This is a genomic window from Candidatus Omnitrophota bacterium (assembly GCA_028715965.1).
Taxonomy (GTDB): domain Bacteria; phylum Omnitrophota; class Gorgyraeia; order Tantalellales; family Tantalellaceae; genus JAQUQS01.
Genome location: JAQUQS010000007.1, coordinates 1 through 57,671, shown reverse-complemented (window position 1 = coordinate 57,671; position 57,671 = coordinate 1). Strand labels below are relative to the sequence as shown.

The following is a 57,671-nucleotide window of genomic DNA, read 5'->3' as shown; positions in this document are numbered from 1 at the left end:
CTTAAAACACGGGGGAATGTTGTAGCTTTCATAGATGAAGGGCATAGATCGCAGTCCGGTGGCATGGCTGCGCAGATGAAGAGCTTGCTCGGTGAGGATACGACTTTCTTCTTTGCGTTTACAGGAACTCCGATATGTAAGCCCGAAAGAGGCATAGATACCTACAGGGATTTTAGTTATCTCCCGGAGGAAAAATATATCGACAAATATTTTATTACGGAATCCTGGCAGGATGAGTTTACTGTAAGGATAGCATATAAACCTGCACTTGCAGATAAGGAAGGAATACATCTTAACGCTGAGATGTTAGACAATTTTCTTAAGGAAAAATACCAAGAGATTCCTGATGACATCAGGGAAAGCGTGGAAGAGGGCATAAAAGAGAAACTCAGCATAGTAAAAGCCTATCTTGAAAACCCCGAAAGAATAAAGATAGTGGCAGAGAATATCGCTAAACATTTCAAGAAAAATGTGAATGGTAAATATAAAGCTCTTGTTGTGGCAGTTAGCCGGGAGGCATGTGTTATGTATAAAAGAGAGCTTGATAAGCATTTGCCTCCCGAGTATTCGGAAGCAGTAATGAGCTATTCAGAAAAAAAAGATTCCGATGCTATTAAGAAGTATAAATCGGAATTAGTTAAAAGGCATAATGGTAAGGAAATAGATGATATTAAGAAAGAGCTCATAAATAAGTACAAAGAAGAGGACTTGCCGAAGATCTTTATCGTGAAAGACATGCTCCTAACAGGCTTTAATGCTCCTATTTTACAGACAATGTACTTGGATCAACCACTTAAAGAACATAGATTGCTACAGGCCATAGCAAGAACAAATAGACCTTATAAGGGAGTAAAAGAAGCGGGTCTTATTGTCGACTATATAGGAATACTGAAAGACTTCAATAGGGCTTTTGAGATATATACGCAGGAAGAAGTGAAAGGGGTTCTTTATAGCGCTGATGAGCTAAAAAAGGAATTTTTTGAAAAACTGAGTCAGCTTCTGGGCATCTTTGAGGCCTTACCAAAAGATAAGGTAGACAGAAAAACTTTGCTTAAGGCGATAGAGGTTCTAACGGCCGATGAAGTCCTTTGTAAACATTTCCTGAGTGAATTTAAAACATTAAGGAAGCTGTTTGAGCTGCTGGGATCTGAAACCATAAAAGCAGAGAAAGCCCTTGAGTATGGATGGCTGAGTCAGATATATGCTAGCTATCTCAAGATTGTTTTAGCGCGTGGAGAGGATGAGAAGCTCTATATCGAACAATACTACAAACAAACAGTTGAATTTATCCACAAGACGACAGAGTTGAAAGAGCTTGATGATGCCTTGCCTGCTATTGAGTTTAATGAAAAGTACATCGAAGTGCTAGATGCAAAGGCAAAAGGCAAAGAAGAAAAAGCCGCAAATCTTGTCTTCACGCTCAATAGATATGTTCTTGTTGACCGGCAGAAAAATACTATTTACGAGACCGTAGCCGAAAGAGTAGAGAAACTTCTGGATACATGGAAACAAAAGGCCAAGAATTTCGAAGAAATATATAATGAGGGCTTGGCCATATGGGACGATATGATGTCCATCAAGAAGAGGCAAAGAGATATCGGATTTGATGACATTTCTTATAATTTGCTCCTTATCTTGGAAAAACAATTTGGCAAGCAAAAGGCCCTAATTGACGATGTCAAAGAGTTGTACGATAACCTTGATGACATTATTGGGCTTAAAGCAAGGAAGTTTCCAAACTGGGCTACGCAAGTAACTGTACGGAAAAATGTAGAAAAAACCATCCGGAAGTTTATAAGGAAATACGTTCGAGAATATGGACTGAGCATTGATGCGATGGAACAGCTTTATCAGAAACTTATTGATCACGTGGTGAAGCATGGATAAACCGATAAAAGCATATAACAAGGTTGTGTTTTACCAGACCGAGTACAGGAAAGTTAAACATCCACGGCTTGAGTTCAAGACAGGTATCTTAAAATTAATTGTACCCAAGGATTGGAAGGAGACTGAAGCCGAACTCTTATTGAAACATGAGAAATGGATCATGTCCAAACATGATCAGATAGAAGCCTCTCTGGATAGAAGCGAGGGAGAACAGTTAAAAGTCAAAAGAGACATCGACAGCTTTAAAGGTTTTGTAAGGAAAACACTTGATGAATATCTGAAGCCCTTGAAGATAGAGATTAAAAGACTAGATTTCAAAACCATGAAAACAAAATGGGCAAGTTGTTCGCAGAATAGGATTATAACAGTCAATGCCCTAATGCGGTATTTGCCGGATAACCTTGTGAAATATGTTCTTTTTCATGAGATCGCTCACTTAGAGGAGCGAAAACACAATAAACATTTCTGGAATATTATTGAAAAGAAATTTAAAAACCCAAAATTAAAAGAACAAGATCTGATGATGTATTGGTTTTTGATACAGAAACAGGTTTTGTGAGGAGATATTATGTCAGATCTTAAAGATAAAATTCAGCCAGGAGATGTCATTTTAACTTGTGGTAAAGGGGTTGTTCTATCGTCGTTATTGATCAAAGTTGCAAATTTCTTCAAAAGAGGATATGCCTCAAGGGGATGGACACACGCTGCTTTGTATCTCGGGAAAGACGAGGTAGTAGAAGCTTTTCCTGGGGGTATTGTAAGACGAAACTTCACCGAGGCTTATTTGGGTGGCAATTTTGAACTTTTAGTCTTGAGAAGAAAAAACATTACGCAAGAGAGCCTCGGGAAGATGATAGATTTTTGTGTTAATGAAAAAGGAGAAAAGTACGATTTCAGAGGGTTAGTATATTTTTTGCTGTTTAATCTCTTGCCGCATCAGTTTCATTTTCTTCTAGATAATAAGTTTATGGGTGGACGGTTTAACGTTGAAGAAGCCTACTTTTGCTCAGAATTAATAGCGACAGGATTTGAGGAGGCTGGAGTTTATTGTTTCGAAAGAGAACCGTATAAAGTAATGCCCATAGATTATTTTAATACATTACTTTTTGAAAAAATCGCCATTTTAGAATTTCCTAAAAAAGAGAATAAGATTATATGGCATTGTAAGAAGATCGTATTTTTCACGACATATTTAATAGCGGCTATCCTCTTCCCATTGATTTTAATATTGATAGGTATTGGAATTATATTATTGTTGTCATGGGTGGTTCATTTGATAGTTGCATTGTTATTGCTGCTTTCTAAAAAGGCAGAAAAAGATAAGGAAAAATAATATATTTGGGAGGATATTATGTCTAAAGGATTAATTAAATGCCCGGAGTGTGGAGCTGAGTTTGAGCTTTCACAGGCCGTATCACATGATATAGAGGTTGAGGTTGCAAAGAAGTATCAGAAGCAAATAAAAGACCTTGAAGAAAAGGCCAGCAAAGAGACTGAAGTAAAGGAACAAGAGCTTAACAAAAAGCTTCAGGATGAAAGGGAAAAATTTAACAAGAAGGAAAAAGAGCTTTCCGATCAGATAGAAGCAGCGAAGAAAGAGGCTGAGGATAAGGCAAAGAAGAAGGCAGAAGAGTCCATAAAACTTGAATTAGAAGATCTTAAAGCGCAGCTTCAGGAAAAAGATGACAAGCTAGCGGAAGGTCAAAAACAGGAGTTAGAACTTCGAAAGAAACAACGAGAACTCGAAGAAAGAGAAAAGGCTGCTGAACTTGAAATGGCAAGGAAGCTTGACGAGGAACGTTCTAAAATTAAGGAAGTAACACTTAAGACCTATGAAGAAGAGCACCGCCTGAAAGATGCGGAGAAAGATAAACAACTTGCTGATATGCGTAAGCAGATAGACGATCTGAAGAGAAAAGCAGAACAGGGGTCTCAACAGAACCAGGGGGAGGTCCTAGAACTTGAACTTGAGGATATGCTGAAAGAAGAGTTTGTCTTTGATGAAATAGACCCTGTATCAAAAGGCGTTAAAGGCGGCGATGTTATACAAACGGTAAAAACACAGTCTGGCAGAGTTTGTGGAAAAATACTCTGGGAGACTAAGAGGACAAAAACATGGAGCGATAAGTGGCTTCAAAAGCTAAAAGATGACCAAAGGGATGCTAAAGCTGATGTGGCGGTTATAGTTTCCGAAGTTCTCCCCCCAGGGCTTACTCATTTTAGACAAATAGAAGGAGTGTGGGTAGCTTCCTTAGGCGCGGCAAATAGTCTTGCTCTAGCCTTGCGTGTTATTTTGACAAAAGTGGCGGTAGAAAAAAGCCTACAAGAAGGCAAGGCTGAGAAGAAAGAACTAGTTTATAACTACCTTACAGGCCCGGAATTCAGAAACAGGGTAGAGGCAATTGTAGAATCTTTTGTTGGCATGAAAGAGGATCTTGATAGAGAGAAGCGTGCCATGAATAAGATTTGGGATAAACGGGAAAAACAGATAGAACGAGTTGTTCTCAATATCGGTGGCATGCAGGGAGATATTGAAGGCTTAGCAGGTATGAGTCTGCCTAAGATAGAGATATTAGAGTTGCCGGAAGCGTATGTAAATGATGACAATCAAGATGACGAGGAGAACGTATGAGATTGACAAAGATTAAAATAAAAAATTTCCGAGGAATATTTAAAGACCAGGAGGTTATGCTTTCAGATCTTACAACGATTGTTGGGAAAAATGATAGTGGAAAATCTATAGTATTGAATGCAATAGCCTCATTTTTAGATAATAAAAGTTATCCTGTTTGTGAAAAGGACTTTAATATAAATAGGAAAGCAGAAGAGCCCATCCAGATGGTCTGCACATTTTCAGATGAAGATATGAGGGCAAAGATGGCAGAGTATTTGAAGGATACACGGAAGAAGGATATTGGGATAGAAGAAGAAGTGTTTTCTATTTTGCAGGAAGGAGAACACCTAGTTGTAAGAAAAACCTGGGAAAAACCAGACAAAAAACCAACGCGGAGTGAAGTTTGTGTTGTAGATTATGAAGAGGAAGCATATCAACAATTAAGCGATAAGGCAGATAAAGACATAGATAGAATAATAAAACAGCTGAAGATAAGTGTGCCAGCAGATGTGCCGGGTAGGAATTCAAAGCTTGAAAAGATTAAGTATATAAAAGAATACCTAGATAGCAATGGTCATAATAAATGTGTTATATGGAAAGAAGATCCAAAAATTGATGGAGTATTGCCTCAGATGGAGTTTTTTCCATCAGATCATGCGATAAGCACAGACACAAAATTTAATACAAGCATGAAAGCAGAAACTATAGAATATTTTCGTGAAGAGCAGCATCATGAAGAATCAAAATTGCTAAGAATTGAAAAAGATGTTGCTGAGAGGATGCAAACAGAGGCTAGAGAGATAGAAAAGTATATGAAGATGCATGTGTCAGATTTGGAAAAAGTTGAAATCGAACCACAATTTAACTGGGTTGATGCTATCAAGGATGTAACTGTTAAGTTGAAATTTAGCAAAGACAAAGAGGCTTTGCCGATGGAAAATAAAGGGGCAGGGTATCGAAGATTGTTTATGGTTGGACGTTTTCGGTATTTGGCAGAGAAAAAGAAAAGTGAAGATGTTATTTATGCAATAGAAGAGCCAGAAACATTTTTGCATCCCTCAGCACAGGTTGATTTATTAGATTCTTTATCAGAGATTTCAAGCAATAATCAAATTCTGGTTACAACGCATTCTCCAGTTTTCGCTGGAACCACTAAAAAAACAAATATTATTTTATGCAGACATAACATTCAGTCTATTTATGAACAGGGTGTTGATTTAGTAGAGGAGATAATTGAAGAACTGGGGATCAAACCATCCTATAATCTTAGAGATAGCTTTGAAAAAATCATTTTCGTGGAAGGAAAAGATGATATCGATTTTTTAAAAATAGCTGCTCAAAAGTTGAAAGGTATTGATTTTGACGATGACGAAAAGAGAAACAAATATTTGTTTCTCTTTGGTGGAGGGAATACTTTAGCCAATTTTATAGATATTCATTACTTTTCAAAGTCAAGAAGGGCATTAGTTTTGTTGTTAGATGGTAATGTTTTTGATGAATCTGAGTGTTCGGAAGACAAACAAAAGTCACTAGTGAAGTTGATCAAAAATAACGAAGCTTTGAAAACTGAATTTGAAAAGAATAAAAACGCTAAATGCTGCATTCTTAAAAAACAGTGTATTGAAAATTACTATCATCCTAAAGCTATCAGAAGAGCTTATGGTTTGTCTGATCAAGACATTGAACAGGATATATTTCCAAACAACAAAGACGTAATAAATCATCTAAAGAAAATCAACAAAGAGACTAAAAAGAATATAAAGATAAAAGGGAATAAGGATGTTTATAATGAGATGTCTCCCGATGAATGGAAAGAAGTCTCAGATGGTGAGATAGAAGCAATTATTGAGCATATTGTTAAAGAAAAATGACCATAACAGCCTCTAAATTGTATAACTATATCCAATGTCCGCACAGGGTGTGGCGGGATATTTATGGACCTCAGAATGAGAAGCAAGATGAGGAAAATGCCTTCTTGCAGCTTATCTGGGATAGAGGGGTTCTGCATGAGAAAGAAATAATTGAATCTATTGGTAAATATACAGATATTTCAGGCGGAACCTTTGAGGAAAGGATTGAAAAAACAAAAAAAGCAATGGATGAAGGCGCCGAGCTCATATATCAGGGTGTAATCGAATATGAGGATATGATGGGTATACCTGATCTACTAAAAAAGGACGGGGACAAATATATACCAATTGATATCAAATCAGGTAGGGGCTATGGCGATTTTTCAGAAAATGGAGAAGAAAAACTAAAGAAACATTATGCAGTTCAATTATGTCTATATGTTGATATTCTGCAAAAGCTTGGATATGCTTCTAAAAATAAAGGAATCATAATAGATGGTCATGGAGAAGAGGTAGAGTATGATTTAGACCTGCCTATGGGGAAAAAGGACTTGAGGACTTATTGGCAATATTATGAAGAAATAAAGGCAGAGACAAGAAAGTTAATTGCTGACGAGGTTCAAAATATACCAGCGTTAGGATCTGTATGCAAGATGTGTATATGGTATACGAGTTGTAAAAAGTGGTGCTATGGAAAAGATGACCTTACAAAGTTATTTTATTTGGGGCGAAGTAAACGCGATGCATTAAATGATGTATTTGGAATTATGACGACTAAGCAAATGTCAGAGATAGATCTAGAAACCATTCTTACCACCAAGAAACTAGAAAAAGATAAGCTCAAAGGCATGCAGCTTGGTGATAAGACATTAACCCAGATTCACAAAAGAGCACAGGTCTTAAATAATGAACAGAAACCTGTTTTCTATGAGCCGATATCTTTTCCTGAAGTTGATGCTGAGCTATATCTTGATATAGAAGATGATCCAATGAGGGGTATAGTTTATCTGCATGGTATTTACGAGAAGATTGGAGACAAAGAAAGGTTTGTTGCATTTGTTGCAAAAAGTACAGATGAAGTAGGAGAGAAACAAGCCTTTAAAGAACTATGGGATTATCTGAAGTCCTTTGAAGATAAATCTCATGCTGTTTATTACTATTCTAGTCACGAGAAAACTACATATAAAGCTTTAGCTGGTCTTTATCCGGACATAGTAACTCCGGAAGAAGTGGAAACATATTTCAATCAGCCTCATATTATAGATTTATATTATGAGGCCATTTACAGTAAAACAGACTGGCCATTACCGAGTTATTCATTAAAAGAAATCGCTACATATCTTGGTTTCAAGTGGCGGGACGAAACCCCATCCGGGGCGTTATCAATCAAGTGGTATAACGAATATTGTGAAACGAAAGATGAAAGTATCCTGAATAGGATACTTGAATATAATGAGGATGACTGCAAGGCGTCGATGGTTATAAAACAAGAACTGGAACGAATGAGTAAATAGTGAAAAAGGATTATTATGAATAAATCAATGACAAAAGAAGAATTTTGGCAAAATTTTAGTTTAGGCATTGAGCTAGATATTGCGGGCAATTTTATATATAACGGCTTAAAAGCTTTTGATGAAATTAAGGATTTCGAAGCTGAAGGAGCAATTTTTGATTTTTTATATAATATTTCTTGTGGAGTAGAAAGACTGCAAAAAATAGCAATAATTTTACTTGAATACAATGATGATCTTGAACAAGAATTATTCGAAAAAGGATTAATAACACATAGCCATTTAGAGCTGTTGCAAAGGTTGGAAAAAATAAAATCTTTGAAATTAGAAAATATTCATAATGCGTTTCTGCAAATGACAACTAATTTTTATAAAACAATCAGATACGATAGATATTGTTTGAATAAGATACAGAATATTTCCAAAGAGAAAACTGCATTGCTTGATTTTCTTCGTAAATATTTAAATATTGAAGAGGAAATTCGAACGAATGACAAAAGATATAAAAAATTTATTGGTAAGATTATTGGCAGGATAGTGGAAGCCTTATATCAGATAATTTATAGCGAATCTAGAGCAAAAAATCTTTATACTTATGAAGTAAGATATAATTCAAAGGCGTTTAAGATATTTATGAGAAAAGAATATGATTTTTCTAAAGAAAAGTTATTGTGGAAGGAATTATTAATATATTTTATCAATAACGAAACGGATAAAGGGGTCATAGGATTAATAAAGGGTATAAAACCTTTAAAATTTGATCCGGGTATGAATCAGGAATATATAACTGCTTTTCAAAATGATCAGATTAAAATGGAACATTTTGATGAGTTAGAAGCTAGCTATGAAGATAAGGTTGATAATGTCAAGGAAAGATTTACCCAGTTGGATGTAATAGGAGATCCATATGTCACATTCGGAGATGAAGAAATATAAGATTAAGGAAAAGAATTTTGTTACAAATTCTTCTCAGCTTCTTTGGCGAGTTTGCTAAAAGTTATATTCAAGGCCCCCGCCATCTTATAGGCCACACCGATGCCTACGTCGACCTTACCTAGTTCTATAGAGCTAACATAGGTTCTATGTATATTTGCCTTATCAGCAAAATCCTCTTGAGATAAGTTCATTTTGTGCCTGTGTTTACGCACGGCTATTCCAAATGCTTTCCTGAACTTATATGACTTGATATCCCTTCCCATGAGAGCTATAATCGCATAATGTAGACGATAACACTACAGATGATAGTCTACAAAATTATGCTTAAATGGGAGGAAAAATGAAGAGAAGACCATTATTTTTGTTAATTATAGCGTTATTTTGGGGCATTCTTTGCGCGAATACACTTCTGGCAGAGGAAGAACCCATTAATCCGGTTATTATACGGTTCCTTCAGAACCACCAAGATCTGGGCACACCTTTCAGTGCAACTGCTATGCCTGACTGGGCTATGGGAAAGAGGCAGGAGATAGCTACAAGCAAGGCCACATACCTATTCCTACTAAAGGGGCACGATATTGAGGCAGTTTATCGGCATGAAAAAGATGGGTCCAGAACTAAGATCTTTAGCCGCATGAATCAGGGTAGCCCACAAGCAAAGAAAGCTAAGGTAAGTGGAGATAGCGGGCTACCTGCCCATGAGGTTTTAGGCGTATACCCATTAATGGTCAATGGCAGATTGCTTCAGGATAAGATGGGGGAAGTATTGATCCCAGGATATATTAAGGACGATAAGGCTAAGGCAGAAGATATTATAAGGAAAATAAGTAAAAAACATGGATTCTTACAGGCAAGCTTCTATGCTACTAAGGAAGCATATAAGGCGGACAATTCTGCAGCATACTCAAGCCAACATCCGGGAGCGCTGGAGGAAGGATATATAGGATCTTATAATAAAGGACAGGTAACTGTAAAATAGCAGATTGATTAAATACGGTTAATTAGGTATACTATATATTGTTAGTTTACTCTGCAATCCTCTGGGGAGAAAACCGGAGGGGCAAATTGTTGGAGAGGAAATTTGAAAGCGAGAAGTTTTCAGTTTTCTCTCTTTTTGTTTCGGGAGGAGACCAAAAGCGGAAGCTTTCAGGTTTCCTCTTTTTTTATTTCAACTGAAACAAAAGGAGGGAAACATGAAGATACAAAAAGTGCCGATCAAAAAGCTCAAGCCTGCCGGATACAACCCACGCAAAGACCTCAAGCCGGGAGACCCGGAATACGAAAAGCTCAAGCGCAGTATAACTGAGTTTGGTTGTGTGGAGCTCATTGTCTGGAATAAACGAACAGGAAACATTATAGGAGGGCATCAACGGTTAAAGGTTCTTATCGCGATGGGGGTAGAATCTGTAGAAGTAGTTGTTGTCGATCTTCCTTTAGAAAAAGAAAAGACCCTTAACCTAGCCCTTAATAAGATCACTGGAAAATGGGATGAAGAAATGTTGGCGAGTCTTCTCAAGGAGATAGAGGAGACACCGGATATTGATATTAGCCTGACAGGATTCGATTTGCCGGAGATCAGCCAGCTCTATGACAAGTTCAACATCTCAGGAGAAGAAGATCCTGACATTGATAGCTTTATGGATGAAGAGAAAAAGCCCATCACTAAGCCAGGTGATATTTTGGAATTGGGGAAGCATAGGCTTATTTGCGCTGATGCTTTGGTTCCCGGGACTTATCAGAAGCTGCTTAATGGTGCCGCCGCAGAAATGCTACATACTGATCCTCCATACAACGTTGGTTATGATGATACCCTGCGTCCCACAAAAACAAAACGGGAAAGAAGATGGAAGCCGATAGAAGCTGACGCTATGAATCAGGAAGTCTATGATGAATGGTTCAAGGGTGTATTTTCTGAAGCTATTAAGCCTCTGGCGGAAGGAGCCGCCTTTTATGTGTGGAATGGATATAAGCAGTTCGGTCTAATGCATAAGGTCTTGCAAGGGGTCGGATGCCATATAGCCTGTGTTATCACCTGGGTCAAGGAAAGTTTTGCCCTCGGATATAGCGACTACAATCAGCAGAGCGAGTTCTGCCTTTATGGTTGGCTTGAAGGCAACGGTCCGCATAAATGGTTCGGCTCCGCTAACGAGTCAACTGTATGGCAGATAAAGCGCGATTTGACAAAATCATACATCCATCCCACGCAGAAGCCTGTCGCTCTTGCCCAGAGAGCCATCAAGAATAGTTCCGTCAGAGGTGATATCGTTTTGGATATATTTCTTGGATCCGGATCAACTTTAATCGCGGCAGAGTCTCTTGGAAGACGCTGTTATGGAGTTGAAATAGACCCGCGATATTGTGATGCCATAGTTAGGCGATATATCGCCTATGCAGGGGCAGATAGTGTGGCTAAAGATCTGTATGATCGCTATTCAGGGGGTGGTGAAGATGCCTAAAGAAAAACCGCAGAAAAAACAGGAACAGCCTGTTATGAGGATTATACAAAACATCCATGATGGCAAAATAAACCCCGCTACCTTGTCTAAGGAAGAACGGCAAGAGTGTGTTGAGGCGCTGCAGCTCGAGGGATATTCAAACAGTCAAATGGCAAAACTGCTTGGAAGAAGTGAAAAAACTATCAAGCGAGATTTGGACGAGATCAGGCAAAAAAACGCCATTGTGCCCAATATGGAGTTGGCATGTCAGTTGGTTGGAGAACTCCTTAAAAATACCAGGTCACATGTTCAATATCTTATAAAACTGTCTCGTCAACAGGGAGCCTCTGTAAGTGAAAGAGCCCAAGCTATATATTATGCGTCTCGCCTTGAACTTGATACCATCGCCAAGCTTCAAACCCTTGGGTACATGCCCATGGCACCACAGAAAGTGGTGGGGGATATATATCACCATGGGGATGCTACTAATGGCCTCAAAGAGGAGATAGCATCTATACAAAAGCAAATGGAAGAGCTTAGCAGTTACATGAGCGATGATGAGAAGGAAGAGCTGGCAGATATCAAAGAAGGGTTAACTATATTAATGAAGGAGGATGAAGATGAAAAAGATAAATAAAAATAAGATAACAATTTTAATGCAGGCGGAACTTATAAAGAAAAGGCGGGAGAAATTTACAAACTTTGCCGATTTTAGGAGCTATTATTTTTCACATTACAACAAGTTGAAAGATGGTCCATTCCAGACAGAGTTTACAGCGGATCTTCAAAAGCTCAAAGACAATAGAGGGTCTAAGCTGGCCATCGCTGCTCCCCGGGAAAGCGCCAAGAGTACCATATTAACGCTTCAGTATGTTATTTACTGTGTGTGTTATGATCTCGAGAAATTTATTCTCATTGTATCAAACACCTCGGAGCAGGCCGCGACATTTCTCGAGAATATCAAAAGTGAAATTGAGAACAATGAGAGGCTGCTAGAGGATTTTCCTGAGGTGTGCGAAAATTGGAAAGTGCCGACTCCGGCTAAATGGCAGAGAAAGGAGATCATAACGAAAAATGGCATTAAAATCCTGGCTTTAGGGGCAAGTCAGCAGGTTAGGGGATTAAGGAATCGGGAAATAAGACCTAGTCTTATTATTGCCGATGATGTTGAAAATAACGACACCTGTCTTAACCCCGAAGTGATGGATAAGCTGCAGAGTGCCTTGACCAACGCGGTCTTTAAGGCGGGCAGCGCTGAGACCAATATAGTTCTAATAGGAACCATACATCACTATCATTCGTTACTTTCCCAGTTTACGAGCCAGGATGCTTATCCGGGATGGAGGAAACAGGTATATAGAGCTGTTGTTAAGTGGTCAGACGGTCCTAAAAGATGGGAGAGATGGACACATATTTACAACAACAGGGAGTCGTATAAAGGGGAATATGGCCCCGAAGCCGCCAAACAATATTTTGAACGTTATAAATCAAAAATGCTTAAGGGCACGGAGGTACTGTGGCCGGAGAGAAGATCATATTATGAGCTCATGGTTATGCGTGAGCAGGAGGGACATGTCAGCTTTGATGCCGAGATGCAAAATGAGCCCGTCAATCCTAAGGACTGTATTTTTAATCTGGATGATATACATTTCTGGGATGATAAATTTGAAAACGAGGAGGAGCTCTTGGCCTCATTCCAGGGAGATGCGTTGTTTTTCGGTGCATGTGACCCAAGCCTGGGGACCAGTAAACGCAAGGGGGACTTTTCGGCGATCATTACCGTGGCCAAGGATATGAAGACCAAGAAGATGTATGTACTGGATGCGCACATTGACAGGCTACATCCGGATAAAACCATAGGTGTTATTGTTAAGTATCATGACTTGCGAGGGTATAAAAAATTTAGAGTGGAGAGCAATCAGTTTCAAGCTCTTATGTTGGACGATCTCCGAGAGCGGATCGAGGCTAATGAACAACGGCTAGGCATAGAAGGGGTCAACCACACTAGCCATAAATATGAGCGTATAGAAGCCCTCCAGCCGCTTATAAAGAGCGGAACCCTGCAGTTTTCGAGGCGGCATATAACCCTACTAGAGCAGTTGAAGCAATACCCGAAGGGAAGACACGATGATGGTCCTGATGCTCTCGAGATGGCAGTGACTCTGGCGCAGAGTTATAAGGGCGGTTGTTGTCTTTATACCTGGGATGTATATCCTGAGGAGCCATCAAGGGCACAATGGCCACTTCCCAAGGTGGACTCCCTGCGGAGTATGTAACAATTATATGTAAAGTGGTACAATATATAGTGTTCAGAATAAGGAGGATATTGATGGTTAATTCTTTTATCAGTTATGCGGTGGAAGATAAAGAGATGGCAGAAAAATTGCATTATGCTATGACTCGAGCAGGAATAGAGACATTTATGGCAGGGATATCTATAGAGCCTGGAGAAAGATGGACAGAGGTGATATTTGAAAAGTTAAGGGAAGCAAAGTGGGTGTTTTTCTTGGCGTCAAAAATATCTTGCGACTCCAAGGCAGTGCAACAAGAGTTAGGCGGCGCGCTTGTTCAGCAAAAAACGATAGTACCTTTGTTGATAGACATAAGCCCCGAAGAATTACCCGGATGGATAGATAGGCACCAAGCAATTGATATTAAACAGGCGCCGGAAAAATTACATAAAGCCATTGAGAATGTGGCCGAAAGAATAAAAATTGATAAGTTTTGGGCCGGGGTTGTCGTTGGAGCCTTGGTTTTTTTGTTGATACTGTATCTGAAAGAATCATAAAAGCCGGAGAGTATAAGGATGAGTAATATAAATGTAATTAAACGACAAATAAGAGAAGCTTTAATGCGATTATATGGAGAAGACGCTTTTTTATTTGAACGAAATTATGGGCAAGGGGTTGGCGAGCGATGCCTAACCTTCCGGTTAGCACATTATTTGCAGTTGCAATTTGATTCTTACCATGTAGATTGTGACTTTAATTCTTCTTGGGAAATAATATATGATGAGAAAGGAGTGCCGATAGAAATAATGGAGCGTCATGGAAAGATTATTCCGAATCCAGATGGATCTACAACAGGTAGATTTGTTGATATTATTATTCACCGACGTATTTTAGGTGGAAGCAATGATTTTCTTTGTTTTGAGATTAAAAAATGGAACAATTGTAGTTCTGGAAATATAGCTAAGGATTATAATAATTTAGAAGTAATGACATCACAATATGGGTATAAATATGGATTTCACGTTATTATTGGAAGAGATAGAGAAAACGCTAGATGGAGTATTTTTCACGGGGGGCAAAAAATTGCAGATAATGAACTTGTGTTTGTGTAATACGTGTGAAAGGAAAAACAGATGAACAATGGTCCATTGGAGAGGCAATACGGTAGATATAGAATAACTTTTAGAAAAGATGACCATGTTTGTGGAAGAACTCCATCCCCGCATGTTGAAATTTGGAAAGGAAGTAAAAAACTAGGCAACTTTGACATGGCTTCTGGAAAAGCTGAATATAAAAGACAACCACTGCCGCCAAAAGAAATAAGGCAGGCCATAGCGAAATATCTTGGGGACCCACAGGTTGTAAGAAAAGTAACTGAGATGATAAAGGGTAGCTATTTTGATTTAGCCAAACCAGCAGGGGAATATGGGGGAATCCCAAAAGGATTTAAAGTTACCATTTCGGTAGCATATTCTTATAAAAGCCTTGAGGGGTTGAATGAAAATGGATCAGATAGGAAGATGGGGTAGATGAATTATTATGAGGGGACATGTAATTTCAAAGATAAGGGAAGCATCTTATTTTTTAAGGCAGATGGGAGCGTGTTCAGAAAAGCCTGAAGAATTCAGATTTAATCTCAGTGCTTTTTTGACAAGTTCAAGATCAACTGCACAGTATCTACTAGAAGAGGCTAGGAGAAGGCAAAAGGAAAGATGGTATGAGAGCTATATAAGTAATACTCAATATATGGGGTATTTCAGAGATAAAAGGAATTTTAATATACATGAACAGAGTGTCCCAATAACTAGAGATGTTAACCTTACGATTTCTATTATTGGCACAAAGTTGGTTGTTGATAAAAAAGAGAAAAAGTATTTCACACCCAGTAAAAAAGCAGAGAAAGTAAACCCGAACACAAAAACAAGCAAATTTGAGTTTACTGACTATCCAGGGAAAGAAGATATACTGACATTATCTACAAAATATTTAGAAGAACTAAAAAAGTTTGTTGTAGATGCTCAAAATGATAACGTCATTTGAGATAAGGCCTACCATGTCCGCCTAAACAGCTTGGACACAACCTAACACATTTATTGATATAAAGTTATCGTAAACAAGATCCTTAAACCCCGGACAAATTGGACAAAATAATAGTTCGAGTCCATCTTGAAGTAGCTATATTCACCTCGAAACATATCTCTGAATAGCCATCTATATAGGGAATCCCGTTAAATGGGGCATTTAACCGTATAGTAAACACCCGTTAATTAGCTCCTCAGAAGAGAGATAAATTGGTCCTATACCCCCGCCCCCCTCACCACTTTAAAAAAGGAGACATTCCGAGAGGATGTCTCCTTTTTTAATGGTAAGATAACGAAGGCGAAGGGGAATAAGCTTTAGATGTAAAGCCCCGAGTCCGACCGAGGCCGTAATGGCCGAGGAAGTGTCGAGAAGGGCGTGGACAATGAGACGAGTAGGAGCATTGTAGCCCTGAGCGACCAAGGCAAGCGAACACAAAATGTGCGAGCGGGCGCCGAGACCTCCGCGTCGAGGCCGGCTCACCACTTTAAAAAAGGAGACATTCCGAGAGGATGTCTCCTTTTTTAATGGTAAGATAACGAAGGCGAAGGGGAATAAGCTTTAGATGTAAAGCCCCGAGTCCGACCGAGGCCGTAATGGCCGAGGAAGTGTCGAGAAGGGCGTGGACAATGAGACGAGTAGGAGCATTGTAGCCCTGAGCGACCAAGGCAAGCGAACACGAAATGTGCGAGCGGGTGCCGAGACCTCCGCGTCGAGGGCGGCTCACCAGTTAAATAAAAAACCAGGGTACACTCCCCTGGTTTTTTATTTAACAGAGCATTTGTAAGTCGAGATCCGCAAGTAGCCGTGAATGCGGTCGACTAACGACTAACGAATATTGATCAGTAATCTTACTTAGTGTCGGTACTTTTTATTAGACCCGTTAACATTTTAGCTATTTCCTCTAATTTCTCGACCATAAACCCCATAACGGCCTCCTTCCCCCATATGTAAGATAATAGTTAGCTAATGTCTGACGCGAAACAGATGGGAATATTATCTTAAGGTTGTGTGACCTTTAGCCTCGCACCCGGGCGAGACCCCAAAAAGGGGGTGGTGTGGCGGTCGTATGTTAGATAACACAACAACGCATTGACATAAAAACCAACATATGTTAAACTTAATATAACAAGGGGGTATAATTTATGGATAGATTTTATAAAGATCTTGGGATAAAAATTAAAAAGATAAGAGAAAGAATGGGGTTGTCCCAGGAAGAGTTAGCTAAAAAACTTGGAGTGAATAGAGTGGCCGTTTCTCAGATAGAGACAGGAGACAGAAAGATTAGTGCTGAGGAAATTACTAAAGTAGCTAAAGTGTTCAATATACCTACAGATGTATTACTGAACATCAAAAAGGATATCGAAGTTGTTTTTGAGAAGAGTTTGAAGAAGGCAGAACATAAAGAAGAAATAAGGATCAGTGTCCCCCAGAAAAATCTGAAAAAATTCAAAGAGGTGTTGATATATATCCTTGAAAAAGTTGGATCTAAGCCCAATATTGGAGAAACAGTCTTGTACAAGCTTTTATATTTCATGGATTTTAATTTCTACGAGAAATATGAGGAGCAGCTCATGGGTGCTACTTATATAAAAAATCATCATGGACCGACGCCAAAAGAATTTATAAAAATCGTAGAAGAAATGATCGAGAATGAAGAGGTGGTAAAAGTACAGAACAAATATTTTCAGCATTTACAGAAAAAGTATTTACCTTTGAGAAAGCCGGATCTTTCTCTTTTGAGCGCGCGTGAAAAGGAAACAATAGACGATGTATTGAATAGCAGGTTATCTGATATGAATGCTACGCAGATCAGTGACTACTCACATGGTGATGTTCCGTGGGAATCTACAGAGGATGGTGAAATTATAGAGTATGAATCCGTGTTCTATAGAAAGGCACCTTACTCGGTGAGGGAATATGCCGAATAGCATTTTTAATAAAATAGTTCATCTTGCTGAGTACGCAAAAGATCTAAAAGCTCTAAAAAAGAGGTTTAGAACTCTCGACGATGATATTGAGACATTTATTAAGGTTGCATTGAAACTGAAACATAAGAAGGGTAAGGAAGTAAATGGTATAGAGAGGATCTCCAATCTCGGCATTGAATATCCTGAAATATACAAGGTGAAGAGGTTTGCTTGTAAGGCATTGAAGGGAAGAGGAGCAAAAAGCGGGATTAGAATTATTTACGCCTACTTCAAAGAGGAAGATAAAATTGAGTTTATTGAGGTATATTTCAAAGGTGACAAGGGAAATGAGGACAGAGAGAGAATTAAAAAATATTATGGCAAGGAGTGACCTTACCCCATCTGTAGTACCACTTCCAAATAGAGTATTACACTGCTTTTAATCGTCTTTCAAGCGCAAACCTATTTCGCTTTGGTTATAGAGTCCGTTTTTCTTCTTTTGTCTACATGTTCCCATGCTCCGTATAAGCATAAGTCCAATGCTGATAGACAGTTCAAGCAAAACTGCATAAAACCGGCACAGTGTAAAAATAAAAAGTAAGATATGGAAGGATAATGTGATATAATAATGTACTAAATTTTACACTTTGTAAGTGGTTTTACGGAAATAACATAGACGGGAGAACGGTCATGAGAAAATATCCAAAACATAATCTCTTAATAGCTTTAATGGTAGTCAGCGTAATGCTGATAACCAGTCTTGGATCGGCTGATAGTATTGACCTATTTAAAAGGTACAATTCAGGTTGGTACGGTCTATTCCAGGGGTTTTATTATACATATTTGTATCAGGAGTTAGGGCCAAAAACCCGGTCGGTCAATTATTATAATGACGCGGGAAGGATCGTGTGGTCTCCCAGATACGGGATCAGAGGCAAAGGTGGAACCAGGATAGTCTATCGCGCTGAAAATGGAAAGAGCATACGCGTAGTGGAATACGGTAATAATGGAAGACTTTCAAGTGAGTTTTATTATGATCTTGTGACCGGGTTTTATTCCATGATGGATAGCTATGATCATTTTGGGAAAAAGTGTAAACGGATAGAATTTAATGACAACGGCAAGCCTCGGAAGGTCACGTATTATAACACCTCGACGGGCAAGGCATCTTATAGCGAAAGATACCATGATAATGGTACCGTGAAAGACAGGACATATTATAGCGCGCATTCAGGACAGATGATCAAAAAAGAGTCTTTTAACGAGAAGGGACTCAAGACAAGTAAGATATATTTCAATTTCAAAGGTATACAGCGGATCAAGTTCACATATGACGGAAATACGGGGAAAAAACAAGATACCGAATATTACGATGATAACGGAGAAAGGAATTATCGCGTAGAGTATTACCCTTCGGGAAGAATAAGCGGCAAATATTATGATAAAGCGAACTCAAAAGGGCATTTAGGTTACGAATATTCGGATGAACCTTACAATGGCCATCAGCAGGGAAGGGTGATCAGGACCTTTCTCGCGGACGGTTCTGTCGAAAAGGTCATATCCTTCTGGGAAGGGTCGGATGTTCCCCGGATCGTGGAATTATATGATGCAAATGGAGCACTCATTAAGGATATGTATTATTCGCAGAACGGGGCCTTGATCAAGGAGGGATACTCCCGGGCATATGCGCCAACGGGATATACGGTCTATAAATACGCGAATGTTTCCGGCGCGACCCATGAGCCATTGCTGGAAAAGACGGAAAAAGACGGTGAAAGCGTAACATATTATTCCGATACGGGGTTTATCGAGAGTAGAACATTCTCGGCTCCCGATGAGAACGGGAACATCTATTACCATTATATCAATGAGGCCTCCGGCAGGATGGACAAATATGTCGCGCAAGAGGCGGATGCCGACGGGGCCGTCGCGTATGAGGTCGAATACGACGGGGCTACCGATAGGATCGTTTCGCGAACATCGTATGCCTATCACGGCGGGCAGATATTGACTAATGTGAACCTCGATATGGATGTCAGCATGGGGAACTTACCTTGTTACGTTGAGATAACGCCGGATTCACGGTTCGCGTATGTTACGAATTACGGGGCCAACACTATATCCAAGATCGATATGGCGACAAAACTAAAGGTAGGAGAGGATCTTGATGTCGGCCGGGACCCCGGGGACATAAAGATCAGCAGTGACGGGCGGTATGCGTACTATACGAGTTGCAGGGACGATTATATAGGAATAATAGATCTTGAGAACGACGAGGTCCTGGCGGAAACGATCCAGGTGGGCAGGTACCCCTGGGCCATGGAGTTGACGGGAGACGACAGATATTGCTATACGGTGGATTGGTTGGCCGGATCCGTGTCGGTAGTCGATCTTCAGGCGAAACAAAAGATAAAAACGATAGAAGTAGGATCGTCCCCATATCATATCAGGATCGATCCGTCCGGTGAATATGCCTATGTGACGAATGGAGGTAGCGACAGTGTGTCGGTGATCGATCTCAGCACCAATACTAAGCTCGCGGAAGATATTATCGTGGGGGACCGGCCCTGTCATAGCGCGATCACCCCGGACGGGGCTTATTTATACGTCGTGAACAACTATTCAGGTACGGTATCGGTGATAGATATTGCCAGCCGCACAAAACTGACAAATGATATTCCCGTGGGAGACGGGCCCGAAGGCATCGAGATCACGGCGGACGGGAAATACGCTTATGTGACGAATGGCGTCGGTGATAGCGTGTCCGTAATAGACCTGTCCACTAATACGAAACTTGTGCAGGACATACCCGTTGGCGATCTCCCGAAAGACCTGGTCATCTCTCCGGGTGACCAGCACGCTTATATCGTGAATTTCCTGGATGGTGACGTGTCTCTACTGGAACTTTTCAGCCCGACTGACAATGTGATCGACCCCGCTAATCCCGAGTTCAAGTACTTGAAAGCAACAACAACATATTGGAACGATACCGGAATGATGCGGTCCAAGACGTTAACGGGATCCGATGATAACAGGAACATATACTATCATTACATGAACGAGGACTGGCTTGGTTCGGGACAGGGCCGCGTTGATGTTTCGGCGAGGATATTCGCCGACAGTGAAGGGGCTATGGGGTATGTTTACGAGTATTATCCCGGCTCGGACCTCGTCAAACGGAAAAAACTGTACAGTAGCATAGATCATAGCGATCCGGAGCAGCCTGTTGTCGATGGACTGGTCAAGGCGTATGAATATTTCTACGATGCCGCGGGAACCCTGGTAAGGGAAAAGCAATATCTGGGGGGAGATGAAATGGGTATCGTCAGGGAATATATCGAGGGTGTGCTCTTGCCGGTCAAGGTCATAGATGATCAAAAAAACGCCGTATACAGGAAAGTGTTCGGGACTTCCGGCTCACCTTCACTCACCATGCGCTATTATGAAAGCGATCCGGACGGAAGTCCATGGGGATCATTTGTCTTTGGCGGGAACGGTGAAACGGTCTTTATTAAAGACGTAATATGCGGTACGCAGGTGACCAGGAGACTGATCTATGTGTATGACGGCGATCTCGATATAGAGACCGCTATCGACTGGGAAGCCGCGACCAACATGCTCGAGACAGGTGAAGAGATCACTACCGGTACGCTATATGAGGTATATCTCGATAACTTCAGCGTTTACGAGATCATTCCGCATTTCCCCTATGGCATGCCAGATCACGCCGGCCCCGAATATCCTTTTACGTATTATGATTCGGGAAGAGTACACACCAGGTTCGAGTGCGCTACAAAGGCAGGTGAGTTCACTAAGGCGGAGGAGGCTACGGAGATAACTTATGAGTATGCTGACGAAGCTTTTTACGCGGATAAAGAGGCTGGGCAGTTTTTAAGTGATCTTATTTACTATGCCGATGAGCCCAGCGATCTGAAGGATTTCCTTATCGGTGTGGATCCCGGGACATTGGGCATAAGAGAGCTTATCGCGTATATCAACGCTAACGCTTTGCCGGAAAACGGGTTTACCCAGGATGACGTAAAGGGGCTATTGATATCATTACCTTTATCGGAACCGTATGAGGCGCACGGACGTCTTATTAAAAAAACTTTCCCGGACGGGTCCTATACCGTTTTTGAGTACGACGGCGATACGGATACTTTGCTGGAAACCAGGACATACAGGATAGACGGCGCTCTTTTGGAAAAGCGTGTAGCCGCGGCCGGAGATAAGGAATTCATAGGCATGGGTAACCTGCCATGGATACGTTACGGGGAAGGGATCGGAGTAAGGTCGGTCGATGGCTGGCATAGCGGGTATTCGAGGGGACGAAGCGGATGGGAGAACCTTACGGGATATGAGGAACTGAGGGCGGGCCTTGAAAAGTGGAAAGACGGATATGTAAGGTTGTTCCTGTTCGCCGATATGAGGGCCGGCATGATGTTCGACGCTAACGGGTCTTTTACGGGGTTCACCGATTTCGTCATACAGGACATGGAGACGCTTTTGAATACGGCGAAAGAACTTAACATAAAACTTATCCCGACATTATTCGATTACAGGATGGCCGATGGCGTGGAAAGTGTTTCCGACCACGAGCACGTCGATCTTATAAAGGACGAGAACGCGACGGCTGTCTTGCTGGCTCATTTCGACTGGTTTTTCGACGAGGTCATGAAACTGGCCAATTATGACGCCATATACGCGTGGGATGTCATCAATGAGCCGGAGATCTCATGTGAAGGGCATTTGGGGGACATAACAGGCGTAACGATGGAAGAGATGCAGGTATTCGTGAGGAAATTCGTGACGATGATACACCAGAAAGATCCAGAAGCGCTGGTCACGGTAGGCAGTCTGACAAAATCCGAGATGATGAAGTACTGGGTCAGTTACGATAACGCTTGCGCCGACGGGGACCTGAGCGTGCTTGATCTTTATCAGTTCCATTATTATGACAGTTACAAGTACTGGCAGGGTGATAATACGGAGAGCCCCGATTATGACAAAGCGAGCCTCAACCTGTTCGGTTACAAGAACGATAAGATGCAGTATTTTTACTCTCCCAATTACCTGAAAGGGAAACCTGTTATAGGCGGGGAAATAGATCCGACGTATGTGACGAATAAACTTGATACACTGGCCGACCACGGATATGACGGGCTTCTTTTCTGGGATGATAAGGGTAACGCGCTTGACGCGATGGATTACCAGGCCCTGCAAGACTGGTTTTACGGGACAGTGTACACGTATTATCCGGATACAGGAGAGATAGAATCGGTCAGGGGGCCAGATCTTGATGATCCGGCTTATGTTTATTTTCACTACGATGAAGAGGGTAGAATAGACGTATCCATACTGAAAGCGGGCGATAAATATGGAGTGAAAGCGTATACGTATGAATACCATGAGGGTACGGACATAGTCAGCGTAAGAAAAGGATATCATACCGCTGAGTATAAGCTGGATACTTCCATACCCGTACTATCAAACCCTGTGGTGACCGAAACGTTCGATCAGGAAGGCCAGCTTCTGCCGGAAGAAACATCATGGGAGATAGTATATTACCCGGAATCCTGGTTCATGAAAGCGTATATAGAAGATCCGGATACTTCTATAAAGTACTATCTTGACGAGAACTGGGAGTTTCGTGGATATGGCAGGGAGTTAATGGAATATTATGACGGGATAGCGCATGTCTACAGTGTCATAGGCGATGAATATCAACGTTACGGGCAATGGGAATGGGAAAATATCGACGTAACGGATCCGCATAATCCCGTGTTCTCGGGGTTTTTAAGATACAACGGGGATTGGAACGGAAGCAGCACAGAATATTATAACCCGGAGGCGTCCGATAATGAAAAGCGCATGAAATCACGGACCATGCCGAAAGCAGATGTTTGCGGGATGGTCTATTACCATTACATCGACGAGGATATCGACCAGGCCTGGAATACACAGGGCGCGCCCAGGGCGGATGAAGCCCATCTTGAGGCAACGAACGCTAAGGGGGAGATCGCGTTCAAGTACGAATATTACGCGGATTCCATACAGCCGAGCAGGGTTTCTTCGTATTCCGCGACTTCATGTGCTTCGAATGAGCTTGTAGCGGTTTACGAGTATGATATGGCAGGGAAGATACTTGTTTCAACGATGTATGCGGAAGCCAATTCAAAAGGGGAACGCGCGCTTGAATTCGAGTATTATGAGGGTGAGGACGATGGGGCATTACACTTCGTGTACGCGTATTCCTCTACCGACAGGGATCCGGAGGATCTGTTGAGTATTTACGAATACGATACTGAAGGCGGGATCGTGGCCATATTCGAGAACGGTACGCTTGATCTTGCCGGGAAAGAGGATAGAAATGCTCCATCCGGAAGCGTCAGTGAGAGCGAGATCCTCTCCAAATATAACGCCATCCTTAAGAACCGGTCAACATTTACCGGCTATACGTTCAAGGGGGAAGAGTATATATGCGGTGAATAAATATCCGCCGGCACTGTGTTAGCCGGGCGGGATCTATAGGTTTTAGGCGAGGACGAGTGGGAATAAGCTTTAGATGTAAAGCCCCGAGTCCGACCGAGGCCGTAATGGCCGAGGAAGTGTCGAGAAGGGCGTGGACAATGAGACGAGTAGGAGCATTGTAGCCCTGAGCGACCAAGGCAAGCGAACACGAAATGTGCGAGCGGGTGCCGAGACCTCCGCGTCGAGGCGGCTCACCACTTTAAAAATTTTGCCCGAAGGGAGATTACCCGGGAGCCAGTGGCCATGTTTGTCGGGGGACTTAGGATGCTTATGGCCGGGTAAATATCTGTACTTGTACCCTACGGCCCATATTATTACAGTGCGCGTCCGGCCCATGACCGGCGCGGGGAGGCATGGCATAGACGTAAAGGAAGACACGGCCCCTGCAATAAAAAACGTGATTTCAATTGACAATAAGCCGTTTTGTTGTATATTCTTCAGTTGAATACATAAATAAAACGTGTCTAAGCAAAGGACATAGGCAAAATAACAATTTGCGCAAGTGAACCCCTTCATATCTTCGTGATCTGAGGGGTCTTTTTTTAGGAGGAGTCTATGGAAAAAGAAACAGGTTTGTGTCTGGCCGCGGAGATGGACGAGCCTCCCGGTACGTTATGCGAGGCCGCAACAAGTACGTGGCAGGATGAAGATGCGAACTCGATAAAGAATATTGATGACCTTTCCAGGAACATCCCATTACTTAAGGGCAGGAAAGAAACCCTGCGAAAAGTAGCGAAACTCTTCCATTTAAGGATACCGAAGTATTACCTTTCATTGATAAAGAACATAGAAGACACTAAAGATCCTATATATATGCAGTGTGTGCCATCGCCCGAAGAGATCAAATACTCGGAACATGACAAGATGGACCCGCTCGGAGAAGTTAAGACGGAAGCGACGAGGTACCTTATACACCGGTATCCCGACAGGGCCCTTTTGCTCGTGACGGGTAGATGTTTCATGTACTGCCGCCATTGTACCCGCAAAAGGTTATGGAGATGCGCCGTGGCCGAACCGTCACTTGAGGATATAGACGAGGCGCTGAATTATGTGCGTGAGAACGAACAGATAAGGGAAATAATAGTTTCAGGCGGGGATCCACTGACCTTATCTACGGAAAAGATCGAACATATACTTTCGGCCGTTTCAGCCATAAGCACCATAGAGGTAGTTCGCATCGGGACGAGGGCCCCGGTAGTGCTCCCTAACAGGATAGACTCTGAGCTTTGTGCTGTATTCTCGAAATATCCAAAACTATGGATCAACGTGCAGTTCAATCATCCGCGTGAAGTTACAGGGGAGGCCACCGAGGCGTGCCGGCGGATACAGATGACGGGTGTGCCCATGAGCAACCAATCCGTCCTTTTAAAGGGTATCAATGATGATCCGGGTGTGATGACGGAGCTTTGCCATAAACTCCAGAGTATACGGGTACGGCCATATTACCTGTTCCAGTGTGATCCCGTGGTAGGTGCCGCGCATTTCAGGACATCCGTGTTCAAGGGTATGGAAATAATGGATAGTATGAGAGGGCATACAAGCGGGATGTGCCTTCCGACGTTCGTTGTTGATGGGGTCGATGGTAAGGGGAAGATACCTATAGCGCCGAATTATATAGTCTCGGTAACGGACAAAAGCCTTTTTCTGCGCAATTACGCCAAAGAGGTGTTCGAATACCACAACCCGGCATAAAGGAACAGGGAAGAGATGAATATACGTTCTATCGGGATAGTCTATAACTTAAAGGACAAGACAAGAACGGACGATCTCCATGAAGAGTACGATGAGATAGAGACTATCCTGGCGATAAAAGATGAGATAGAGGCTCTTGGTTTTGAGGTCACCCTGTTCGACCAGAAGGAGGACCTGGCCTCAGAGCTTATTAGGAAGAGGCCGGATATGGTCTTCAATATCGCCGAAGGTATCGGGCACACAAGGTCCAGGGAATCCCAGGTGCCGTGTATCCTGGAAAGCCTGGATATCCCGTACACGGGATCGGACCCTATCGCACTTGGGATAACGCTTGATAAATACCTGACAAATGTGGTCCTTCACCAGGCTGGCGTACCTGTGCCTCGCGCATTCAGCGCCGGGGACCGGGAGGACATATCCCGGATAAGCCAGGCTATCGAGAAGGAGGGGTACTGGGTCATCAAGCCCAGATGGGAAGGCTCTTCCCGGGGCATTTTTGACGATTCTATCGCCTCGGGGCCCGTGGAACTGGTGGAAAAAGCCTCAAGGATACTTGGGCGATATGGACAACCTGTGCTTGTCGAGGAGTATATGCCGGGAAGTGAGATAACAGCCGCGGTCTCCGGGAATGACGTGCCGGAGCTTCTGGGCATGATGAAGATATCTCCCCGGGAAAACCGGGACAGATTCATATATTCCATAGAACAAAAGCGGGATTGGAAGAAAAAGATACTCTATGAAGGGGAGGACGCGGTGGCCGCTGAAGTGAGGAGGAAGATAGCGGAGTACGCGACCGCGGCTTTCAAGGCGTTATCTCTTAGGGATATAGCGCGTATAGATCTCAGGGTGGATGCCTTGGGTATCCCAAGGATAATAGATGTTAATCCGCTGCCGGGGCTATCCCCACATTACAGCGATCTTGTGATAATGATCCGTATGGCCGGCAGGAGTTACGGAGAGCTCATAAAAAGGATAGTGGAAGAAGCCCTTGCCCGTTATGGCGCGCGCATGACCGAGGTGAAACGTTCGGGTATCGTCGTGTGACCCCTGCCCCTGGATGTCGTAAGGTTACCATGAAAACAAAAAAAATAATGATATCCGCCGGAATAGACGAAGTGCCCAGAGAAGATACTCTGGACGCCCTGCGGTGCCGTAATTCGGTTAAAGGAGCCCTTGAGGCGCGGGGATATGCCGTATCTTATCTCGATGTCACACAGAAGGAGTTTTCACGCGATCCATATAAACTGGTCCGGGACATACGGGAATATGCCCCCGATCGCGTTTTCAACCTTTTCGAAGGTTTTTCCGATAATACTTTCCAGGAGATAGTGTTCGTGAAGATGCTGGAGGAGGAAAAGATACCGTTCACGGGTAACGGATCTGGCGCGCTTGAGGCGTGTCTTGACAAGGGGGGTGCCAAAAAGATATTGGCCGAACACGGGATAGATGTCCCCGAAGGAGTGGTCGTCAGGACATTTGGCGACCTGGGGACTTTTACCGGGGATCTTCCGGTGTTCATCAAACCGGTATCCGAGGACGCGAGCGTAGGCATAGACCGCATGTCACTGGCTTATAACGATGAAGAGATGGCAAGCTATGTCCTGGATAAATTGGAACGCTTCCCCGCCGGGCTTATGGTCGAGGAGTTCATACCCGGGATAGAGTTCAACGCCGGATTTACAGGGGAATACCCCTATGATGTTATCGGGGTATCGATGCTTGATTACGGCACTACCAAGGGACGCGGACAGTACCTGAATTTTTCGTCCAAATGGAAAGCGGATTCGCCGGAATATAAACGTCTTATGCCGGAAGTACTCCTTCCGGACGATAGAAAATGGAGGGATAAGGTCATTGAGGTCAGCCGGGAGGCGGCGAACGCTCTTGGATGCAGGGGATATTTCCGGGTAGACCTCAGGGAACGAGATGGGAAACTGTATGTTCTCGACGTTAATCCGAACCCGGATATAAATACTGACAGCGGGTTCGCGCGTCAAGGATATTCAAAAGGGCTCAAGTACGAGGATATTATAGAGGGCATATTAGGAGCGGGGCTTGTCCCCGGGAAATGAGACGCATATGATAGCTACTGTACCATGTTCGGAACAAATGGTTAAAATGGCCCACCAAACAGGGGTCTTCAGGGAAAAAGAGATAGTTGTCCTGGGAGAGATCATCTCGGACATGTTGACCGCCAAGGAAAGCGCTTACCGGGTCATAAGCGAAGAAGTAGATGGAAAACTCGTGGGATACCTGATATTCGGCCGTACCCCGCTTACGGACTTCGGATGGGATATATACTGGCTTGTTGTTGATAAGGCGCACCAGGGGACGGGACTAGGAAAGAAGCTATTGGCGAAAGCCGAAGAAAAAATGTTCAAAGAGGTCCCCCGGGCAATAATCAGGGTCGAAACATCTTCACGCAAAGAATATCTGTTGGCACGCAGGTTCTATGTTGGCCAGGGATTCCGCGAGGTCGGTCTTATCGACGATTTCTATTCTAACGATGACGGTATCGTTATCTATTCGAAAGATATAATAGCGCGCAAACCCTGATCAATGCCGTTTTTGTTCTGCAAGGTATCCCGGTCACTGTTTTCAAGACTGAACCAGTCCCTCGTTTTTAACGGGGACGACCGAAGACGCAATGTCTGAGGAAGTGTCGCGAAACCCCCTGAACGAACAGGCACATCAGCGGGAGCATAAGCTTTGGCAGTACCAGTCCCCATATTTCTATTTGTATACTCATTCGCGGGATTTATAATATATATATGAAGATGAAGCGATATGAACAGGTGGAGCATACCGCGGATCTGGCGGCCAGGGTATATGGCGGCAGCTTAAAGGGACTTTTTGAGAACGCGGCTTTTGCCATGTTTGACATGATGGGAAAGGGAGATATCCGGGGAGAGGAGTTCGCCCTGCCTATCGAGAGGGATGCCCCGGATACGGAAAGCCTGCTTATTTCCTGGCTGAATGAACTTCTATATAGATCCGTGAAAGAAAATGTTTTCTTTCACGGGTTTAGCGTGGAGATAACCGATGGCAACAGGATGAGGGCCTTAGCTGCCGGGGAAAAGTATCCAGCGACTGCTTCTGCGGTCCTCAAGGAGATAAAGGCCGCTACCTACCATGATCTGGAAATAATAAGGACATCGTCAGGATATGAGGCTACGATAGTTTTTGATGTTTGAATTAAGTATGGAAGGTCGTATGACGGGGAAACATGGGACGATAACCCTTGAACGCGTGGACGGGATAAGATGGCGGATCCCGTCCTCATATATGCCCGGCATGAAAGTGGAAGGCATCATATACTCGGACGAGAAGATGATGAAAGATATCGTCAGCGACAACGCGCTTCAACAAGTGGCTAACGCTGCTTGTCTCCCCGGGATAGTGCGCGCGTCAATGGCGATGCCGGATATACACTGGGGATACGGGTTGCCCATAGGCGGCGTGATCGCTACGGATATAGTTTCCGATGGAGTGGTGACGCCGGGAGGGGTGGGGTACGACATAAATTGCGGAGTACGCCTCCTTAGGACCTCTATCCCGGCCATGGACCTCAAGCCCAGGATAAAGGAGCTTATGGACGCTTTGTTCGGGTATGTCCCGGCGGGAGTCGGTTCCAGCGGTAAGATCAGGGTGGATCTTGCCAGGGAACAGGAAATACTTTTAAAAGGCGCGAAGTGGGCCGTGAAAAGGGGCTATGGATGGTCTGAGGACTTGGAATATTCGGAAGAGAACGGGGCCATTTGCGGAGCGGACCCATCGAAAGTCTCAACGAGGGCTTTTGAAAGAGGCAAGGACCAGCCCGGTACCCTGGGGTCAGGGAACCATTTCCTGGAGGTCCAGGTGGTCGAGGAGATATACGACACGGACGCAGCTCGCGCATTCGGACTGGAAAAAGGGCTTGTTACGGTCATGATCCATACGGGTAGCCGCGGTTTCGGACATCAGGTATGCGGTGACTATGTTGAAAGAATGATCAGGCTTACGAACCATACGGGCCTGCGTTTGCCCGACAGGCAGCTTGCTTGCGCTCCCGTGAAGAGCACCGAAGGTGAGGATTATCTTGGTGCCATGAGATGCGCGGCTAATTACGCGTGGTGTAACCGGCAGATACTTACACATCTCACCCGCGAGGTGTTCGAACGTGTGTTCGCTGACAGCGCGGAGAGGCTCGGGATGCACCTTGTCTATGATGTCGCCCATAACATCGCCAAGATAGAGAAGCATGTGGATAACGGCAGAGAGAAAGAGCTTTGCGTTCATCGTAAAGGCGCTACAAGGGCCCTGCCTCCGGGGCATGTGGACCTGCCCGGCAGGTATAAAGATACAGGCCAGCCGGTCCTGATCCCCGGGGACATGGGGAGGTGCTCTTTTGTCCTGTCTGGGAAAGAAGGAGCCTCGGAGACATTTTATTCCACTTGCCACGGAGCCGGACGCTTGATGTCCAGAACGGCCGCGAAAAAACACACAGCCGGTCGACATATAGCCAGGGAAATGGAGCAAAAAGGCGTTATTGTAAGATATGTCGGAAGGGATACATTGCACGAAGAGGTGCCGGAAGCGTATAAGGATGTCTCTGATGTCGTAGACGTGGTCACGGCCGCCGGGCTCTCCGGGAAAGTGGCTAAAATGAGGCCCCTGGGCGTAATAAAAGGATAAGGCTTGCCACTCCATGCGTCAGTATATATAATTACATAGGTGATATCACGACGTGCCTGTGTAGTACACGATACATCGAAAGGAAAGAACATGCTGGACCCGAAATTCATAAGAGAGAACAGGGATGTTATCCGTAAAGCCCTGGAGGACAGGAACGATCCTGTCGACAGGTTGGACCGCTTTTTCGTCCTGGACGAAGAGCGTAAAACCTATATAAAAGAGGTGGAGGATCTTAAATGCCGCAAGAACGCTTCTTCCAAGAAGATAGGGGAACTCATAAAGGCCGGGCAGGACGCGGAAGAGGCCAGAGCCGAGGTAAAAACGCTTACGGAAAAGATAACCGGGCTTGACGAAAAGCTTAAAGAGGTTGAGGAAGGATTTTCCGCGGTGCTGGCCATGATACCCAATGTGCCGCATGAAAGTGTTCCCATAGGTAAGAGTTCCGAGGATAATAAACTGGTGAAAGAGGTGGGAGATAAGCCTCTTTTCCGGTTCAAGCCACGGGATCATGTCGAGATCGGGAAGATGAACGGTCTTTTTGACCTTGAACGCGGAGCCAAGATCTCAGGCGCGGGTTTCCCCGTTTTCCGTGGACCGGGCGCGCGGCTTGAAAGAGCGCTTATAAACTTCATGCTGGATATCCATACTAAAGAGCACGGATATACGGAATTTTCCCCGCCTTTTATCGTTAACAAGGCTTCCATGTACGGAACGGGACAGCTGCCTAAGCTTGCCGAGGACATGTATAAACTCTCGGAAGAGGACATGTACCTTATCCCTACGGCGGAAGTACCCGTGACCAATCTTCATGCCGGGGAAGTTTTGGAGGAGACCAGCCTGCCCCTGTGCTATACGGCGTATACCCCGTGTTTCCGGAGGGAGGCCGGCTCCTATGGGAAGGACACGAAGGGGCTTATCCGCGTGCACCAGTTCGACAAGGTAGAGATGGTAAAGTTCACCACGCCGGAGACATCGATGGAAGAGCACGAGAAGCTTCTTGCCGACGCGGAAGATATTCTCCTCAGGCTCGACTTGCCTTACAGGGTGTTGGTCCTGTGTACGGGGGATATGAGCTTCGCGGCCCATAAATGTTATGATATAGAACTCTGGGCTCCGGGATCGGACAGATGGCTCGAGGTGTCCAGTTGTTCGGTATTCTCGGACTTCCAGGCCCGCCGCGCCAACATAAAGTACCAGCCTGATGACAGGACCGGGAAACCCCGGTTTGTGCATACGCTGAACGCTTCAGGTGTGGCCCTTCCACGGCTTGTTGTAGCGATACTTGAGATATACCAGCAGGAAGACGGCTCGGTACTTGTGCCCGAGGCGTTACGTCCATATTTTGGGAAAGACAAGATAGAACCGGGGATGGCTTGATAATATGTTAAGCAAAGTGCTCAGGACCTTAGCGGGCATAGTGCTGTTGCCAATGGCCTACGCCGTTGGCGAGGCTTTTTATACCTCGATAAGCAGTATAAGCGTATTAAGCGGAACGTTCCGTATACTTGAACGCGGAGTGCTTGCGTATCTACTGATACATATCTTTATCTTCCGGCCCGTTTATGTTTACGTGTTGGGGCATGAAGCGGTGCATGCCCTGGCGACATGGTTGTGCGGCGGGCGAGTCATATCGTTCAACGTAACGCCGTCCGGCGGCGGGGTAGTTACGTCCAAGACCAATTTTTTCATAGAGTTAAGCCCATATTTCGTGCCGATCTATACGGTCATGCTGTGCCCTTTATCACTGGGCATGCATATGGCGGGGAAAAGTGGGCCGGGTGTATCCGCGGTATTCCTGTTCCTTGTCGGGTTCACGATGGCGTTCCATTTCGTGCTTACCAATGAGGCGCTCCGGTTGCAGCAGCCCGACCTCATGAAATCGGGCTTCATCTTCTCGCTTGTAGTGATATTCGTGGCCAATATAGTCGTGATCGAGGCTATTTTCACGCCTTTTTTTGAGAGCGTATCGCTCCGAGGGTTCCTTTCGGACGCCGCGGCTAATACCGGTGATGTTTACACATTGATATACGGAAAAATACTTGAGATCATGGATAACATAAAAACCTGGTACCAGGGCGCCGGTTTTTAGGCGGGCAGGGTATATATTATGGAGAATAAAGAGAAAAAACTAAAAGCCACCGTCGATGGACGGGAAGTAGAAGTTGAACTTATAGATGGTTCCGGCAACAGGAAAACCTCCGGCCGCGGGAAGCCGCGGTCGGGAAAGAATATGTTTCGTGCCCTGAGATTGGATCAGGGCGTTGTCATCTGGATCGCGCTCATATCGATCGCGATCCTGGCGGTAGCCCTTTTCGTGTGGCTTCTTCCATTCCTTTTTCCGTTCATACTAGTAGGGGTTATCATCAATCTTCTCAGGCCGATAATAAACAAGCGTTGATATCTGTTTGTAGCTGATATCTGTCCGCAGATGTGCCTGCTGCTCAGACATGCCTATCGGCAAACTCGCACACGGCACATCCGACGGCCATCAAAGATCAATTTTTTTGTGATAATGGCAAGGCCGTTTATCTTCGAGGCATATCCATCCATACAACGCGCGTCCGCGCGTAACCCCCTATGCGTGGTATATTTGCCGCAAGGATATAATGGGCCGCAGGGACATAACTCCAATCTTCTCAGGCCAGTCATTAATAAGCGGTGAAGAAGCTATTCGCGGAGAGCATGAATATTACTAATGTTCGTTCTAGACGCGCCTGCCGCTCGAACGCGCCTGTAGCATCCTCGGACACGACACTTTTTGGACACCGCATTTCAGGCAGTTCTGTATGACAGGGCTGTTCTTTCGCTGAAAAGAAAATGCCCCATGCTGTATGTGGGGAAGGGGGTGTTGTCATGAGCAAACGCATACTGATCCTTGATGACAACGTTGATTTCCTTACCATTGAAAAACGTGTCCTTGAAGGTAACGGGTATGATGTGCGCGCTATAAGCAAGCCTATGGAAATAGAAAAGAACATAGAAGAGTTCGGTCCCGACGTTCTGATAATAGATATCTATATGCCTGGCCGGTCCGGCTTTGACATCGTCGAGGAGTTCAGAAGGCGAGGTGTCTATGGCAATATCCCGAAGATATTTCTTACAGGTATTGACGACGATGTCGACAAAATGATAGCCAAGTACGACGGGGTGGCGGAGTACATTACTAAGCCATACGCGGGAAAAGTATTACTGGAAGCCTTGGAAAAAGTATTTGGAAAATAGGGATAAGAATGCGGGAGATAGGCCGTACACGGCTAAGATCCTTCTATTAAAGAGGTAGGAAACCGTGCTTTGCTTCTTTGTTAAGCTTACAGGATCCCTGCCTCTCCGCAAGATACGAGAGAACGAGGCGCGCCGGAAATGGGAGGTAGGCCGTAACGGGCTAGAATCCTCCTATTCGTCGGATATCTTAACGCCCATTACGGCATTTCTTCATGCCTCCGGCATTCAGTCAGATTCGGCAGGTGAATGGGAATATAGGTGCCGCCTCATCCTCTTCCGTGCCGGTTAACAAAAAAACCCTACTTTTCAGTAGGGCTTTTTTGTTAAACTGGCGGAGGAGGTAGGACAACCAGCTCTGAGCGTATGCGAGGAGCGCAGGATCCCTGCCTCTCCGCAAGATACGAGAGAACGAGGCGCGCCAAGAACGTGTTTTTGGGCGCGCAGAGTGAGCGAATATCATACGCCAAAGGCGTAACAGATAAACTAAAAAGCGGGATGACCCATTCATGGTATCATCCCGCTTTGAGTTTATTTGGCGGAGGAGGTAGGATTCGAACCCACGGTGGGTTGCCCCACAACGGTTTTCAAGACCGCCGCTTTAGACCACTCAGCCACTCCTCCACACTAACTTTGCTATTTATTATAACTCTTATATAAATACCAGGACTCATCCGACCGAGGATGACCCCGGACATTGTTATAGCGGTAGATATTCTAGCAAAATAAGGGGTTTTTGACAAACATATAGATGTAATAGGATATTACCTGTCGGGATGTCTTTAAATATGTTGTAGGAGAGACGTTAACACGCTATAATATTGCCAATATGAAAGATATGAATAAAAGGAACTCCTTTTTTCACTGTCTTATGCTGCTGGTAATAGTGTGTTCCGGTTGCAGTACTGTTTCCCAGCCAACAGACCCGTCCCAAAGTTGGACCCCGTCCAAGTGGGCGGAGAAAAAACTGGCAAAAGATGAGGTCTGGAGATCTTTAAGGGCCAAAGGGGATGTTTTCACTGGCGGGGACAGGCTGGACATTGCAGCTCTTCTGGACATAGCGTTCACGAACAATCCGTCAACCAGGCAGGCTTGGGAGAGTGCGCGAGCCGCCCACGCGAGGATAAAACAGGCCGAAAGCAGATGGTATCCACAGGTCTCCGTATCCGCCCAAACGGCGTTCAATAAAAAAGTGACAAATAATTCTGTCGGGGACGCTAACCAGGCGGACTATACGGCTTTAGGCCAGGCCCAGCTTCTCCTGCTGGACCTGGGTGGGAGAGCCGCCAGGGTGTCATCGGCTAAACAGGCGTTACTTGAGGCCAATTTCAGTTTTAACCAGGCAATACAGGATGTATTTCTCGATACCACGAAAGCTTACTACGGACTTTACAGCGCGGAAGCATCTGTGGTCGCCGCTGAAGCGAACCTGGCCGATAGCACGGCTTCTCTTGATGCCGCGCGCCAGAGGGCAAAAGCGGGTCTTGTTTCCAGGTTGGATGTTCTTCAGGCCGAGTCAACTTACGAGGATTCGCTTTATTCCCTCGAGGAGGCCAGGGGGTTGTCAAAGACCGCTCGGGCTACATTGACACAGGCTCTCGGGGTCCCACCGGATACCGAGTTCGAGATAGACGAACCCTCTGGTGATATACTTGTTGACGTGACCGAGGAGGATGTTACCGTCCTTATTGATAGGGCCCTCAAGGAAAGACCGTCGGTGATCGCCGCAAAAGCCAGCCTGGAATCGAAAAAAGAGGACCTTGCCGCGGCGAATTCCGATCTGTGGCCAACGCTAAGTACGGGTGGAAGTATAGGGGCCGGAGAGCACAAGTTCTTTGGGTCGGAAAAGAACCCGAGCGTGTTCAACTCCAAGTGGGACCACAGTTATAACGCGTTCTTGACGGTGGAATGGGACGTTTTTGACGGGTTCTACCTGTATTCCAAGCGTAATGAGGCCAAGGCCTTGCTGGGTCTTGAGCGCGAAAAGCTCAGACAGGTCGAACTTGCCGCCAGCGCGGAGGTCTGGACGAAGTATTTCGACCTGAAGACGGCAGAGAAAAAATATTCTTTCAGCAAAGCTTTCCTGGAGACCTCAAAGACATCATATGAATTAGCCTACGATTCCTACACGTCGGGTCTTAAAAGTATGCTTGATGTGCTGCAGGCGCAGAGCCAGCTTTCAGAGGCTCGAAGCAGGATGATATCTTCCAGAGAAAGTCTTTTTGTCTCACGGGCGGAACTTGCCCACGCCATAGGGGCTTTAACAGTGACGGGTAACGATAAGGAAGGCCGCGATGATAAATAAGGAAAAGATCCGGTCCGTATGGGAACAAATAGTACGGTCAATTCCAGAGAATAAAGGAATATTGAGGCTTTTAGCGGTGCTGCTTATAGCCATGTTCCTCACGGCCCAGGTGAAAGGGTGTATTGCCCGGCACCACAAGGCGCATGTCGCCCCGCGTCCAGTGCGGACGGCAAAAGCGTTCGTGGAAGATACGCCGATATATGTGGATTCATTTGGCACGCTTTCCTCTCCCGGGAACATAGACATCAAATCCCAGGTGACAGGTAAGATAATGGAGGTTTTTTTTGAGCAAGGTAGTCCGGTCAAGAAAGGCGACCTCCTTTTTGTTATAGACGCGGCTCCATACAAAGCCGCCCTTAACAAGGCCGAGGCCGCAATGGCGGAAGATGCCGTGAATGTGCAACTCAAGGTAGATACCAGGGAAAGGAATAAGATACTTTTCGAAAAAGACCTTATTTCAAGGCAAGAGTTCGAGCAATATCAGACAGAAGCCGCGGCAGCCGTGGCGAAACTGGAGCTCGATAAAGCCGGGGTGCAAAGCGCCAAGATAGACCTTGAATATTGTTGGATAAAGTCCCCCGTGGACGGGATAGCGGGGAAAAGAATGGTAGATCCGGGAAATATCGTATCCGCTAACGCCGGTCCGGTACTGGTCAACGTGAAGATGATGAGCGATCTTTATGTGGATTTCACTCTTTCCGAGAAATACCTCGATATGGTAAGAACGGCAATGGCCGACCATACCCTGGAGGCACAGATCAGCGCTCCAGGGATAAAGGGGAAGACCTTTACGGGAACACTTGATCTTATAGACAACGAAGTGGACGACAAGACCGGCAGTTTTGCCCTGCGTGCTTCGGTCAAGAATGAAGGAAAGGAACTCTGGCCCGGGCAGTTCGTGAATGTCAGGCTTGTTCTGGGGACGCGAAAAGGGTCTGTCCTAGTTCCTTATGCCGCGCCACAGATAGGGAAGAAAGGATACTATATATTCGTGGTGCAACAAGGGAATAAAGCCGATCTGCGGCAGGTTACCCTGGGGGCTAAGCAGGGAGATAATGTGGTCGTTGAAAAAGGCGTTAATGGCGGTGAGACCGTAGTTACGGTGGGGCAGATGAGTCTTTCTCCGGGTATGCCGGTCGTGGATGTGGCGCCAAGAACGCAGGGCTCCGCAGGGAAGAAAAAATAATATATAACGGGCTCCTGAGGTAAAAACTCGAATGGCTGTATTTTCAGAACGGTTCATACGTAATCCTATAATGACCATACTTTGCATGGTCACTGTACTGTTCCTGGGAATAGTCTCATATTTTAAACTGCCCGTGAGCGATCTGCCTGTTGTGGATTATCCTGTTATAACGGTCACGGCTGTTTATCCCGGGGCAAGCCCTGATACGATGGCATCTACCGTAGCCTCCCCCCTGGAGAACGAGTGTATGCAGATACAGGGGCTGCAGTCGATCATATCTAATAACGTGGATAGCCAGACGACCATAACATTGACCTTCGATCTTAACCGTAACGTGGACCTGGCCGCTCCCGATGTGCAGGCAGCGATCTCCAGGGCCCAAGCCAACCTGCCAGGGGACCTGCCTCAACCCCCTTCATATGAGAAGACCAATCCTTCGGAGGCGCCGACCATATATATAAGTCTCACATCCGATACCCTCACCGCGGGAGACCTTTATGATTTTGGCAATAGGACCATAGGAAAGCGCATGAGCATGCTTGACGGGGTATCGCAGGTCCTGATATACGGGGCTAAATCCGCTATCAGGGTACAGGTGAACCCGGACAAGATGGCGGCTTTTAAGGTGGGGATAAACGAGGTCGCGAACGTGCTGAAGGCTGGTACGGTGACCATTCCCGGCGGTAGCCTGAACGGTCCCGATCGCACATTTTCCATCCAGCCGCAGGGGCAACTTTTCAAAGCGGAAGAATACGACGACCTGATCGTCAAGTATGTGGACGGCGCTCCCGTACGTATAAAGGACATTGGAAAGAGCCTGGATTCGCTTCAGAACGATAACGTGAACGTAATGTATTCCGGGGAGGCGGGTGACCCGATGGAGTCGGGTGTCGCCGTTGTGGCTATATCCAGGGCGACCGGGGCCAACACGGTAGCGCTTTCCGCCAGCGTCAGGCAGACGCTTGAAGGTCTTCGCGATGAGATACCCGGTTCGGTGAAAGTCGACGTGCTCTACGACAAGGCGGAGGATATAGTCGAATCCATCGACGACGTCAAGACCACTATCGTGATAGCGCTGATCCTCGTCGTTCTCGTTATTTTCGTTTTTCTTGGTCGTATTAACGATACCATAATCCCCGGCATGGTGCTCCCATTCACCATATGTGTTACGTTCGCTGTTATGCTCGCCAGGGATTTTAGCCTGGACAATCTTTCGCTTATGGCACTTACATTGTCGGTGGGGTTCCTGGTCGACGATGCCATAGTTATACTGGAGAACACGACAAGACATATAGAAATGGGGAAGAAGCCGCTGAGGGCGTCCATAGACAGCATGTCGGAGATAACGGGAGCGGTCATCTCCACCAGTATAGCCTTGATAATAGTGTTCATCCCGCTGGTGTTCATGGGGGGAGTGGTGGGGAGGAATTTCAAGGAATTCGCCCTCACCGTGATAATAGCGATAACATGCTCGACGGTAATAGCCCTCACGCTCACGCCAATGATGTGCTCCCGTATGCTCAAAGAGATGAAGGACGCTAAGACCAGTATGCAGAAATTCATCGACAAATACATCGGGGCGGTAATACTCAGATACACGGTCATGCTCAAGTGGCTTTTACTGCGCAGGCATCTCGCCCTTGTCGGATGGGGACTCTGTATGGTTGGGACGATGTGGTTTTTCAGTGTGCTCCCGAAAACATTCATGCCCGAAGGGGACTCAGGCGCTATCCAGGGTGGTATCCTTATGCAGCAGGGGACTTCCACGGAGCAGATGAGGCGTTTCCAGGACCAGATAAACGCCGTGCTAAGGAATAATGAGTTCGTGGAAAAAGTGCTTACCGTCACCGGGACCGGTACGGGCGCGGACCAGAGCTCGGGAGTGATAATAGCCATATTAAAAAAAGGCAAAAGACCGACCATACAAAAAATAACGAGGGGATTGATGTATGAGCTTATGGGTTTTCCGGCGGGCATGGTGTTCCTGCAGCCAATACCATCGTTAAAGCTAAGCACGGGAGGAGAGAGCACGGCAACGGGAAGCAGGTATTCTTATATTGTTAAAGGAGAGGACGCGGATGATGTACATGCCGCGGCCAGCAAGTTACAGGACGCGATGTATAAGTTGCCGGGCTTTACGGGGATACAGAACAATGTTAAGCTCAACATGCCGCAGCTCAAGGTGAACATCCTGAGGGATAGGGCGTCCACTTTGGGGCTTACAGCGGCCGATATAGAGAATGCGCTGCTTTTGGCATATGCCGGCGGAAAAGTGACGACATACAAGACCGATGTGGACCAATACTACGTGATACTTGAACTGGATAAAGAGTACAAAGATAAGCCCGAGGACCTTGCGCGTATATATGTCCGTTCCGGAGTGACCGGTGAGCTGGTTCCGCTGGAGAGCGTGGCTGAATGGGAAGAGACCATTGGGCCGCAGAACGTCCCGCATTCTGACCAGCTCAATTCGGCGACCATTTCGTTCAACCTGACCGATAGCATGCCCGTAGGTACGGCCACTGATGCTTTGCAGAGAACGGCGGCGGGGATCCTGCCCGAGGGCGTTACGGGGACTTTCCAGGGTGAGGCACAGGAATTCGAGGACTCAGTAAAAAGCCTGGGCGTACTGCTGTTGCTCTCGGTGTTCTTGATGTATGTGGTGCTGGGCATCCTGTACGAAAGCTATATACATCCTTTTACGGTCATTACCACGCTGCCGGTAGCTACTTTCGGTGGCCTTGCCACTCTGCTTGTCTGTCGAGCCGAACTTTCGCTGTATGCTTATATCGGGATGTTCATGTTGCTCGGTATAGTGTCAAAGAACGGTATACTTATGGTGGATTTCGCTAAACAGAGGATGGAAGAAGGACTGAACAGTTTTGACGCTATATACGAAGCCTGCCGTGACAGGTTCCGTCCTATACTTATGACAGGGGCATCCACTATCATAGGGGCCATACCCATAGCTCTTGGGTTTGGCGCTGACGGGTCGTCCAGGCAACCGTTGGGGCTTATCATAGTAGGCGGACTGGCTTTCGCCCAGGTCCTGACCCTTTTTGTCACCCCGGGGATCTTCCTCTATATGCAGCAGTTCCAGGAAGAATTCCTGGATAGGTTCGAGCTTTCCCGCTCCATATCAAAAAGAAAGACCATGGAGAAAGAATAAGATATCCGGGACAAAGGCCGGGTACAGGCAATGCTTGTAAAAAATGAGGCTGTCCGTATACTTAATACAAATGACCAGACGGAAAATCGCGGAAATAATATTATACATATCCTTGATATCCATAACATTGATGCTTAGTGGCTGCTGCGTTATAAAACCCGTTGTACAGACCGCGGGAGCCGTCGCCGGACTTGCCGGACAGGCCGCGCTCGCGGCAGCGCCGTTCTTTCTGCTTTGAAGAAAGGGAAAACCATGAAAAAGTGCCCCTATTGCGCCGAAGAGATACAGGATGAAGCGGTGAAATGCAGATATTGCGGCGAATTCCTTGAGAAGAAAAAAGAAACGGCGTGGTATCTGAAGACGCCTACTCTGGTCATAGCGTTCCTCGCCATAGGCCCGATCATGCTCCCGCTGGTATGGCTCAGGCCGGATCTTAGCCGTAACAAGAAGATATTGATAACCGCCGCCATACTGGTCATAACGTATTTCCTTGTTCTCGCTTTTGGCAGGGCCATGAACGAGATGAGGACTATTTATGACCAATTGTTATGAGGCAGCCCGTGAAAGAGGACGCCCTGGTATGAGCTCGTAAACCGCTACCGAACCGTTCCGGAATACGGGACGCGTGTAGTTCTCGAGGAAATCCTTATACGCTACAGCGCTCTTAAGCCCGCCCTCGGCGGCTATCCTGGGGCCCGACACATGCTCATCGATCAGGAGATGCGTTATTCCTCTGGATGTGAACCAATTCGATATATCGGCCCCACTAGAGGCTTTGTCTATGGCCTTGAAAAGTGACCAGCCCTCGAAGACGCTTTCCTGGACAAAGGGTCTCTCGCAATAATATCGCACATTGCCGATATTCACAAGACAGGTCAGGGATGTATCGGGAAGCGAACGGTTAATATAGTCTATAGCGTTAAAGTTGCTGACCTTTTCCTCGAGGACTGAATGGCTGCTTGCGCCGCGAAAAAGATAGGCGATGTCAACCGGGGAGAAGATCAGGGACGCCGATAATAAAAGTTGGTATAACAGGGCCAGGTTGATCAGGCCGTAAAAAGCCGTCTTGCCATGTTTTCCGCCGGATGCTGATAGTGTCAGCGCCGGATAAAAAACGCAAGCCAGGACCCCCGCGGCTGGAAGCATGAGACGTATTTGCTGGCTTGTACCGGCCCAGATAAAAAGAAAAAGCAGGGAATACGAAAGATATACGAGGCCCTCTTTGTCGCGGGGCTGCCGGAACAGGAGAAGGACCGGCAGTACCAGATATATCGGACCTAACATGCCGTCGAAAGGCCTGTTAGGTCCGGCGTACAGGAAAAGGTTGAAGGGAAGACGGAGGATATCGCGTATAGACGCGCCCATACCGTATGTGGTCTTGAGCAATATGTCGTATAACAAGGGCCTTTCAGCTCCCCAGGGACCCGTTCCGAAGAAGGGGGAGAAAAAGGGGTAGAAAGGGTTGCCTGTCTGCATGATATTCCTAAGATACCATGGGAAACCAGCGGCGAGCAGGCAGGCTAGAAAAATGGATCCGGAGATCGCTGTCCGTTTTTTGTCCGCCGGGTGAAGGAGCATCCAGCCAAGAAGAATGATCGCGCATATCGGCAAGCTGAAAAGCGCCGTATATTTCACGCCGCAGGCGAACCCGAACATTATTCCCGCCAGGGCCGATCGGACCCTGTCCCCGGAAATAAGCGCGGAAGCGAACAGGGATGTCCCAAGTAATATATACGCGCACAGGGCCAGGTCGACATAAGCTATTGTGGATATAAGGGATGTTGATGGTATCGCGTAAAAAATAAGAGCGCTCAAGAAAGCGATACGTGTATTCGCCGCCCGGGATACTGTGAAAAATATTACGGCAAAAGACAAAAGTCCGAAATAACAATGCAGGAAGTGCGCCGAGATGTAATTAGAGAGCAAGACCGCCAGCGTGTATAACATTTCGGCCAGTTGGGGGAAGAAACCGTAAATGTCGGAAAGGTCGCAGCTTATAGAGCCTGTTGACGCGTAAAGTTTTGGAAAGAAAAGATGATACTGTATTTCGTCGAGGGCTGATGGAGGGAGAAGAGCTCCTAAAAAGCTCAATAACAGGAAAAGCAGGAAGATAGCCGATATGTCCCATCCGGCTTTCGAAAAGACGTTCTTTAAGGCTGATACGGCGCGCCAGGCTGATAAAGAACATGACAAAAGCTCTTTCCTGACCAGGACGAGTATCAGCAAAAGGAACATAATGGCGGGTCGTGAAAGCCAGTCTACCAACCCGAGCGCGAATACCAAAGAGGATATTATCCCAAACCCAAGCGCCTGCGCGGTTACTGCCCTTTCCAGGCCACGCAGGGACGGTATCCGTTCGAGGGCGAGTAGTTTTTCACCTATGGCCCACGCGAGCAGGACAATAAAAGACGTACAGATAAGCGCCGGTATTGTCAGTCCCATATAAGCGTACATTTATCGTCACCCCGGGGTTTTTGCCGAAAGTATGCCTTTCCCAACATTGTATTTTGTTGAGAATATATTTGCAAGCTTATTAAATGTTTGGCATGATATAATATGGGTCGAAGGGGGAAGCATGATACGGATACAAGTTTTTAAAGCGATATTGTTGTCGTCTTTTCTCGCGGCAGTGGCTGAGGAGCCCGGATGTGAATTGGTGCCGCTCACCCCGGAGCAGGAGAAAACCTTCCCCCAAAAAGTGCTGGGCTTTGTGGTATGTCTGGTCCTGGTGCTTATAAGCGTTAGTGTGTCGTACCTCATGTACGCAAAAAAGGCGAAAGCCGGTAAGGTAGCCGCCAAGCCCAGGGATAATGGTGAGGAGAAAACCGATCAGTCGGGAGGGTAACATGAAAAAATGTCATTTATGCGCCGAGGAGATACAAGATGACGCTGTCAAGTGCGGGCATTGCGGTGGCGAAGTGCGGTCCGCCGAGGGCGTGAATGCCGCGGAGATAAGGATAAGTTATACCAATCTCGCCATGCTATGTCATCTGGGTACGTTCTCAGGAATCATAATACCGTTCGGGAACATACTGGCCCCGCTTATAATATGGCTATGGAAAAAGAACGAATCGGAGCTTGTGGACGACCAGGGAAGAGAATCCCTGAATTTCCAGATAAGCCTGCTTTTGTACAGCTTCCTGGCGGGTATACTTATGTTCGTTTTCGTGGGGTTCATACTTATGGCCGTTATCGTGCTCTTTGGCCTGGTGGAAGTGATAAAGGCGTCCATCCGGGCAAGTAACGGCGAGAAATACCGCTATCCACTCAATCTTAGGTTCATCAGATAGGGAGTATCAGCGGGCGTACCTGTAGGATAACCTGTCCGCTTCAATGACCACGTTCACCTGGGCCTGGGCTAATTTGTAGTTTATTTCCGGGTCTTCCCGTCCGCGAGACTTATAGTATATGAAATAGTTCTCGGCGCGGTTAAGCAGTGTTTTTACTCGCTCGAAAAGTTCTTTAGCTTCATTCGGGACCGGTTCAGCTATTTTTATATATTCCAGTTTTATGAACGTCACCTTTGTCAGGGCGGCATCAGGGGAAAGGTATCCGTCGCCGAATTTGTTGAAAAGATCGTTCAGGTAATCTTTAACCTCTGAGTAGAACTTTATCTGAAGCTTGATGTCGTTCGATGAGGTCTCAAATGTGTCCTGGGCGCGGGCCACGGGTGCCTGGAAAGGGCACGGGAGGACAAGGAAAAGCATAAGGATAGTAATTGATCGGATCATATGTTGAAGAAGGGGAGCTCTGTCCTTTTTTGTTTCTTTTTCCACAACTCGAATTTCTTGTTATCGCCGGATGGATCGTTCACGGTTCTTTCCCGGGAGAGCTGTTCGTTGTATAGCCGGGTATATTCGACTCTTTCCTTTTTGGAGAGTTTTTGCCATTTCCCGGAAGCGCTGTCCCACACTTGAGTGACATGCCCGGGTGTTCCTATAACGCGGACAGCGGCATCGATCTTATGGAGCACGACCTCTTTGTATGCCGAGGCCGCACATGTTGCCGCGCCGGAAACGGAAAAAAGGCATATAGCCAGTATAATGGTGTATTTCTTCATACGAAATGTATTATACCTCATAAAGTACGTACAGGCCAAATGTCTTTGATCTTTAAGTTGGATGCGGTGTGCCGGCTTGCAATAGGTGTTCCGTGGGGGTAAAATACACTTGATGCGCTCATCCGCGCGGCTTTAAAGGAGGGGACATGACAGGGGTATGGAGAATAAGGTTCTTGGCCGGGGCATCTGTAGCGGTCGTTCTGTGGTATGGGATCCAAACAGCGGTAATGGCGCAGGATAGTACCGACGAGCGTGCCGGAGAAGACCGCGCCGCCATAATAAGCGGAAAGGTCATGTTCATGGATTATTATCCCCTGGGAGGGGAGCGGTGTACCGCTTTTATGGATACGGGACGGAACCTCGTGTGTGTTGTCGATACTCATGAATCCGCTTTGCTGAAGGACGAGTTCAACGGTGAGCCCACCGATGTCAAACTTATAGGTACCGTCCGGGAAAGTCATAATGGGATATCGTATCTTACGGTAAAGCAATATAAAAAGACCGGAGAGCCGCAAAAAGAGGAGATCGTTCCCGTCGTGGAGCCCGGGTCGTCGGTCTCTGGGCAGCTAAAAGAACTTTCCGACCTGTTCTCGGGAGGGTTCCTGACGGAACAAGAATTCATCAAGGCAAAACAAAAGGTCCTGGACCAGGATAAAGAGGCCAGGTAAAGAACGGAAGATACATTTATGATAACGGTGAGTGGCGTAAGCAAGAGATATGGGACCCAGCTTCTTTTTGAGGATATGAGTTTCGCGGTGAACCGCGGCGAGCGTATCGGCCTTGTGGGGAGGAACGGGCATGGCAAGTCCACCCTTTTCAGGATGATAACATCCCTGGAGGCTTGTGATGAGGGAAAGATCCTGGTGCCCAACGGGTACAGGATAGGTTATCTGCCGCAAGAAGTGAGCTTCACCTGTCCTACGGTGATAGAAGAATGTTGCACGGTCCTTGACGGGGATATGGAGAACCATAAGTGGAAGGCTGAAAAAGTGCTTTCCGGGCTGGGGTTCGGCCTTGAGGATATGTCGCGACCCTGTTCGGAATTTTCCGGGGGATACCAGGTCAGGATAGAACTGGCCAAAGTGCTGGTCTCCTCGCCGGACATGCTGCTTCTGGACGAGCCCACGAATTTCCTGGATGTGGTATCCATCCGCTGGCTTGAATCCTTTCTCAGGGAATGGCGAGGAGAGTTCATCGTGATCAGCCATGATCGCGGGTTCATGGACAGCGTGGTGACGCATGTGGTCGGCATACATCGGCAGAAGGCGCGAAAGATCAAGGGCGTGACCGCGGACTACTATTCGCAGATAGAGCAGGAAGAAGCTGTTCACGAAAAGAACCGTGTGAACGCGGAAAAGAAACGAAAGCAGGTGATGGGCTACATTTCGAGTTTCCGCGCCAAGGCCAGACATGCCAGGTCGGTGCAATCCAGCATAAAGATGTTAAATAAGATGGGTATACCGGACAGGCTGGATGGTATCAAGGGGCTGTCGTTCTCTTTCAGCGAAGCTGAACTGCCTGCCCGTTATGTTCTTGATGTCCGGGACCTGGGGTTCTCGTACAGTGGTGAGCCGCCTTATCTTTTTGAGGGGCTGACATTCCAGGTGGCCAAGGATGACAAGATATGCGTTATCGGCAAGAACGGCAAGGGGAAGACCACCTTGATGAAGGTCATGAACGGGGTGCTGGAACCTGTCCTAGGACGCGTAAAAGAACATCCACGCGCCGCGAAAGCCTATTTTGAGCAGGGTAATACAGCTGTGCTGGGAGAGAACAATACCGTGGAGGAAGAGTTGTCCACCGCGTGTGCCGGCAGCATGAAGGGTAATGTAAGGGATATATGCGGTGTGATGATGTTCCAGGGGGATGACGCCTTAAAAAAGATAAGCGTCCTGTCCGGTGGGGAAAAAAGCAGGGTGCTTCTCGGGAAGACATTGCTCATGCCGGCGAACCTTCTTATGCTTGATGAGCCCACGCATCACCTGGATATAGAGTCATGCCAGTCTATCATTGAAGCTGTTAAGAATTTCAGGGGCGCGGCTGTTGTTGTTACGCACGATGAGAATTTTATCAGGTGTGTGGCAAGCAAACTTATAGTATTCCAGTCCGGGCGCGTGCTTTTTTTTCCGGGGACATATGACGAGTTCCTTGACCAGGTAGGCTGGGACGAAGAGTCGTGCGCTGGCAAGGGCGGAGGGGCTTTAAGGAAAGAGGACAAGAAGAACAAGAAAGAACTAAGGAAAATGCGGGCGGATAACGCCAGGAAGATAAGGCCCTATGAAGAGCGGGTGAAGGGGCTTGAATCGGGAATAGAGAGCGCCGAGAAAGAGATCGCTTTTATGACGCGGGAGATGATAAGGGCTTCCGAGGAAGGGGACGCCGGTAAGATAGCGGAGATCCCACGCAGGATAAACGAGATAAGATCTCGGGAAGAGAGCCTTTATTCGGAGCTGGAAGCCGCCCTGGAGGAACTGGAGAACGCCAGAAAAGAGATAGACGAAGGCTAACCCGACGTAAGATAAACAAAGGTGGACTATTTACGCGCGGACTAATAAAATATACGTATGTGGATGGGCGAGGGGAGAATGATACCATGATGGCAGCAGAAATATACAAGACCGTATCCTGGAGAGGCATATGAGGAGGTCCTATATTTACATCCTGGCCGCGGGAATACTGGTCCTCATACTTGGGATATTGATCGTGGTAGTTTATCGCGGGAGGGGGAAAGACCTTGCGGATAAAGAAACGCTGGTAACGGTTGAACAGCGATACGTCGCCGAGAAAGAAAAGGTCATATCAAAAGCCCGGGATTGGGAGGATTTCAGGTCAGGTGCCGGGAGGACGCCCGATACCGGGGCCAGATCAAAGATGGCATTTCTCACCAGGCTCAAACACCGCATTATCGACATAACCCGCGAATTTTTCAGCGGCGATGTGCCTTCGGAGAACATAAAGGAGGAATAAATGTCCGGTAAGAACATATGTTTTGTCATTCTGGCGATGATGGTCGCTGTGTGCGCGCAAGCTGAAGAAGGGAGAACATACGGCATCAAGCTGGATAAGGACGCGGAAATATCCGTACCCGCCGGAGCGGAATTCACCGTTAAGCTGGATTCTAATCCCACTACCGGATATCTTTGGGAGGGTGTCATCGGGGACGGAAGAACGCTCAAGTTCGTAAAGGAAGAATATAATAGGTCGGAGACCGACCGGGTCGGGGTCGGGGGCGAACAGGTCTTTGTTTACAAAGCTATTGGCCCGGGACCCACGAACATAAGGTTCAGTATGCTTAGGCCGTGGGAGGTAGACCAGGAACCCGACAAAGAATACACACTTACAGTTAACATGGAATGATGGCACACACATGAAAAAAAACTTGAAAGACCTCACCCTTGATGACCTGACAGCTATACTGACGGCCGAGGGATATCCCGCGCACAGGGCCGCCCAGATATTTCAGTGGGTCAACGCCCGGAACATAAATGATATTTCCCTGATGACCAACGTGCCGCGGTCAATGATCGAAAAACTTCGGGACCGATATTTTATCGGGTCACTTATCCTTGAAAAACGCATGCGTTCAAAAAAAGACGGGACCGAAAAATTCCTGTGGCGATTACATGATGACGCCAGGGTCGAGACCGTTCTTATCCCGGGGAAAGGCCGCAAGACAATATGTCTGTCCACGCAGGTGGGGTGTAAGTTCGGATGTCCGTTCTGCGCGTCAGGGAAAATGGGATTCGTCCGGGACCTTACTCCTGGAGAGATCACCGACCAGGTCCTGTCGGTGCAGGAGCTGAAAAATATAAAGATAACAAATGTGGTATTCATGGGGATGGGAGAGCCTCTGGATAATTACAATAACCTGGTGAAGGCCATCAAGATCATTAACCATCGCGACGGGATCGGTATCGGCGCCCGCAAGATAACGGTGTCGACGTGCGGGGTTGTTCCGGGGATACGAAAACTCAAGAACCTGGGCATACAAGTGGAACTTTCCGTATCTTTACATTCCGCTATAGACGTGAAAAGGAGCGAGCTTGTCCCGGTCAACAGGAAATATTCCCTTAGCTCGCTTTTGGCGACATGCCGGGAATATTACGAGAAGACCGGACGAATAATAACGTTTGAGTACACGGTAATAAAGGGAGTGAACGATTCGAACAGGGATGTGGAAGCTCTGGTAGAGGCGGCAAGACAGGCCAATGCCAGAGTAAACCTGATAACGTGCTCAAATGTGGCCGTAGACGGTTTGGATGGAGTGGGACCGGAGGTCATGGAAAGCATAAGTGAGCGATTGAGAAAGGCGCGTATAAACGTTACTGTGCGCAGGTCCAGAGGCGATGATATTGCCGCCGCGTGCGGACAGCTGGCGGCGGAGTATCGTTAGGTATGGGCAAGTATAAAGCGGTAGTTTTTGACATAGATGGCACCATTACCCGGCATATCTCCAGCTGGAGATATATGCACGAAAAGCTCGGCCTGTGGGACGCCCTCGCGCGCAAATACCAGGAACAGTTCCTGGCGGGGAAAATAAGCTATCGACGTTTTTGCGAATTGGACGCCGGGCACTGGAAGGGTCTGGAAGCATCAAAGGTAAGGTCAATATTTTCCCGCGTTAAATACTCCCGCAACGCGAAAAGAACCGTTTCCATGCTCAGGGAAAAAGGGTTCAAGCTCGTCGCTGTGTCCACCGGTATACAGTTCATGACCGATCGCGTAAAAGAAGAACTCGGGTTCGACCATGTAATAGGTAACCGCTTGAACGTCTATCGCGGGAAGCTGACAGGTGGCGTTAGTATTAATATAGGTCATGGGGCCAAGGGAGTGACGGTAAAAAAGATCCTCAGGCGTTACGGATGTATCCCGGAAGAGATGATCGCCATAGGGGACAGTGAGGGGGATATACCCATGATCGAGATAGCCGGCTATTCCATTGCGTTCAACTCTTCCAGCAGAACATTGTCCGGGATAGTCGACTGGGATTGTCCTTCACACGACCTTATGGACGTGTATCGTAAGATAATACAAATATCCGGATAAAAAGGATCACATAGAGGCGGAATGGGAGAATATTTCAGCGAACAGGCTTTGAGCGGGCTCGACGAGATACAGGCTTTGTCCGCCGAAGTGAACGGCGCGGGGGACCAGCACGACAAGGCGCTCCTCCGGTTCATAGAAGAACATGCCGCCGAGATAAAAGACCTATATGATGAAAAAGACGGGCATTACATGTATGAAGCCGGGGACCTTATCATACTATGTATGGAACTTATCAAGTCTTCGGGAGGCGACCCGGATACCATCCTTAGGGTCCGGTACGGGAAGTTCAGGGAAAAGATCGCGGGAATACTAAGGGACCGGAAGAACAAGTGAAGGAGACGGTATGATGACAGATGTTTTTGGGAAGGTAGACGTCATTTTTCTTTTCGGTATAGTCCTGCTTCTGGGTTATGTCTCCGGTAGGATAGCGAATTTCTTCAAATTACCTAAAGTGACCGGGTATATCGCTGCTGGTATCCTCATGGAACCGTCAATAACCGGGATATTGCCAGCGCGTCTTATCGCGCATTCACCCGTGCTGAGCAACCTGGCCTTGTGCATAATAACGTACGCCATAGGTGGGTCCCTGGACCTTAGGCACATAAAGAAACAGGGAAAGACAATAGGAATCATGACCGTGTTCGAGGCGGAAATGACCTTTCTTATAATAATGCTTGGTATGTGGTTGCTGCTTCCCATTTTGGGAAAGTTAACAAATATGCAGCTGGACCCGAAGTTCTTTCTCCCGCTTGCCATCCTGGCGGGGGCCCTTGGGGCTCCGACCGATCCAACCCCTACCCTGGCCGTAAAGGAGGAATATAAAGCCGACGGCCCGGTAATGACGACGATACTGGGTATCGGAGCCCTGGACGACGCGTTCGGTATAATAAATTTCAGCGTAGCTGTTGCCATATGCGGCGCGCTTGTGGGCGGGAACACAGGAGTGGGTTTTATGGAAGTCCTGATGGGGGCCGGGGTCCAGATAGTTGTTTCGGTGGTTGTTGGGGTTATTTGCGCGGGGGTCCTGCTCCTGGTCTCGAGAAGAACAGAAGACAAGGGCGTTATCGTGGTCCTTATAATGGGGACGCTTTTTACCTGTTACGGTATTTCGGAAGGTCTGGGGGGGGATAGCCTTCTTTCCACCATGACCATGGGGATGGTGGCGGTGAATTTTTCCCGGGACGCTGATAGGCTTTTTATGTCGATAAGGGACTATTTCGAGGAATTCGTATTTGTGGTGTTCTTTGTGCTTGCCGGGGCGAACCTTCAGCTGGGAGTGCTTTTAACGGCTTTGCCTATAGTAATAGTGTTCGTGGTATTGAGGGTGGCGGGTAAGATAATAGGCGCAGGGACAGGGGCTATTATAGGTGGGGCGGAACCTTCCGTAAAGAAATACACGGCATATGGACTTATCCCGCAAGGAGGGATCGTGGTCGGATTGGCGCTTCTTGTGGAACAGAATGGCGCGTTCAAGCCCTTCGCGCCGGTACTTCTTAATACGATCCTAGGGACGACAGTACTTTTTGAGTTCCTGGGGCCATATTTTACCGAGGTAGCCTTGAAAAAAGCCGGAGAGGTCGGGAAAAAAGCCTGAACGGCTAGACGTTAACGGCATGAAGCTCGACCCCGGCCCCTGCCGGGATATCCGAAAGAGAAGCCAACCCATCGTCGACCCGACCCAGCAGGACCACTCCTGAGGCGGGTACGGGTCTCTCCGAAGTGCTCATGGGAGTCCTGCCGAAGAATACGCAGAAGCAGTTGCCTTCGGGCCAGAAGCCCACATCGCCTATCTCAACTTGCTCGGTCAGGACCGCCCCAGAGACACTGATCCTCGGTATGGGAAAATATATCTCCTTGCCCCATAGGCTGGCTTGAGAGGAAACAGGCAGCATATGGTAAAGCGAAAGCGAGGCGGCGATATCGCTAAGTTCTATAGTGATCCGTGTCTTTTTTGAGATGAGGGATATTTGTCGCATAACACGTCCTTTCGCTTGTATCTTAGCTGAGGACGCAAAAAAAAGCAACCCTTCAAGGGTTGCTTTTTGGATTTACAGTTAGCTTTTCTTTCACCTTTTATTTTTTGTTTAGAAGGGGGTAGAAAAGCTATAAAAGACCCAAACTTCTAAAAACTTTTTCCTTTCGCACCTCCAAAGTAAAGTATATCATCTCATCGAGGGAAGGCAACTTTTTGAAAGGAAAAAAGATAAAGATCCAGGACGTGTAAATTAGTATAACAAAAAGTACGTAAAATAAACAACTTATGTGAATAAAAGATTTAAATTAAAACTTGTTAAATTATAAAAAGTTTTAACTGGTACGCATAGTTACTTATGGGATGTTGCGGGAAGAAGTCATGGATATGGTGCTGCATCGCTACAAATTGCCTTGGATATTCAATTAATGTATACTTAAGTAGTTTAATTGGCTACTAATTTAACAGGGTTGTAAATATGATCTATCTTTTAATAACTAACATAATTACTCTTGGAACAGGCCTTTTTTTGTTCAAAAAATACCTGGATTACCGCAATTCCAGAAGGACCTTCCAGAGGCTGATCGAGCATATCAACGTGGGCTACTATCGCTACAGGGTACGTGACGGAGTGGTCCTTGACGTAAATGCTGGGTTTATCAATATATTTGACCTTAAGGCCAAGCGGGCGGAGATCATTGGCCGTTCTTTAAGTGAGCTTTTGGTCTATGTGGACGGGGAGGGAAGTATCCGGGAGCAACTTAAGGCAAAAGGGGAGCTCCGGAACCACGAATACCACTTTAAGACCATATCCGGCAAGGATAAATGCGTTCTGCATAACTCATATATACTGAAGGACCCATATACGGATGATGATGTGATCGAGGCACTTATTGAGGATATAACGGAGGAAAGACTTTCGTATGACAGGATGAAAGAGTCGCAGGAAAGATACGAAAAACTTTTTAAATTTTCAGGAGATATGGTAATAATCTCACGGTTGGAGGATTTTACCATAGAGGAGATCAACCCGGTCACGGAAGTGGTGACAGGGTATTCTTCCGCGGACCTTATTGGAAGGTCTTTTGTGAGTATTTTCCACCCGGCAAGGCGGGACATGTTCAAGGAGATAAAAGATGACCTGATCTTCCAGGGGACGAGTCGAATGGAAACCGTAATGGTATGCAGGGATGGCGCGTATAAAGAGGTCATCATGACGCTAAGTGTGGTGGAAATAAGGGATAATCGTATAATCATGGCCGTAGGCAAGGATATATCAGATCTTGTGAAGGGACGCGAAGAAGAAAAAAAACGGCAGGAAGAACTTGAGTGCTTCTGGAAAGCGTCTATGGAGAGGGAAGAAAGGATAAAGGACCTGAAAGAAGAGATATCCATCTTAAGGGATAATAACGAGGCATAATGGCGAACGTGCAGGATCATTTTGGAACGTTCAAAAGAAGGGCCATGGACCTGGCTGAACAGCAGCAGGACCTGGAATATCACCTTCGGATGCTGTCGTCGTCATTCCTTATCCGTATGGCGTATAACCTGTTCGCGCTGGCGGTGTATTTCACACTTCATCATATGTTCTCGGTGTCGATACCGTACGAAGTGCCTCTTTTGTTCTCGTTCTGGCTGCTGACCTCCGTGTTATATTTCGTGGTATTCAGGACCGGGATATGCAGAACGGTAGAAACTTGTGACAACATACATTTCAGCTATTATTTCATAGGCCTCGTGTGCGCTACGGCCCTGATACATTATCTGGGAGGGGCGGAATGGATGGCTTTTCTGGTATTTGCCCTCGACCTGATATACGCGAACGTACTTCTCCGGCGGATGAGGGGCATTTTTATCACGGTGCTCATGGCGACCGGATATGTCCTGTTGCTTTTCCTTGAATTCAAGGGGATATTGCCCCACGTGGTCATATTCGATCCCGCGGCCATGACCCATGATAACCCACGGTTCCTTATGAGCACACATATGGTGTTCATAGGCTTCACGTTCCTGGTAGTCTCTTACAGCACGGGGCTTTTTTCCCAGATGTATGAGAATCGGGAAAAGATCCTGATAGAGTCCAAGAACAGGTTCGCGGCCAAGTCCAGGCAGCTTGAGAAGCTGGCCACTACGCTCAACGACAAGAACGAGGAGAATAATTACCTGAAAAAAGCCACGCAGGAATATATAAAGAAGAAAGAAATAGAGCTGGAACACGCCCGGGAAGACCTCGAGGACCAGATCGAAAAGTTAAGAAAGACGCAGCGTTCGATGTTCCTGATGATAGAGGACCTTAACACGATGAGCTTGGAGCTTAAAGAGTCAAAAGAGAACCTGGAAGAAAAAGTTAAAGAAAGAACGGGGGAACTGCTTGATATAAGCCGTAAACTGCATCGCAGCGAGAGGCTGGCTTTTCTGGGCAAACTGGCGGGAAGCGTCACGCATGAGCTCAGGAATCCCATGGCCGTGATAAAGAACGCTATGTACTATATAAATAAAAGACTCAATGTGCGCGACGACGAGAAGCTGAAGAAATATCTTGATATCATGGAAAAAGAGATCAATGAGATAGACAGTATAATAGACGATATCATGGGTTTCGCCAAGACGAAAGCGCCGGAGATGGAGAGGGCGGATGTTAACGAGCTTATAGAAAAGACCATATTGTCCATAGATCTTCCAAAACTGGTAAAGGTCAGGAAGGACTGCAAGGGGGCCCCGGAGATATTCGTGGATATAAGCCAGGTGATGCACGCGCTCATAAACATAGCCAACAATGCCGTAATGGCCATGCAGGGTAATGGGACGCTTACTTTCCGCGCTTACGAGAAAGGGGATCTTGTCTACATAGAGGTGAAAGATTCGGGTCCGGGGATCCCTAAGGACAAATGGGACCTGATATTCGAGCCCCTGTACAGTTCCAAACCTAAGGGGACGGGTCTGGGACTGCCGCTGGCGAAGATGATGATAGAGAACCAGAACGGCAAAATAGAGCTGGAGAGCTCGATCGGGAAAGGCGCCACTTTCAGGATAGTGCTCCCGACAAAACAGGAAATATAGGAGAAAGGACGGAGGACATGGAGGAGAAAAAGAAGATAGTAATAGCTGAGGATAGCCCGTCCCTGTGTGAAGTGCTTAAGGATATACTGGAGCGCGAGGGATACGAGATACACATAGTGCATGAGGGATATTCCTTGATCTCTTTCCTGCAACAGAACCAGGATACGGACGCTATTCTGCTGGATCTTTTCATGCCCGATAAAAGTGGCCTGAGTGTTTTCAATACCGTCAGGTCCGTAGCTCCGGCGACCAAGCTTATTATCTATACGGGGTATTCCTCATACAAGAATTCTGTTTTCGCGAAAGAGGCCGACGCTTTTGTTGATAAAGCGGAAGGCGCGGAAAAGCTCATCAATACGATAAAATCTCTTATAGGATAAGGTCTTATTTCCAGGACGCGCGTCTCGCAATGGCTTTTTCGTAAAGAGTGAGATAGTGTATGGCGGATTCCTTCCAGGAAAAATCAGCACGCATCGCTTCTTTTATCATATTCTCGATATGGCGAGGCCTGTCATAGAAGGTACTTATTGCCCAGCCTATGGCGTAATACAAGGCCATGGGATCCGGGTCGGTAAAACGGAAACCGGTCCCTGTTCCGGCAGATTCGTCATATTGGCGCACGGTATCTTTAAGCCCGCCTATTTCCCTGACTATAGGGAGAGTGCCGTAACGCATGCTATATATCTGGTTCAGCCCACACGGTTCATACAGGGATGGCATAAGGAAAAAATCGGAACCGGCTTCGATAAGGTGCGCTTTGGGGTCGCTATAACCTATCCAAGCCCCGATCTTCCCGGGGTATTTCGCGGGAAGCCCTCCGAAGAAATCCTCCATCCATTTTTCTCCCGCTCCAAGTATGGCGAACTGTACACGCATATCCCTTACGATCGATTCTATCACCGGAACGAGTAACTGGAACCCTTTCTGGGCCACCAGCCGGGAGATCACGCCGATCACGGGTATTGACGGGTCCGCGGCCAGAAGCATTTCTTTTTGCAGGGCCTCTTTACATTTCTGCTTACCGGAAAGGGAAGAGGCCGAATATCTTGAAGGTATGAACGTGTCTTTGCCCGGGTCCCAGTGGTCGTAATCCGCCCCGTTGAGGACTCCGAGAACATCATCGCGTCTTCTTTCCAGGTAGGGGGTGAGGCCCATACCTCCTTCCGGGGTGAGTATCTCTTCGGCGTAAGAAGGGCTGACAGTGCTTATAGCGTCGGCGTAGAAGATGCCGCCTTTCATGAAATGTACGCGGCCGTGACTTTCCAGCTTAGGCTCGGTGAAATTCTCTTTGCCCAGGCCCAGGAATTCATAACAACCGGACGGGAAGACCCCCTGGTAGCCGATGTTGTGTATGGAAAGGACCGAAGCCGTTCTCGAGAAGAAGGGGTCGTTCAAGTACCATATTTTAAGATAGGCCGGTATAAGTGACGTCTGCCAGTCGTTACAATGTATAATGTCCGGTTGGAATCCGAGGTCCCGGCATAATTGCAGGCATGCTTTGGAAAAGAACCCGAACCTTTCGGCATTATCGGGGTATTCCCACCTGCCGTCATCGTAGAGACCCGACCTGCCGAAAAAGTTCTGGTGCTCGATGAAATATATGGTCACGCCGTCCATTTTTGTCTCGAACACTTCGCACCATGCCGTACGGTCGCCCAGGCGCACCCCCATGGGGGACAGTATCTTTTCAAATCCCGGCCTTGCTACGTCAATGGACCAGTAGCGTGGGAGTACCAGTCGGATATCGTGGCCTTCTTTCGCGAGGGCTTTAGGGAGGGCGCCGGAAACGTCAGCCAGTCCGCCGGTCTTAACGAAGGGGACAGCTTCCGAAGAAACGAAAAGTATCTTCTTTGTATTACGCTTTTGTGTGGTTGTCGTCTTTGTACGGGCCATATGCGCATATTCTATATTAAAATATTTTAATAGGGAAGAGGAATTTATAGAAAGGTCCGGGACGGCCCTTGTCAGCTTTATCCGGATATTATGACATGAGGCCACACATTAATATGATCACCTGCTGATCCTCAACATCATGTCGCCGCCGCGCTGGAACTCATAGTTCACCTTGGGTGTGGCGACTTCATGGCCTTTACCCCTGAATTCCGAGATGACATCCTTAAGGTAGGGGCTTTTTCCACCGCTTAATTCGAGCAGGGGGAATATCCGTACTTCTTTTGATACCCGAAGCATTTCCGTGATCGACGCAATGTGGAAGTCCAGGGATAAATGCTTTGAGTACAGGAACAATAAGTGCGAACATAGGGCCAGGTCGAACCGGTCGTTGTTGAACGATATGTGGGGCAAGCATTCGGCAAGGTATCGGCCTTCTTTTTTGCCGTGGGGGTAATCTTCAAGGAACGCGTTCATCGCCTTCATTCTTACTCGGCCGACTTCTTCCGGGTTCTTGAAGGTAGTCCACACATAGGCCTCTTCGTTGCCTTTCAATTGTTCCATGACCGAGGCATATGTTCTCTTGATCCTGGAACGTATCTGTCCGGCGCTGAACGCGTAGATCGGGTCACAGGAAATGACCTTGTGCCCGCGTTCTTTCATGCCATAATTAAAACTGGCGGGGCCATCCCCACAGCTTATGATGTTCAAGCCCAATTCTTTCGGGGAAAGAGAGAACATCCCAGCATATTCCTCGAATGACCGCCCCCAGGGGACGACTTGTTCCAGAGTGAATGCCATTTTTGGACCTTAAGGTAATGGATAAAATACATGGAAAAGGTAAGAGCGTACGCGCCTCTTACAGAATTCGCCGCATAAGACGACCCCATGCTCCGCATGGTCTTGTTTTATAATGGCGGAGAAGGAACTGTTCTCTCCTTAGCTTAATATATCCAATCAGCCTATTCCTACGAAACCGTGAGCGAAAGCATCACGGTGAAGTAGAATGGCGGAGAGGCAGGGCCGCTCAAGCTACCGAGCCTACACCAGTTCGGCTCGCTATACGCTCTCTCGGCATGAACCTTTGCCTCCCGGCAAAGAACCAGATTCGGCAGGTGTATTAAACTGTAGGTGCCGCCTCATCCTGTTCTTGCCGTATAAAACAACCCCATGCTACGCATGGTCTTGTTTTATAATGGCGGAGAAGGAACTGTTCTCTCCTTAGCTTAATATATCCAATCAGCCTATTCCTACGAAACCGTGAGCGAAAGCATCACGGTGAAGTAGAATGGCGGAGAGGCAGGGATTCGAACCCTGGGACCATTGCTGATCACATGTTCTCCAAACATGCGCCTTCGACCGCTCGGCCACCTCTCCGCACTAAGATCTTTCTAGCGGCATATATATATATGGA

The 57,671-nt window shown here is 46.4% G+C and carries 53 protein-coding genes and 2 tRNA genes (1 of these 55 running past the window's edge); 46 read left to right on the top strand and 9 right to left on the bottom strand.

Features of this window, described 5'->3' with window-relative positions; translation table 11 throughout:
* The 7 genes in view from PHH49_05000 to PHH49_04970 are tightly spaced (at most 18 nt apart) and all read left to right on the top strand, a layout consistent with a single transcriptional unit that may run on beyond the window.
* A protein-coding gene (locus PHH49_05000) for an HsdR family type I site-specific deoxyribonuclease (GenBank protein MDD5488303.1) crosses the window boundary here: on the top strand, positions 1 to 1,887 show its 3' portion. 1,176 nt of this gene lie to the left of the window's left edge; 1,887 of the gene's 3,063 nt are visible here — the last part of the coding sequence; its start codon lies beyond the left edge, outside the window; it ends in the stop codon at positions 1,885 to 1,887.
* On the top strand, positions 1,880 to 2,446 hold the full coding sequence (locus PHH49_04995) for a M48 family metallopeptidase (protein ID MDD5488302.1): 567 nt from the start codon (positions 1,880 to 1,882) through the stop codon (positions 2,444 to 2,446). The genes PHH49_05000 and PHH49_04995 overlap by 8 nt, the downstream gene beginning before the upstream one ends.
* A 9-nt stretch (positions 2,447 to 2,455) precedes the next feature.
* Complete coding sequence (locus PHH49_04990; protein ID MDD5488301.1) at positions 2,456 to 3,220, top strand: hypothetical protein; 765 nt, start codon at positions 2,456 to 2,458, stop codon at positions 3,218 to 3,220.
* Positions 3,221 to 3,238: 18 nt separating this feature from the next.
* Positions 3,239 to 4,519 (top strand): DUF2130 domain-containing protein, encoded by a 1,281-nt coding sequence (locus PHH49_04985; protein ID MDD5488300.1) that lies wholly within the window; start codon positions 3,239 to 3,241, stop codon positions 4,517 to 4,519.
* On the top strand, positions 4,516 to 6,372 hold the full coding sequence (locus PHH49_04980) for an AAA family ATPase (protein ID MDD5488299.1): 1,857 nt from the start codon (positions 4,516 to 4,518) through the stop codon (positions 6,370 to 6,372). The genes PHH49_04985 and PHH49_04980 overlap by 4 nt, the downstream gene beginning before the upstream one ends.
* On the top strand, positions 6,369 to 7,865 hold the full coding sequence (locus PHH49_04975) for a TM0106 family RecB-like putative nuclease (protein MDD5488298.1): 1,497 nt from the start codon (positions 6,369 to 6,371) through the stop codon (positions 7,863 to 7,865). Before PHH49_04980 ends, PHH49_04975 begins: the two co-directional genes overlap by 4 nt.
* A gap of 15 nt (positions 7,866 to 7,880) precedes the next feature.
* Positions 7,881 to 8,798, top strand: coding sequence for a hypothetical protein (locus PHH49_04970; GenBank protein MDD5488297.1), 918 nt, complete (start codon positions 7,881 to 7,883; stop codon positions 8,796 to 8,798).
* A 20-nt stretch (positions 8,799 to 8,818) separates the two neighbouring features.
* Here PHH49_04970 and PHH49_04965 read toward each other — a convergent pair whose 3' ends face one another.
* The gene (locus PHH49_04965) at positions 8,819 to 9,061 is read right to left on the bottom strand and encodes a helix-turn-helix transcriptional regulator (protein MDD5488296.1); all 243 of its coding nucleotides are present in this window, start codon (positions 9,059 to 9,061) and stop codon (positions 8,819 to 8,821) included.
* A gap of 77 nt (positions 9,062 to 9,138) precedes the next feature.
* Here PHH49_04965 and PHH49_04960 point away from each other — a divergent pair, with 77 nt between their 5' ends.
* From PHH49_04960 to PHH49_04860, 21 genes are all read left to right on the top strand, one after another.
* Positions 9,139 to 9,777, top strand: coding sequence for a hypothetical protein (locus tag PHH49_04960; protein ID MDD5488295.1), 639 nt, complete (start codon positions 9,139 to 9,141; stop codon positions 9,775 to 9,777).
* A 214-nt stretch (positions 9,778 to 9,991) separates the two neighbouring features.
* Positions 9,992 to 11,254: a DNA modification methylase gene (locus PHH49_04955; protein MDD5488294.1), complete on the top strand. Its 1,263-nt coding sequence runs from the start codon at positions 9,992 to 9,994 to the stop codon at positions 11,252 to 11,254.
* Positions 11,247 to 11,870, top strand: coding sequence for an ECF-type sigma factor (locus PHH49_04950; GenBank protein MDD5488293.1), 624 nt, complete (start codon positions 11,247 to 11,249; stop codon positions 11,868 to 11,870). The genes PHH49_04955 and PHH49_04950 overlap by 8 nt, the downstream gene beginning before the upstream one ends.
* Positions 11,854 to 13,509, top strand: a complete 1,656-nt coding sequence (gene terL / locus PHH49_04945; GenBank protein MDD5488292.1) for a phage terminase large subunit — start codon at positions 11,854 to 11,856, stop codon at positions 13,507 to 13,509. Before PHH49_04950 ends, terL begins: the two co-directional genes overlap by 17 nt.
* Before the next feature lie 53 nt (positions 13,510 to 13,562).
* Positions 13,563 to 14,021, top strand: a complete 459-nt coding sequence (locus tag PHH49_04940) for a toll/interleukin-1 receptor domain-containing protein (GenBank protein ID MDD5488291.1) — start codon at positions 13,563 to 13,565, stop codon at positions 14,019 to 14,021.
* A gap of 18 nt (positions 14,022 to 14,039) precedes the next feature.
* Positions 14,040 to 14,576, top strand: coding sequence for a hypothetical protein (locus PHH49_04935; GenBank protein ID MDD5488290.1), 537 nt, complete (start codon positions 14,040 to 14,042; stop codon positions 14,574 to 14,576).
* A 21-nt stretch (positions 14,577 to 14,597) separates the two neighbouring features.
* Positions 14,598 to 14,993, top strand: coding sequence for a hypothetical protein (locus tag PHH49_04930; protein ID MDD5488289.1), 396 nt, complete (start codon positions 14,598 to 14,600; stop codon positions 14,991 to 14,993).
* Between the two features lie 10 nt (positions 14,994 to 15,003).
* Entirely contained in the window at positions 15,004 to 15,504 is a 501-nt protein-coding gene (locus PHH49_04925) for a hypothetical protein (protein MDD5488288.1), read from the top strand.
* Between the two features lie 1,184 nt (positions 15,505 to 16,688).
* Positions 16,689 to 17,474 carry a helix-turn-helix domain-containing protein gene (locus tag PHH49_04920; GenBank protein ID MDD5488287.1) on the top strand — a complete coding sequence of 262 codons (786 nt, stop codon included), beginning with the start codon at positions 16,689 to 16,691 and terminating at the stop codon, positions 17,472 to 17,474.
* Positions 17,464 to 17,844, top strand: a complete 381-nt coding sequence (locus tag PHH49_04915) for a hypothetical protein (protein ID MDD5488286.1) — start codon at positions 17,464 to 17,466, stop codon at positions 17,842 to 17,844. The genes PHH49_04920 and PHH49_04915 overlap by 11 nt, the downstream gene beginning before the upstream one ends.
* A 299-nt stretch (positions 17,845 to 18,143) precedes the next feature.
* A complete protein-coding gene (locus PHH49_04910) occupies positions 18,144 to 23,945 on the top strand; it encodes a beta-propeller fold lactonase family protein (protein MDD5488285.1) in 5,802 nt (1,933 codons plus the stop codon).
* A 594-nt stretch (positions 23,946 to 24,539) separates the two neighbouring features.
* The gene (locus PHH49_04905) at positions 24,540 to 25,676 is read left to right on the top strand and encodes a KamA family radical SAM protein (protein MDD5488284.1); all 1,137 of its coding nucleotides are present in this window, start codon (positions 24,540 to 24,542) and stop codon (positions 25,674 to 25,676) included.
* 15 nt (positions 25,677 to 25,691) lie between these two features.
* The gene (locus PHH49_04900; GenBank protein MDD5488283.1) at positions 25,692 to 26,720 is read left to right on the top strand and encodes an ATP-grasp domain-containing protein; all 1,029 of its coding nucleotides are present in this window, start codon (positions 25,692 to 25,694) and stop codon (positions 26,718 to 26,720) included.
* Between the two features lie 29 nt (positions 26,721 to 26,749).
* The gene (locus PHH49_04895) at positions 26,750 to 27,748 is read left to right on the top strand and encodes a D-alanine--D-alanine ligase (protein ID MDD5488282.1); all 999 of its coding nucleotides are present in this window, start codon (positions 26,750 to 26,752) and stop codon (positions 27,746 to 27,748) included.
* Between the two features lie 46 nt (positions 27,749 to 27,794).
* Complete coding sequence (locus PHH49_04890) at positions 27,795 to 28,232, top strand: N-acetyltransferase (protein ID MDD5488281.1); 438 nt, start codon at positions 27,795 to 27,797, stop codon at positions 28,230 to 28,232.
* 215 nt (positions 28,233 to 28,447) lie between these two features.
* The gene (locus PHH49_04885) at positions 28,448 to 28,870 is read left to right on the top strand and encodes an archease (protein MDD5488280.1); all 423 of its coding nucleotides are present in this window, start codon (positions 28,448 to 28,450) and stop codon (positions 28,868 to 28,870) included.
* Positions 28,871 to 28,889: 19 nt separating this feature from the next.
* Positions 28,890 to 30,350, top strand: coding sequence for an RtcB family protein (locus PHH49_04880; protein MDD5488279.1), 1,461 nt, complete (start codon positions 28,890 to 28,892; stop codon positions 30,348 to 30,350).
* A 90-nt stretch (positions 30,351 to 30,440) separates the two neighbouring features.
* Positions 30,441 to 31,727: a serine--tRNA ligase gene (gene serS / locus PHH49_04875; protein MDD5488278.1), complete on the top strand. Its 1,287-nt coding sequence runs from the start codon at positions 30,441 to 30,443 to the stop codon at positions 31,725 to 31,727.
* Positions 31,728 to 31,731: 4 nt separating this feature from the next.
* Positions 31,732 to 32,439: a hypothetical protein gene (locus PHH49_04870; GenBank protein ID MDD5488277.1), complete on the top strand. Its 708-nt coding sequence runs from the start codon at positions 31,732 to 31,734 to the stop codon at positions 32,437 to 32,439.
* 18 nt (positions 32,440 to 32,457) lie between these two features.
* Positions 32,458 to 32,748 carry a hypothetical protein gene (locus tag PHH49_04865; GenBank protein ID MDD5488276.1) on the top strand — a complete coding sequence of 97 codons (291 nt, stop codon included), beginning with the start codon at positions 32,458 to 32,460 and terminating at the stop codon, positions 32,746 to 32,748.
* 455 nt (positions 32,749 to 33,203) lie between these two features.
* Entirely contained in the window at positions 33,204 to 33,572 is a 369-nt protein-coding gene (locus tag PHH49_04860; GenBank protein ID MDD5488275.1) for a response regulator, read from the top strand.
* A 533-nt stretch (positions 33,573 to 34,105) separates the two neighbouring features.
* Here PHH49_04860 and PHH49_04855 read toward each other — a convergent pair.
* A tRNA-Ser gene (locus tag PHH49_04855) sits at positions 34,106 to 34,193 on the bottom strand.
* A 205-nt stretch (positions 34,194 to 34,398) separates the two neighbouring features.
* Between PHH49_04855 and PHH49_04850 the strand changes: the two genes are divergently transcribed.
* From PHH49_04850 to PHH49_04830, 5 genes are all read left to right on the top strand, one after another.
* A complete protein-coding gene (locus tag PHH49_04850) occupies positions 34,399 to 35,874 on the top strand; it encodes a TolC family protein (GenBank protein ID MDD5488274.1) in 1,476 nt (491 codons plus the stop codon).
* The gene (locus PHH49_04845; GenBank protein ID MDD5488273.1) at positions 35,864 to 37,060 is read left to right on the top strand and encodes an efflux RND transporter periplasmic adaptor subunit; all 1,197 of its coding nucleotides are present in this window, start codon (positions 35,864 to 35,866) and stop codon (positions 37,058 to 37,060) included. The genes PHH49_04850 and PHH49_04845 overlap by 11 nt, the downstream gene beginning before the upstream one ends.
* A 31-nt stretch (positions 37,061 to 37,091) precedes the next feature.
* The gene (locus tag PHH49_04840) at positions 37,092 to 40,229 is read left to right on the top strand and encodes an efflux RND transporter permease subunit (GenBank protein ID MDD5488272.1); all 3,138 of its coding nucleotides are present in this window, start codon (positions 37,092 to 37,094) and stop codon (positions 40,227 to 40,229) included.
* A 70-nt stretch (positions 40,230 to 40,299) separates the two neighbouring features.
* Positions 40,300 to 40,467: a hypothetical protein gene (locus PHH49_04835; protein MDD5488271.1), complete on the top strand. Its 168-nt coding sequence runs from the start codon at positions 40,300 to 40,302 to the stop codon at positions 40,465 to 40,467.
* A 14-nt stretch (positions 40,468 to 40,481) separates the two neighbouring features.
* Complete coding sequence (locus PHH49_04830; protein MDD5488270.1) at positions 40,482 to 40,781, top strand: zinc ribbon domain-containing protein; 300 nt, start codon at positions 40,482 to 40,484, stop codon at positions 40,779 to 40,781.
* On the opposite strand, the gene PHH49_04825 is transcribed toward PHH49_04830, so the two are convergent.
* On the bottom strand, positions 40,776 to 42,671 hold the full coding sequence (locus PHH49_04825) for a glycosyltransferase family 39 protein (protein ID MDD5488269.1): 1,896 nt from the start codon (positions 42,669 to 42,671) through the stop codon (positions 40,776 to 40,778). The genes PHH49_04830 and PHH49_04825 overlap by 6 nt on opposite strands.
* A 133-nt stretch (positions 42,672 to 42,804) precedes the next feature.
* On the opposite strand from PHH49_04825, the gene PHH49_04820 reads away from it, so the two are divergent.
* Together PHH49_04820 and PHH49_04815 are read left to right on the top strand one after the other, a co-directional pair.
* The gene (locus PHH49_04820; protein MDD5488268.1) at positions 42,805 to 43,074 is read left to right on the top strand and encodes a hypothetical protein; all 270 of its coding nucleotides are present in this window, start codon (positions 42,805 to 42,807) and stop codon (positions 43,072 to 43,074) included.
* A 1-nt stretch (position 43,075) separates the two neighbouring features.
* Complete coding sequence (locus tag PHH49_04815; protein ID MDD5488267.1) at positions 43,076 to 43,519, top strand: DUF4870 domain-containing protein; 444 nt, start codon at positions 43,076 to 43,078, stop codon at positions 43,517 to 43,519.
* Positions 43,520 to 43,525: 6 nt separating this feature from the next.
* Here PHH49_04815 and PHH49_04810 read toward each other — a convergent pair whose 3' ends face one another.
* Complete coding sequence (locus PHH49_04810; GenBank protein MDD5488266.1) at positions 43,526 to 43,936, bottom strand: hypothetical protein; 411 nt, start codon at positions 43,934 to 43,936, stop codon at positions 43,526 to 43,528.
* A 20-nt stretch (positions 43,937 to 43,956) separates the two neighbouring features.
* Complete coding sequence (locus PHH49_04805) at positions 43,957 to 44,289, bottom strand: hypothetical protein (protein MDD5488265.1); 333 nt, start codon at positions 44,287 to 44,289, stop codon at positions 43,957 to 43,959.
* Between the two features lie 146 nt (positions 44,290 to 44,435).
* Between PHH49_04805 and PHH49_04800 the strand changes: the two genes are divergently transcribed.
* The 8 genes from PHH49_04800 to PHH49_04765 all read left to right on the top strand — a co-directional run bounded on the left by PHH49_04800 (position 44,436) and on the right by PHH49_04765 (position 50,929).
* Entirely contained in the window at positions 44,436 to 44,957 is a 522-nt protein-coding gene (locus PHH49_04800; GenBank protein MDD5488264.1) for a hypothetical protein, read from the top strand.
* Between the two features lie 18 nt (positions 44,958 to 44,975).
* Positions 44,976 to 46,796, top strand: coding sequence for an ATP-binding cassette domain-containing protein (locus PHH49_04795; protein ID MDD5488263.1), 1,821 nt, complete (start codon positions 44,976 to 44,978; stop codon positions 46,794 to 46,796).
* A 130-nt stretch (positions 46,797 to 46,926) separates the two neighbouring features.
* A complete protein-coding gene (locus tag PHH49_04790) occupies positions 46,927 to 47,256 on the top strand; it encodes a hypothetical protein (GenBank protein MDD5488262.1) in 330 nt (109 codons plus the stop codon).
* On the top strand, positions 47,257 to 47,646 hold the full coding sequence (locus tag PHH49_04785; GenBank protein MDD5488261.1) for a protease inhibitor I42 family protein: 390 nt from the start codon (positions 47,257 to 47,259) through the stop codon (positions 47,644 to 47,646).
* 10 nt (positions 47,647 to 47,656) lie between these two features.
* Positions 47,657 to 48,682, top strand: coding sequence for a 23S rRNA (adenine(2503)-C(2))-methyltransferase RlmN (rlmN, locus tag PHH49_04780; GenBank protein ID MDD5488260.1), 1,026 nt, complete (start codon positions 47,657 to 47,659; stop codon positions 48,680 to 48,682).
* 2 nt (positions 48,683 to 48,684) lie between these two features.
* Positions 48,685 to 49,335 (top strand): HAD family phosphatase, encoded by a 651-nt coding sequence (locus PHH49_04775; GenBank protein MDD5488259.1) that lies wholly within the window; start codon positions 48,685 to 48,687, stop codon positions 49,333 to 49,335.
* A 21-nt stretch (positions 49,336 to 49,356) separates the two neighbouring features.
* On the top strand, positions 49,357 to 49,668 hold the full coding sequence (locus PHH49_04770; GenBank protein ID MDD5488258.1) for a hypothetical protein: 312 nt from the start codon (positions 49,357 to 49,359) through the stop codon (positions 49,666 to 49,668).
* Between the two features lie 10 nt (positions 49,669 to 49,678).
* Positions 49,679 to 50,929: a cation:proton antiporter gene (locus PHH49_04765; GenBank protein MDD5488257.1), complete on the top strand. Its 1,251-nt coding sequence runs from the start codon at positions 49,679 to 49,681 to the stop codon at positions 50,927 to 50,929.
* Positions 50,930 to 50,933: 4 nt separating this feature from the next.
* On the opposite strand, the gene PHH49_04760 is transcribed toward PHH49_04765, so the two are convergent.
* Entirely contained in the window at positions 50,934 to 51,311 is a 378-nt protein-coding gene (locus PHH49_04760) for a cyclophilin-like fold protein (GenBank protein ID MDD5488256.1), read from the bottom strand.
* Between the two features lie 474 nt (positions 51,312 to 51,785).
* Here PHH49_04760 and PHH49_04755 point away from each other — a divergent pair, with 474 nt between their 5' ends.
* Genes PHH49_04755 through PHH49_04745 form a run of 3 tightly spaced genes read left to right on the top strand, consistent with a single transcriptional unit; the run spans position 51,786 to position 54,747 of the window.
* A complete protein-coding gene (locus PHH49_04755; protein MDD5488255.1) occupies positions 51,786 to 52,727 on the top strand; it encodes a PAS domain-containing protein in 942 nt (313 codons plus the stop codon).
* Complete coding sequence (locus tag PHH49_04750; protein MDD5488254.1) at positions 52,727 to 54,367, top strand: ATP-binding protein; 1,641 nt, start codon at positions 52,727 to 52,729, stop codon at positions 54,365 to 54,367. The genes PHH49_04755 and PHH49_04750 overlap by 1 nt, the downstream gene beginning before the upstream one ends.
* A gap of 17 nt (positions 54,368 to 54,384) precedes the next feature.
* Positions 54,385 to 54,747, top strand: a complete 363-nt coding sequence (locus PHH49_04745; GenBank protein MDD5488253.1) for a response regulator — start codon at positions 54,385 to 54,387, stop codon at positions 54,745 to 54,747.
* Positions 54,748 to 54,751: 4 nt separating this feature from the next.
* Here the strand turns inward: PHH49_04745 and glgA are convergent, their stop codons facing one another.
* The 3 genes from glgA to PHH49_04730 form a co-directional block, all read right to left on the bottom strand.
* On the bottom strand, positions 54,752 to 56,260 hold the full coding sequence (glgA, locus tag PHH49_04740) for a glycogen synthase GlgA (protein MDD5488252.1): 1,509 nt from the start codon (positions 56,258 to 56,260) through the stop codon (positions 54,752 to 54,754).
* A 117-nt stretch (positions 56,261 to 56,377) separates the two neighbouring features.
* Positions 56,378 to 57,058: an SAM-dependent methyltransferase gene (locus PHH49_04735; GenBank protein MDD5488251.1), complete on the bottom strand. Its 681-nt coding sequence runs from the start codon at positions 57,056 to 57,058 to the stop codon at positions 56,378 to 56,380.
* Positions 57,059 to 57,546: 488 nt separating this feature from the next.
* Positions 57,547 to 57,634: transfer RNA gene (locus tag PHH49_04730), tRNA-Ser, on the bottom strand.
* Positions 57,635 to 57,671 lie beyond the last annotated feature (37 nt).

Coding starts and splice junctions, on each gene's coding strand:
- PHH49_04995 (MDD5488302.1), top strand. CDS start 1,880: ATGGATAAACCGATAAAAGCATATAACAAGGTTGTGTTTTACCAGACC.
- PHH49_04990 (MDD5488301.1), top strand. CDS start 2,456: ATGTCAGATCTTAAAGATAAAATTCAGCCAGGAGATGTCATTTTAACT.
- PHH49_04985 (MDD5488300.1), top strand. CDS start 3,239: ATGTCTAAAGGATTAATTAAATGCCCGGAGTGTGGAGCTGAGTTTGAG.
- PHH49_04980 (MDD5488299.1), top strand. CDS start 4,516: ATGAGATTGACAAAGATTAAAATAAAAAATTTCCGAGGAATATTTAAA.
- PHH49_04975 (MDD5488298.1), top strand. CDS start 6,369: ATGACCATAACAGCCTCTAAATTGTATAACTATATCCAATGTCCGCAC.
- PHH49_04970 (MDD5488297.1), top strand. CDS start 7,881: ATGAATAAATCAATGACAAAAGAAGAATTTTGGCAAAATTTTAGTTTA.
- PHH49_04965 (MDD5488296.1), bottom strand. CDS start 9,061: ATGGGAAGGGATATCAAGTCATATAAGTTCAGGAAAGCATTTGGAATA.
- PHH49_04960 (MDD5488295.1), top strand. CDS start 9,139: ATGAAGAGAAGACCATTATTTTTGTTAATTATAGCGTTATTTTGGGGC.
- PHH49_04955 (MDD5488294.1), top strand. CDS start 9,992: ATGAAGATACAAAAAGTGCCGATCAAAAAGCTCAAGCCTGCCGGATAC.
- PHH49_04950 (MDD5488293.1), top strand. CDS start 11,247: ATGCCTAAAGAAAAACCGCAGAAAAAACAGGAACAGCCTGTTATGAGG.
- terL (MDD5488292.1), top strand. CDS start 11,854: ATGAAAAAGATAAATAAAAATAAGATAACAATTTTAATGCAGGCGGAA.
- PHH49_04940 (MDD5488291.1), top strand. CDS start 13,563: ATGGTTAATTCTTTTATCAGTTATGCGGTGGAAGATAAAGAGATGGCA.
- PHH49_04935 (MDD5488290.1), top strand. CDS start 14,040: ATGAGTAATATAAATGTAATTAAACGACAAATAAGAGAAGCTTTAATG.
- PHH49_04930 (MDD5488289.1), top strand. CDS start 14,598: ATGAACAATGGTCCATTGGAGAGGCAATACGGTAGATATAGAATAACT.
- PHH49_04925 (MDD5488288.1), top strand. CDS start 15,004: ATGAGGGGACATGTAATTTCAAAGATAAGGGAAGCATCTTATTTTTTA.
- PHH49_04920 (MDD5488287.1), top strand. CDS start 16,689: ATGGATAGATTTTATAAAGATCTTGGGATAAAAATTAAAAAGATAAGA.
- PHH49_04915 (MDD5488286.1), top strand. CDS start 17,464: ATGCCGAATAGCATTTTTAATAAAATAGTTCATCTTGCTGAGTACGCA.
- PHH49_04910 (MDD5488285.1), top strand. CDS start 18,144: ATGAGAAAATATCCAAAACATAATCTCTTAATAGCTTTAATGGTAGTC.
- PHH49_04905 (MDD5488284.1), top strand. CDS start 24,540: ATGGAAAAAGAAACAGGTTTGTGTCTGGCCGCGGAGATGGACGAGCCT.
- PHH49_04900 (MDD5488283.1), top strand. CDS start 25,692: ATGAATATACGTTCTATCGGGATAGTCTATAACTTAAAGGACAAGACA.
- PHH49_04895 (MDD5488282.1), top strand. CDS start 26,750: ATGAAAACAAAAAAAATAATGATATCCGCCGGAATAGACGAAGTGCCC.
- PHH49_04890 (MDD5488281.1), top strand. CDS start 27,795: ATGGCCCACCAAACAGGGGTCTTCAGGGAAAAAGAGATAGTTGTCCTG.
- PHH49_04885 (MDD5488280.1), top strand. CDS start 28,448: ATGAAGATGAAGCGATATGAACAGGTGGAGCATACCGCGGATCTGGCG.
- PHH49_04880 (MDD5488279.1), top strand. CDS start 28,890: ATGACGGGGAAACATGGGACGATAACCCTTGAACGCGTGGACGGGATA.
- serS (MDD5488278.1), top strand. CDS start 30,441: ATGCTGGACCCGAAATTCATAAGAGAGAACAGGGATGTTATCCGTAAA.
- PHH49_04870 (MDD5488277.1), top strand. CDS start 31,732: ATGTTAAGCAAAGTGCTCAGGACCTTAGCGGGCATAGTGCTGTTGCCA.
- PHH49_04865 (MDD5488276.1), top strand. CDS start 32,458: ATGGAGAATAAAGAGAAAAAACTAAAAGCCACCGTCGATGGACGGGAA.
- PHH49_04860 (MDD5488275.1), top strand. CDS start 33,204: ATGAGCAAACGCATACTGATCCTTGATGACAACGTTGATTTCCTTACC.
- PHH49_04850 (MDD5488274.1), top strand. CDS start 34,399: ATGAAAGATATGAATAAAAGGAACTCCTTTTTTCACTGTCTTATGCTG.
- PHH49_04845 (MDD5488273.1), top strand. CDS start 35,864: ATGATAAATAAGGAAAAGATCCGGTCCGTATGGGAACAAATAGTACGG.
- PHH49_04840 (MDD5488272.1), top strand. CDS start 37,092: ATGGCTGTATTTTCAGAACGGTTCATACGTAATCCTATAATGACCATA.
- PHH49_04835 (MDD5488271.1), top strand. CDS start 40,300: ATGACCAGACGGAAAATCGCGGAAATAATATTATACATATCCTTGATA.
- PHH49_04830 (MDD5488270.1), top strand. CDS start 40,482: ATGAAAAAGTGCCCCTATTGCGCCGAAGAGATACAGGATGAAGCGGTG.
- PHH49_04825 (MDD5488269.1), bottom strand. CDS start 42,671: ATGGGACTGACAATACCGGCGCTTATCTGTACGTCTTTTATTGTCCTG.
- PHH49_04820 (MDD5488268.1), top strand. CDS start 42,805: ATGATACGGATACAAGTTTTTAAAGCGATATTGTTGTCGTCTTTTCTC.
- PHH49_04815 (MDD5488267.1), top strand. CDS start 43,076: ATGAAAAAATGTCATTTATGCGCCGAGGAGATACAAGATGACGCTGTC.
- PHH49_04810 (MDD5488266.1), bottom strand. CDS start 43,936: ATGCTTTTCCTTGTCCTCCCGTGCCCTTTCCAGGCACCCGTGGCCCGC.
- PHH49_04805 (MDD5488265.1), bottom strand. CDS start 44,289: ATGAAGAAATACACCATTATACTGGCTATATGCCTTTTTTCCGTTTCC.
- PHH49_04800 (MDD5488264.1), top strand. CDS start 44,436: ATGACAGGGGTATGGAGAATAAGGTTCTTGGCCGGGGCATCTGTAGCG.
- PHH49_04795 (MDD5488263.1), top strand. CDS start 44,976: ATGATAACGGTGAGTGGCGTAAGCAAGAGATATGGGACCCAGCTTCTT.
- PHH49_04790 (MDD5488262.1), top strand. CDS start 46,927: ATGAGGAGGTCCTATATTTACATCCTGGCCGCGGGAATACTGGTCCTC.
- PHH49_04785 (MDD5488261.1), top strand. CDS start 47,257: ATGTCCGGTAAGAACATATGTTTTGTCATTCTGGCGATGATGGTCGCT.
- rlmN (MDD5488260.1), top strand. CDS start 47,657: ATGAAAAAAAACTTGAAAGACCTCACCCTTGATGACCTGACAGCTATA.
- PHH49_04775 (MDD5488259.1), top strand. CDS start 48,685: ATGGGCAAGTATAAAGCGGTAGTTTTTGACATAGATGGCACCATTACC.
- PHH49_04770 (MDD5488258.1), top strand. CDS start 49,357: ATGGGAGAATATTTCAGCGAACAGGCTTTGAGCGGGCTCGACGAGATA.
- PHH49_04765 (MDD5488257.1), top strand. CDS start 49,679: ATGATGACAGATGTTTTTGGGAAGGTAGACGTCATTTTTCTTTTCGGT.
- PHH49_04760 (MDD5488256.1), bottom strand. CDS start 51,311: ATGCGACAAATATCCCTCATCTCAAAAAAGACACGGATCACTATAGAA.
- PHH49_04755 (MDD5488255.1), top strand. CDS start 51,786: ATGATCTATCTTTTAATAACTAACATAATTACTCTTGGAACAGGCCTT.
- PHH49_04750 (MDD5488254.1), top strand. CDS start 52,727: ATGGCGAACGTGCAGGATCATTTTGGAACGTTCAAAAGAAGGGCCATG.
- PHH49_04745 (MDD5488253.1), top strand. CDS start 54,385: ATGGAGGAGAAAAAGAAGATAGTAATAGCTGAGGATAGCCCGTCCCTG.
- glgA (MDD5488252.1), bottom strand. CDS start 56,260: ATGGCCCGTACAAAGACGACAACCACACAAAAGCGTAATACAAAGAAG.
- PHH49_04735 (MDD5488251.1), bottom strand. CDS start 57,058: ATGGCATTCACTCTGGAACAAGTCGTCCCCTGGGGGCGGTCATTCGAG.